Here is a 57,671-nt window from a genome sequence, read left to right as displayed (position 1 = left end):
CCGAGGCCTTTGGCCAGTGGTTCGGCGTGGCTCTCGAGGGCCGGCGTTTCATCGCCGGCGAGTGGACGCAGGGCCAGGTCACGTACCCCGGTTATGAACACGTATTGTGGAATGTGCTGATCGAGCGGGTCGAGCCGCAGCAGTTGTTTTCTTTTCGCTGGCACCCGTATGCGGTCAACCCGAAGATCGACTATTCACAAGAGCCGACCACACTGGTCAAGTTCGAATTGCAGGACTTCGAAGACGGCACACTACTCAAGGTTTCGGAATCCGGCTTCGCGCACATCCCTGATATCCGTCAGAAAGAGGCGTATTACATGGACAGTCGCGGCTGGGAGGAGCAGTTGAGCAGGCTTGAACAGTTTCTCGCCGAAAGCGCCAGGGCTCGTGCAAGCGGCAGTGCCTGACAGGTCTAAGGGTTTTCGGAAGTGTCTGTATGGCGAATGTCTTACACGCGTTGGTAGCTTTTACGACTATTGCTGATTGGATCCACTGGGTAATCTACACACATCAACTGAGACACAGGGAGTGTTTCAGGATCATGGACGATCGACCATCGCAAGGATCGCTGCCGACAGGGAGTCGATAATGGTCTTGGGAAAAACCCGCTTCGGCGGGTTTTTTTTCGCCTGAATGCAGGAGCCGCCGAAGGCTGCGATCTTTTGATCCTGCTTTTGAAAGCCAAGTCAAAAAGATCACAGCCTGGGCGAATGTCACCCCGTCACGAAGCAATCAACTGCCGCAACACATAATGCAGAATCCCCCCGGATTTGAAGTACTCAACTTCATTCAAGGTATCAATCCGGCACAAGACTTCAATCTTCTCCTGACGCCCATCCTCGCGAGTGATTACCAGCGGCAGGTTCATCCGCGGCCTCAGCTCGACGCCGGTCAATCCCAGAATCTCAAACGTCTCTTTGCCGGTCAGATTGAGGCTCTTGCGGTTCTGATCAAGCTTGAACTGCAACGGCAGCACACCCATGCCGACCAGATTTGAGCGGTGAATGCGTTCGAAGCTCTCCGCAATCACGGCTTTGACGCCCAGCAGATTGGTGCCTTTCGCCGCCCAGTCACGGCTCGACCCGGTGCCGTACTCCTGACCGGCAATCACCACCAACGGCGTCCCCGAAGCCTGATATTTCATCGCTGCGTCATAGATCGCCATTTTTTCCCCGGTGGGAATGTAAATGGTGTTCCCGCCTTCCTCGCCCCCAAGCATTTCGTTGCGAATACGGATGTTGGCAAACGTGCCGCGCATCATCACTTCATGATTGCCGCGACGGGAACCGTAGGAGTTGAAGTCGCGCGGTTCGACGCCTTTTTCCTGTAGATAACGTCCGGCAGGGCTGTCGACCTTGATGTTGCCGGCGGGGGAGATGTGGTCGGTGGTCACTGAATCACCGAGCAAGGCCAAGACCCGCGCGCCTTTAACATCTTTGACTTCCGGCAGAGGGCCGGAAATGTCGTCGAAGAAAGGTGGATGCTGAATGTAGGTCGAATCGTCCTGCCAGACGTATGTGGCCGCTTGCGGCACCTCGATGGCTTGCCATTGTTCGTCGCCGGCAAACACTTCGGCGTATTCCTTGTGGAACATCGCCGTATTGACCTGATTCACCGCTTCGGCGATTTCCCGGCTGCTTGGCCAGATATCACGCAGATACACCGGATTGCCCTGTTGATCCTCACCCAGCGGTTCGCTGCTGATATCGGTGCGCACGCTGCCAGCCAATGCGTAAGCGACGACCAGCGGAGGCGAGGCCAGCCAGTTGGTTTTCACCAGTGGGTGTACGCGACCTTCGAAGTTGCGGTTGCCGGACAGGACTGATGCAACGGTCAGATCGGCTTTCTGAATGGCTTTCTCGATCGGCTCCGGCAATGGCCCGGAGTTGCCGATGCAGGTGGTGCAACCGTAGCCGACCAACGAAAACCCGAGCTGATCAAGGTACTGAGTCAGCCCGGCAGCCTTGTAATAGTCGGTGACGACCTTCGAACCCGGCGCCAATGAACTCTTCACCCAAGGTTTGCGCGTCAGGCCTTTCTCGACGGCTTTCTTCGCCAGTAACCCTGCGGCCATCATCACGCTCGGGTTGGAAGTGTTGGTGCAGGATGTGATCGCGGCGATCACCACTGCACCGTTTTTCAGGCGATAGGTCTTGCCCTCGTATTCGTAGTCCGCCTCACCGACCAGATCGGCGTTGCCCACGGCGACGCCGCCACCGCCCTCGCTTTCCAGGCGTCCTTCTTCCTTGCTGGTGGGTTTGAACTGCAGGTCGATGAAATCACTGAAGGCCTGCGCGACGTTCGGCAGCGAGACGCGATCCTGCGGGCGTTTCGGACCGGCCAGACTGGCTTCGACGCTGCCCATGTCCAGCGCCAGGCTGTCGGTGAACACCGGCTCCTGACCCGGCAGACGCCACAGGCCTTGAGCTTTGGTGTAGGCCTCGACCAGTTTCACCACTTCCGGCGGCCGGCCGGACAAGCGCAGGTATTCCAGGGTGACATCGTCGACCGGGAAGAAACCGCACGTCGCACCGTATTCCGGAGCCATGTTGGCGATGGTCGCGCGGTCGGCCAACGGCAGGTCGGCGAGACCGTCGCCATAGAATTCGACGAATTTGCCGACCACGCCTTTCTTGCGCAGCATCTGCGTCACGGTCAGCACCAGATCGGTAGCGGTAATGCCTTCCTTGAGCTTGCCGGTGAGTTTGAAGCCGATCACTTCTGGAATCAGCATCGACACCGGTTGCCCGAGCATCGCCGCTTCCGCTTCGATCCCGCCCACGCCCCAGCCGAGTACGCCGAGGCCGTTGATCATGGTGGTGTGGGAGTCGGTGCCGACCAGTGTGTCGGGGAAGGCGTAGGTGCGGCCATCCTCGTCTTTGGTCCATACGGTGCGGCCGAGGTACTCAAGGTTGACCTGATGGCAGATGCCGGTGCCCGGCGGGACCACGCTGAAGTTGTCGAACGCACTCTGGCCCCAGCGCAGGAAGGCATAGCGCTCGCCGTTGCGTTGCATTTCAATGTCGACGTTCTGTTCGAAGGCACTGGCGCTGGCAAACTTGTCGACCATTACCGAGTGGTCGATCACCAGATCCACCGGCGACAATGGATTGATTCGTTGCGGGTCGCCACCGGCCTTGGCCATCGCCGCACGCATGGCGGCGAGGTCGACCACGGCGGGGACGCCGGTAAAATCCTGCATCAATACACGGGCAGGGCGGTACTGGATTTCGCGATCGGAGCGGCGCTCCTTAAGCCAGGCGGCAATGGCCTTGAGGTCAGCGCCGGTGACGGTTTTTTCGTCTTCCCAGCGCAGCAGATTTTCCAGCAGGACCTTCAATGACATCGGCAGCTTGTCGAGATCGCCCAGGCTTTTGGCGGCTTCCGGCAGGCTGAAATAGTGGTAGGTCGTGGCGTCGATTTGTAGGGTTTTCAGTGACTTCAGACTATCGAGGGACGGCATTACGATCACTCCTTTGAGTCCGCACGGCTACGGACTGAGGGGACGGGCAGAGCATTAAACCTAGCCCTGTTTTGAGTAGCTGGCTAATAACTGGACTCTATGGACGGAACCAAGGTTCCGACTTCAGCTATCATGCGCCGGTTTTCGTGACAGGCATTGCGGCAACGCAAGGCTTGAGCATCGCGCAGCGGCCGAATGATCGACCGCTGCCCAGGAGTAAAAATGAACACCCTATTCATGCATTGCCGGCCCGGCTTCGAAGGCGAAGTCTGTTCGGAGATTTCCGATCTCGCCGCCCGTCTCAATGTGGCCGGTTACGCCAAAGCCAAAACAGCCGCGGCCTGCGCCGAGTTTGTCTGCACCGAAGCGGACGGTGCCGAACGTCTGATGCGCGGTCAGCGTTTCGCCGAATTGATCTTCCCCCGGCAGTGGGCGCGGGGCTTTTTCATCGATCTGCCGGAAAACGATCGCATCAGCGTAATCCTCGCGCACATGGCCGATTTCCCGGTGTTTGGCAGTCTGTGGCTGGAAGTGGTCGATACCAATGACGGCAAGGAACTGTCGAACTTTTGCAAAAAGTTCGAAGGCCCGCTGCGCAAGGCGCTGACCGCCGCTGGCAAACTGGTGGAAGACGCCAGCAAGCCGCGTTTGTTGCTGACCTTCAAAAGCGGACGCGAAGTGTTCCTCGGCATGGCCGATGCCGGCAATTCGGCAATGTGGCCGATGGGCATTCCACGCCTGAAGTTTCCTCGCGAGGCGCCCAGCCGTTCGACCTTGAAGCTGGAGGAGGCGTGGCACCACTTCATTCCGCGCGACCAGTGGGAAGATCGCCTGCACAGCGACATGACCGGCGTCGACCTCGGCGCCGCGCCGGGCGGCTGGACCTGGCAACTGGTCAACCGTGGCATGCTGGTGACGGCCATCGACAACGGCCCGATGGCTGAAAGCCTGATGGAAACCGGACTGGTCCAGCATCTGATGGCGGACGGTTTTACCTTCAAGCCGAAGCAGCCGGTGGACTGGATGGTTTGCGACATCGTCGAGAAACCGGCGCGTAACGCGGCGATGCTGGAAGAGTGGATCGGCGAAGGACATTGCCGCGAAGCAGTGGTCAACCTGAAGCTGCCAATGAAGCAGCGTTATGCCGAAGTGAAACGTCTGCTCGAGCGCATTGCCGACGGTTTCAAGGCGCGTGGGATCAAGGTTGATATCGGTTGCAAGCAGCTGTATCACGACCGCGAGGAAGTGACTTGTCATCTGCGCCGGCACGACACCAGAAAACCCAAATCGCGCTGACACAACACTGAACCTATGGGAGCGAGCCTGCTCGCGAAAGCGGTGGGGCTGACGGATTGCCTTCGCGAGCAGGCTCGCTCCCACATGGGTTGGACGATATCCCAAGCAATGCGCGACAATGCCGACCAGTTTCTGGAGTGAACCATGAGTGAAATGATCGATACCGCGGTCGACGGCACCCTCGACGCCACCGGCCTGAATTGCCCGGAACCGGTGATGATGTTGCACCAGCACATCCGCGATCTGGTGCCCGGCGGCCTGCTCAAGGTGATCGCCACCGATCCCTCGACCAAGCGCGATATCCCCAAGTTCTGCGTGTTTCTTGACCATGAGCTAGTCAGCCAGCACGAAGAGGCCGGCACCTATCTGTACTGGATTCGCAAGAAAGACGCTTAACAGCGGCTACACATAGAACAACTGTGGGAGCGAGCCTGCTCGCGAAAACGGTATCTCAGTCACTATTGATGGCGACTGATTCACCGCATTCGCGAGCAGGCTCGCTCCCACATTTTTTTGTCTTGCGTAAAGGCTCAACCCGCCGAACGACTGATCCGAATCCGCTTGCGCGCGCTGCGTGTCAGCCGGATCGACAGCATCAGTGCAGCGCAGCTCAAGCCGACGATCAAACCCTGCCACAAGCCGCTCGGCCCACGTGGCTCGCCGAGCCAATCGGTCAGGCCCAGCGCGTAACCCACCGGCAAACCAATCCCCCAGTAGGCGAACAGAGTCAGGATCATCGTCACCCGAGTGTCCTGATAGCCACGCAGTGCGCCGGCGGCAGTCACCTGGATCGCATCGGAAAACTGGAACAGCGCCGAGTAGACAATCAGCATCGCGGCAATGTGAATCACCGTTGGATCAGCGGTATAGATCGCCGCAATCGGCTCGCGCAGCGCCAGCATCAGGCTCGCCGACAGGCAGGCGTAGGCCAGCGCCGTGCCCATGCCGACTCCAGCGGCAAAACGTGCCTCACGCGGTTCCTCGCGGCCCAGCGCCTGGCCGACACGCACGGTGACCGCCATGCCCAGCGAATAGGGAATCATGAACACCAGGGAGCTGACGTTCAGCGCGATCTGATGCCCGGCCACCACCGTCGCGCCGAGGCTGCCGATCAGCAGGGCGATCACGGCGAAGATGCTCGACTCGGCAAACACCGCGATGCCGATCGGCAAACCGATCGACAGCAGACGTTTGATCACCGCCCACTGCGGCCAGTCGAAACGGCTGAACAGTTCGCTTGAGCGATAGGCCGGTGCCCAGCGTTCGTACCCGGCCAGGCCCAGCGCCATCACCCACATCACGATTGCCGTGGCCCAGCCGCAGCCAACGCCGCCCATGGCCGGAACGCCAAAGTGGCCATAGATGAAGATGTAGTTCAGCGGGATGTTCAGCGCCAGACCACAGAGGCCCAGCACCATGGCCGGGCGGGTCCGGCCGATGCCATCGCTGGTGCAGCGCAGCACGTGATAGAAGGCCACCGCTGGCAAGCCGCTGGCGATGCCGTGCAGATATTGCATGCACGGGCCGATCAACTCGGGATCGACCTTCATCAGGTGCAGCACAGGCTCGGCGGCGACCAGCATCGAGGTGGCGATCAATCCGACTACCAGTGCCAGCCACAACGCCTGACGCACGATCGGGCCGATCTCGCTGTGCTTGCCGGCGCCGAAACGCTGGGCGACTTTTGGTGTGGTGGCCAACAGGGTGCCGGTCATCAACAGAAACACCGGCACCCAGATCGAGTTGCCCAGCGCCACCGCCGCCAGATCTTTGGGCCCGACGCGCCCGGCCATCACCGCATCGACGAAGCCCATGGCCGTGGTCGCCAGTTGCGCGATGATGATCGGCAGGGCGAGGGCGAGCAGGTTTTTCAACTCCAGGCGAATCCGCGCAGGGCGGCTCAGCGAGACGGCGACAGGTTGGTCAGTTACAGGGTTCACAGGCAAAGCGTCCAGAAAGTATTGATGCGCAGAGCGGCGCATTCTACGCCGCTGACGCCTCGGTCAGGAAAAATCCTCTGTTGCGCATTTGTAAGCGCAAACCCTGCTGGCTGATCGACGCGTCAGCACCTAAACTGCCGATCCGCCCAAGGAGCCCGCCATGCTGATTGTTGCCGACGAAAATATCCCGCTGCTCGATGCCTTTTTTGCCGGTTTCGGTGACATCCGCCGAGTGCCGGGCCGCTCCATTGACCGCGCGACGGTCGAGCAGGCTGATGTGTTGCTGGTGCGTTCGGTGACCAACGTCAATCGCGCGCTGCTCGAAGGTAGCAAGGTGCGCTTTGTCGGCACCTGCACCATCGGCACCGATCATCTGGATCTTGACTACTTCAACGAGGCCGGGATCTGCTGGTCGAGCGCGCCGGGTTGCAATGCTCGTGGTGTTGTCGACTACGTGCTGGGCAGTCTGATGACACTGACCGAGATCGAAGGCGCAGATCTGACTCAGCGCACTTACGGCGTCGTCGGCGCCGGTGAAGTGGGGGGGCGCTTGATCAAGGTCCTGAAGGGCCTGGGCTGGAACGTCAAGGTCTGCGATCCGCCGCGGCAGGCTGCCGAGGGAGGTGATTATGTCAGCCTTGAGCAGATCATCGAGCAGTGCGACGTGATCAGCCTGCATACGCCATTGACCCGCAGCGGCGACTCTGCAACCTGGCACCTGTTCGATCAACAGCGTTTGCAGCAACTCAAGCAGGGTGCCTGGCTGATCAACGCGGCGCGTGGCCCTGTGGTGGATAACGTTGCGCTACGTGAGGTGCTGCTGGAGCGCGAGGACCTGCAAGCGGTGCTCGACGTCTGGGAGAAGGAGCCGGAAGTCGACCCTGCGCTGGCCGAGCTCTGCTTATTGGCCACGCCACATATTGCCGGTTACAGCCTCGACGGCAAGCAACGCGGGACCGCGCAAATCTATCAAGCCTACTGCGCTTTCAGCGGCCAACCTGCAGTTATCCAGTTGAGTGATCTGTTGCCAGCGGCATGGTTGTCGGAGGTATCCCTGCACTGTGACAGCGACCCGGCGTGGGCGCTGGCGATGTTGTGCCGGGGCGTGTACGACCCGCGCCGCGATGATGCGGATTTCCGCCGCAGTCTAGTGGGAAATGTCGCTGAGCAGCGTGCGGCGTTTGACGCGTTGCGCAAGCAGTATCCGGTGCGACGCGAGATCGAAGGGCTGAAGGTGCGAATCGAAGGTGATGCGCCGGGGTTGCGGCAGATTGTTGAGGCGCTGGGGGCAACCCGTGTCCTGTAGGAGCTGTCGAGTGAAACGAGGCTGCGATCTCTTGATCTTGCTTTTTGGAGATCAAAAGATCGCAGCCTTCGGCAGCTCCTACACGATTCGCAGCTAAATTACAGACATAAAAAACCCGGCCAATCAGGGCCGGGTCAGGAAGGCGTTGGCTGTATCACTCTTGTTCGACAGGCTTGACCAATCGCTTCTCCAGTTCGCGGCAAGCGTCCTGGATCATGTCTTCAGTGATCGGTACTTCGCGGCCCTGCTCATCGATAATCGAGCAACCCAGAGACTGGTCGGGTTTGGTGCGGATCACTTCAATCTTGTCTTCGCTGCTGTGTTGCAAGGACATGGCCTGTCTCCTCATCAGGTTGTGTGCCTAAGTTAAAACCGCCACGTGACCAGGCTGTGACAACTCCCTGCGGTCTGTCGGCGGGCGGCATCTCTACTCAAACAGAAATGACCGCTCGTCTCAACCGCAACCTTAGACCAATCGTTTCTAGCATCCGGACATCCCGGGCATATTTAACCTGACTCATTGTGATTTACAGAGTTCCACCCCATCTGAGTCTGTAGGCTGGCCCGATCCATCTGCACAGACGTGAACTCCATGATCTCCATGCTTTCTTCCCGACACCGGCGCGCCCTGCGCCTGACCAGTCATTTTCTCCTGCCGTACCGCTGGCATGCCTTCGGCGCATTGCTCGCGTTGATCGTCACCGCCGGCATCACCCTGTCGATGGGGCAGGGCATCAAGTTGTTGGTCGATCAGGGCTTCATGACCCGATCGCCGCATCTGCTCAATCAGTCCATCGGGATTTTCATGCTGCTGGTGCTCGGGCTGGCCCTTGGCACCTTTGCCCGTTTTTATCTGGTGTCGTGGATCGGCGAGCGCGTGGTCGCCGACATTCGTCGCCAGGTGTTCAATCACTTGGTGTATCTGCATCCGGGCTTTTATGAGGACAACCGCAGCTCGGAAATCCAGTCGCGCCTGACCGCTGACACGACCTTGCTGCAATCGGTGATCGGTTCGTCGCTCTCGCTGTTCCTGCGCAATCTGCTGATGGTGATCGGTGGTGTAGTGCTGCTGTTCATTACCAATCCGAAGTTGACCAGCATTGTCGTGATTGCACTGCCGCTGGTGATCGCGCCGATCCTGATTTTCGGCCGCCGCGTGCGCAATCTGTCGCGCCAGAGCCAGGATCGCATCGCCGATATCGGCAGTTACGTGTCGGAAACCCTCGGCCAGATCAAAACCGTGCAGGCCTACAACCACCAGGTGCAGGACGAGCAGCGTTTCGCCTCGACCGTCGAGCAGGCGTTCGAAACCGCGCGCAAACGGATCTTCCAGCGGGCGTGGCTGATCACGCTGGTGATCGTGCTGGTGCTTGGCGCGGTGGCGGTGATGTTGTGGGTCGGCGGCATGGACGTTATGGCCGGGCGTATCTCGGCCGGGGAATTGGCGGCATTCGTTTTCTACAGCCTGATTGTCGGCAGTGCGTTCGGTACGCTGAGCGAAGTGATCGGAGAGCTGCAACGCGCTGCGGGTGCTGCTGAACGCATCGCGGAATTGCTGCGCTCGGAAAACATCATCCAGCCACCGTCGACCGGACTGGTCACTTTGCCAGCGCGAGTCAAAGGAGAACTTGAACTGCGCGACGTGCGTTTTTCCTACCCGTCGCGTCCGCAAAGCTACGCCGTCGATGGCTTGAATCTGACGGTGAGGGCAGGCGAAACACTGGCATTGGTGGGGCCGTCCGGCGCCGGCAAGTCCACGGTTTACGACTTGTTGCTGCGCTTCTACGATCCACGCGAGGGGCAGGTTCTCCTCGATGGCGTGCCGCTGACCAGCCTTGACCCGCTGGATCTGCGCCGCTGTTTCGCCCTGGTCTCGCAAACCCCTGCTTTGTTCTTCGGCAGTGTGGAGGACAACATCCGCTACGGCTGCCCGACGGCCACGCTTGAACAGGTCAAGGAAGCTGCGCGAATTGCCCACGCCCACGGCTTCATCGAACAAATGCCGGACGGCTATCAGACTCATCTGGGAGACGGCGGCCTCGGGTTGTCCGGCGGTCAGCGCCAACGTCTGGCCATCGCCCGCGCCTTGCTGGTAGACGCGCCGATCCTGCTCCTGGACGAAGCCACCAGCGCCCTCGATGCACAGAGCGAGCATCTGATCCAGCAGGCCCTGCCAACGCTGATGGAAAACCGCACCACGTTGGTCATAGCGCACCGACTGGCCACGGTGAAGAACGCTGACCGGATTGCAGTGATGGATCAAGGCAAGCTGGTAGCGGTGGGGACGCATCAGCAATTGATCGCCAGCAATCCGCTGTACGCACGGCTGGCGGCGTTGCAGTTTAATGATGGTTATGAGGCGACTAAACAGAACTGATGCATGGCGCCAACATCGGGCATCATTACGAACTGCATGATTCCAGGATGAGGATATGAGTCGTTATCAGCCGCCGCTGACCCTGACTGCACGAATGATTACGCTGATCGCCGAAATCAGCGAACAAATAGGTCAACTCCTGGCTGTGGACGATAGTAGGCAGACGCCTCAGCTGCGTCGAAGCAATCGAATCCGTACGATTCAGGCTTCGCTGGCTATCGAAAACAATACATTGAGTGTTGAACAGGTCACTGCGGTCATTGCCGGGCGGCGTGTCTTGGGGCTGCCCAAAGAGATACAGGAAGTCCATAACGCTTTCGAGGCTTATGAGTCGATGGCCGCTTGGGATCCGGCCAGCAAGGCTGATCTTTTGCGGGCCCACGAGCTATTGATGAAAGGTTTGATCGAGGATTGCGGGCAACTGCGCCGTACGGGCGTTGGCATCTATCGAGGCGATCAGTTGGTGCATATGGCGCCGCCGCCGAGTCGGATTGCGCATTTGATCGATGACCTCTTGGCATGGCTTGGCTCATCCGATTGGCATCCGCTGATCATCAGCTGTGTCTTCCATTACGAATTCGAGTTCATTCATCCTTTCGCGGATGGAAATGGGAGGATGGGGCGTCTCTGGCAAACGCTGATTCTAAGTCAGTGGCGACCGGTGCTTGCCTACTTGCCAGTTGAGGCGGTTATCCGGGATCAGCAGGATGCCTATTACGCTGCGCTCTCGACAGCGGAGCGGATGGCAGAATCGACGCCGTTTGTTGAATACATGCTTCAGGCGTTGAGTCTTGCACTGCGCGAGGCCGTTGAAAGTGAGCAAGCGGCCGACCCAGTAACCGACCCAGTAAGGAAGCTGTTGCAAACGTTGGATAACCGGGCGCTGAAAACCAGCGAGTTAATGGGCGAGTTGGGCCTTAGACATAAAGCGACATTCAGGTCCAACTACCTTAAACCCGCGCTGGCAGCGGGATTTGTACAAATGACGGACCCTCAGAGTCCGAACAGTCCTGTTCAGAAATACCTGCTCACCGAGGCAGGCAAGCTCAAGGTCGCGCAGGAGAAGAGATAGATCTGCTGCACTTAAAAAATGCCCGCATTCCAGTGCGGGCATTTTTGTTAAGCCAGATCAAAAGATCGCAGCCTTCGGCAGCTCCTACGTAACCGGCATTACCGGTTACTGATCATCAAAATATCGCTCATGCCAATCCACCAGCGGCTGCGGCGAGTTGAGCTTCTGGCCGTAGATTACCGAGTACGACAGCACGTTCTGCACGTATTGCCGGGTTTCGTCGAAGGGGATGCTTTCCACCCAGACGTCGAAACTCAGGTGATCAGCGCCGCGCAGCCACTGGCGCACGCGGCCGGGGCCGGCGTTGTAGGCGGCGGAGGCGAGTACGCGGTTGCCGTTGAACTGGCTGTGTACCTGGCTGAGATAAGCGGCTCCCAGTTGGATGTTTTTGTCTGGATCCAGCACTTGCTGGGGCGAAGCCAGGGGAATGCTGAACTTGCGCGCGGTTTCCTTGGCCGTACCGGGCATCAATTGCATCAGACCGCTGGCGCCGACGCCGGAGCGCGCGTCGTCCATGAAGGCGCTTTCCTGCCGGGTGATGGCGAACACCCAGCTCGAATGCAGGCCGCGAACCTTGGCTTCACGCACGAGGGTATCGCGGTGAGCCATCGGGAAGCGGATGTCCAGATCGTCCCAGTACTGTGCCTGACTGATCGTGCGGATTGCCGGGAAGTACCACTTCAGGTCGTAGGCCAGTTTGGCCTGGGCGACCATTTCATCGCGGTTGAAATGCCGGCTGACGTGATACCACTCGCGGCGCCCGTCGACGATCTGCCCGCGTGCATGAAACTCCAGTGCGCGGCGAACCCCGGGGGTATTTCGCACTTTGTTGATCAGCGCCTGGCTGAGCACCAGCGGTTTGTTGTTCAGCGAGTAAGGCGATTGTGAGCGGTCTGCGGCGAGGAAACCGTAGAAGTCACGTTCCCGCGCCAGATTCTTGTACAGCGTAAGCGCTTGCGGGTTCTGCGGCTGGGCCAGTTCCAGGCTGCGCGCCTGCCAATAGCGCCAACGGTTGGTGGTGGCCAGGTCTTGCGGCAGACGTTTGGTCAGCTCATAGGCATCATTCCAGCGAGCCAGACGCAAGAGCAGACGCAGGCGCCATTCCGAGACGGTGTTGTCGCGCAGCTCCGGATCGTATTTGGTCATGACGTCCAGCGCGCGGCTGTCGAAGCGGCGCGCCAGGGTCAGGCCGATCTCGCGGGCGATCGCGACCTTTTCATCGCGTGAGAAATGCATGCTGCTGGCGTAACCGTCGAGCAGGGCCATGGCCTTGTCCGGATCCTGCCGAGCGAGGCGGCGCAGGCCGAGGCTGACGACGTCTGACATCGGCTCGTCGGCCGGGGTGAAGCGCGACGGCTGGTTGAGCAGTTCGGGTTTCTGCGCCACATCGACCAGCAAGCGACCGCGCGGGGCGAGGGTGGTCAGGCCGTTGATCAGGCTGTTGGCCAGCGGATAGTTGCGCGCCTGCGCGGCAAGTTTGGTGCGCTCCCAGCGTTTTTGCTCGGTGAGCTGGCCGTCGGCAGCCCAGATACCGAACAGCGCGTCACAGGCGGCCGGTTGCGATTTGCCGGTCAGCCAGAGTTTTTCTGCGTTGGCATAGCCTTCGGCTTTCTTGTCGTGGCTGATCTGGTACTGCGCGTTGAGGCAGTCGAGTTCAGTGAAATTCAGCTTTGGATCGTAATACTTGACGAACGTCGCCCAGTCGCCGCGATCGGCCAGCCAGCGCAACCAGCGCAGTTTCATCCAGTTGGCTTGCGGCAGGTCACCGTGTTCGGCGAGGAATTTCTCGATTTCCGCGTTGCTCGCGGTCTTCAGGCGCGCGGTCAGCTCGTCGTAGGCCAGGTACGGCTCCAGCGGATAATCGGCCAACGCCTGGCTGTAACGGAAATACGGGCCGGTATCGCCCTTGGCCAGTGCGCGTTTGGCTTCATCGTAATACTGGCGTTGGGTGGACAAATCCACCGCCTGGACGGATTGAGCGGCAGCGGCGGTAAGAAACAAGCAGGACAAAACACTGAAAAGGCGACTGCGCATGAGACATCCGGGCAGAGAAATCATGACAAGTGCCGATCGGAATCCGCACTGAATTGCCTGTAGCTTAGCCTTTTGCCAGCAAGCGGCGAAAGCTTTGCGCGCCTCGCTGCACAAGTTCGCAACAAATGTTGTGCAGAGTGCTTCGACAGACAAATTGCCGGCCTGCTGAAGCCTCAAGTCAGGTAGAATGCGCCCCCGGTTTTTGGAGAAGCTCATGACCCTGCTCAAATTCAGCGATGTGTCCCTTGCGTTCGGCGCTATGCCGTTGTTGGACAAGGTGTCCTGGCAGATCGCCCGTGGTGAGCGGGTGTGCATCATCGGCCGCAACGGCACTGGCAAGTCCAGCATGATGAAACTGGTCAAGGGCGACCAGAAGCCCGATGACGGCTCGGTGTGGCGTGCCCCCGGTCTGAAAATCGGCGAATTGCCGCAAGAATTGCCAGTGGCCGACGACCGGACGGTCTTCGACGTGGTTGCCGAAGGCCTGGACGGTGTTGGCGCCTTGCTCGCCGAATACCATCACCTGAGCCAGAACATCGTCACCGACGCCGATCTGGACAAACTGATGCACGTTCAGCACGACCTCGAAGCCCGTGACGGCTGGCGCTTGCAGACGCTGGTCGACAGCACCCTGAGCCGCCTGCAACTGCCGGCCGACAAGACCCTCGCCGAACTCTCCGGCGGCTGGCGTCGTCGCGTGCTGCTGGCGCAGGCGCTGGTGTCCGAACCGGACCTGCTGCTGCTCGACGAACCGACCAACCACCTGGACATCGGTGCGATTGCCTGGCTCGAAGAGGCGCTGAAAGATTTCCAGGGCGCCGTGCTGTTCATCACGCACGACCGTTCCTTCCTGCAAAACCTCGCCACGCGCATTCTCGAACTGGATCGCGGCGGCCTGATTGACTGGAACGGCGACTACGCCAGTTTCCTCGTGCACAAAGAAGCTGCGCTGGCTGCTGAAGAAACCGCCAACGCGCTGTTCGACAAGCGACTTGCTCAGGAAGAAGTGTGGATCCGTCAGGGTATCAAGGCCCGGCGTACCCGTAACGAAGGTCGCGTGCGCGCGCTGAAAGCCCTGCGCGTTGAGCGCAGTGAGCGTCGCGAGCGTACCGGCAAGGCCAACATCCAGCTCGAAACCGCCGACAAATCCGGCAAACAGGTGATGGTCCTCGAGAACGTGAGCTTCGCGCATCCGGGCGGGCCGTTCCTGATCAAGGATTTCTCCATGGTCCTGCAGCGCGGCGACCGTATCGGTCTGCTCGGCGCCAACGGTACCGGCAAGACCACCCTGTTGAAACTGATGCTCAGCGGTCTGCAACCGACCAGCGGTAAAGTGGAAGAGGGCACACGCATCGACGTGGCGTACTTCGACCAGTTGCGCCATCAGCTGGATCTGGAAAAAACCGTGATCGACAACGTCGCCGAAGGTCGCGACTTTATCGATATCGACGGTCAGAGCCGCCATGTGCTGAGCTATCTCGGTGATTTCCTGTTCAGCCCGCAGCGTGCGCGTACGCCGGTCAAGGCGTTGTCCGGTGGCGAGCGTGCGCGTCTGTTGCTGGCGAAGCTGTTCAGTAAACCGGCGAACCTGCTGGTACTCGACGAACCGACCAACGACCTCGATGTGGAAACCCTCGAGCTGCTCGAAGAAGTGCTGCTGACTTTCAACGGCACCGTGTTGATGGTCAGCCACGACCGGGCATTCCTCGATAACGTGGTGACCAGCACCCTGGTCTTCGAAGGCGAAGGCAAGGTTCGTGAATATGTCGGCGGCTATCAGGACTGGATCCGTCAGGGCGGCTCGCCGCGTCTGTTGGGTGTGACTGAAAGCAAGTCGGGCAAGGCTGACCTGAATTCGGCGGTGGTTACCGCTGAGCCGGCTCCGGTGGCTGCGCTTGCCGCTGCTGCTCCGGTTGCCAAGAAGAAACTCAGCTACAAGCTGCAGCGTGAGCTGGAAGCCTTGCCGGGCGACATCGACGCCAAGGAGCAGCAGATCGCCGCGGTTGAAGCGGAAATGGCTGAAGCCGGTTTTTACCAGCGTCCGCCGGCGGAAACGGCCAAAGTGATTGCTTCGTTGGAGCAATTGCAGGCCGAGCTGGATGCGTTGGTGGAGCGTTGGGCCGAGCTGGATGCCTGATCGGTTGTGATGTGAAAAAGCCCGGCGCTCAGTGATGAGCGCCGGGCTTTTCATATGTAACGCGATCTACAGGCTGGAACAGGTAACTGTGTGAGCGAGCCTGCTCGCGAAAGCGGTGTGTCAGGCAGCACTCATATTGAATGTGCCGACGTATTCGCGAGCAGGCTCGCTCCCACAAAGAGCAAGGCAGATCAACGTTTGACCAGGTGCACCGCCAGTACATCGCATGGCGCACCGTGCAGCACGTCATTCGCGGTCGAGCCGAGCAGCAGTGCCAGGCCATGACGGCCATGGCTTCCGACCACGATCAGATCGCACGCTTGTTCCTTGGCGAAATGATGGATTTCCTGGCGTGGCTGGCCGTAGGTCAGATGGCAATTGGCGCCTTCGAGCTCGGGGTACTTCGATTTGAGTTTTTCAAGACGCTCCTTGGCCTGATCAAACTGTTGTTGTTGCAGTTGTGACAGGTCCATTGGCACGTCGCCACCGAAGGCCATGGCCATAGGTTCAACGATATGCACCAGCGACAACTTGGCAGCGTTGCTCACCGACAGCTCGCGGGCGCGGTGGATCACAGGGTCGCACTCTTCGGTCAGATCTACGGCGACCAGTATGTGGTGGTAGGGCATGAGGTGCTCCTCCTGAGGGTTCGATATTGGTAAGTATGGCTGGTTTCAAGCGCATTGGTTCGCTAGTGACACAATGGGCTCATCAAAAATCGGGAGTACAGATATGACGGTCTGGCTGGTGGTGTCAATCCTGCTGGTAGTTTTAAGTCCGCTGGCATGGTTGCGCCCGTCGCGCACGCAGAGCGGGCGCATGGCCCTGCGCATGGAAGCGCGACGCATCGGCCTGGCCATGCAGCTGGCGCCGCAGGAGTGGCCGCACTGGCTGCTGCCGGAGCCGCCGAATCCCTGCGCCCAATACCACCGGCCGCGGCGTGGCAGTCAACCGGCGTGCTGGACCTACTGGCAGAAAACCCCGGGCGTGTGGGTCAACCAATGGCAGGAAGTCTGCAGTGACCGGACCCTGCTCGATTATTTCGAAAAATTGCCGGGGAATGTTTTCAAGATCGAAGCGGACAAGCAGATGATCGCCTTGTACTGGGGTGAGAAGGGCGAGGCGACGGTTCTGCAGGATATCGACGCGACGCTGAAAGCACTGGCGTGATGCGCGGACTTTTCTCACTGCAACGGTGTGAAACGTCCGGCAGACGCGCAATAAAAAGCCCGACATGATTCGTCGGGCGGGTTGGCCAGGCAGGCCGGTAATCTTTTTTTGCGGCAGGCGCTTTGATCGCCCCGGCAAATTTCCTCGCAGTCCCCCCAGCGTAGCCTTCTGAACAGGGCGCGGCGGAAATTAGGGCGACTTTTCTAACTATTGATTCTATGAATGGTTGCACATCGGGGCGGGTGTTGCTGCTCATCATGGTGCAGAAATGACTGCAAAGTCGCATTTCAGCCCGAATTTAGGGCGATTGACAATTGTCAGAAATTCCGTGAAGGTGACGTACCCGAATCAAACGGGCGTATGAATTGAGCGTTTGTCTTACAGACTGCTCCTACAGAATCCCGACTATCGCGTTGGCGGGTGTGCCAGGCAGACGGTGTCAGTATCGACGAGCAAAGCGTCCTTCTGAGCCATAAGCCTGCGTCCGACGTGTACTGTTCAGCTTCCATATCGTGGAGATCAGTTGATGATTTACGAAGGTAAAGCCATCACGGTTAAAGCTCTTGAAAGTGGCATCGTCGAATTGAAATTCGACCTCAAGGGTGAGTCCGTCAACAAGTTCAACCGTCTAACCCTGAACGAACTGCGTCAGGCCGTAGACACCATCAAGGCAGATGCTTCGATCAAGGGCGTGATCGTCAGCAGCGGCAAGGACGTATTCATCGTCGGCGCCGACATCACCGAATTTGTCGACAACTTCAAGCTGCCGGATGCCGAGCTGGTTGCAGGCAATCTCGAAGCCAACAAGATCTTCAGCGATTTCGAAGACCTCAACGTGCCAACCGTCGCGGCCATCAACGGCATCGCTCTCGGTGGCGGTCTGGAAATGTGCCTGGCCGCTGACTATCGCGTCATGTCCACCAAGGCCAAGATCGGTCTGCCGGAAGTGAAACTGGGCATCTACCCGGGCTTCGGCGGTACCGTACGTCTGCCACGCCTGATCGGTGTTGACAATGCCATCGAGTGGATTGCCGCCGGCAAGGAAAACCGTCCTGAAGACGCGCTGAAAGTCAGCGCCGTCGACGCCGTGGTTGCTCCAGAGAAGCTGCAGGAAGCTGCCCTTGAACTGATCAAGCGCGCCATCTCCGGCGAGTTCGATTACAAGGCCAAGCGTCAGCCAAAACTTGAAAAACTCAAGTTGAACGCCATTGAGCAAATGATGGCTTTCGAAACCGCCAAAGGTTTCGTGGCGGGCCAGGCCGGCCCGAACTACCCTGCGCCGGTTGAAGCGATCAAGACCATCCAGAAAGCCGCGAACTTTGGTCGCGACAAAGCGCTGGAAGTGGAAGCTGCAGGCTTCGTCAAACTGGCCAAGACTTCTGCCGCACAGAGCCTGATCGGCCTGTTCCTGAACGATCAGGAGCTGAAGAAAAAGGCCAAGGCCTATGACGAAATCGCCAAAGATGTGAAGCAGGCTGCCGTACTGGGCGCCGGCATCATGGGTGGCGGTATCGCCTATCAGTCGGCTTCCAAAGGCACGCCGATCCTGATGAAGGACATCAACGAGCACGGTATCGAGCAGGGTCTGGCCGAAGCCGCCAAGCTGCTGGTTGGCCGCGTTGACAAGGGTCGCATGACCGCTGCGAAGATGGCTGAAGTGCTCAACGGCATTCGTCCGACCCTGTCCTACGGCGACTTCGGTCACGTCCATCTGGTTGTCGAAGCTGTGGTCGAGAACCCGAAGGTCAAGCAAGCGGTACTGGCTGAAGTCGAAGACAAGGTCAAAGAGGACACCATCCTCGCGTCCAACACCTCGACCATTTCCATCAGCCTGCTGGCCAAGGCCCTCAAACGTCCGGAAAACTTCGTCGGCATGCACTTCTTCAACCCGGTGCACATGATGCCGCTGGTGGAAGTCATCCGGGGCGAGAAGTCCAGCGAACTGGCCATCGCCACCACCGTTGCCTACGCGAAGAAAATGGGCAAGAACCCGATCGTGGTCAATGACTGCCCGGGCTTCTTGGTCAACCGCGTGCTGTTCCCGTACTTCGGCGGTTTCGCCAAGCTGGTCAGCTCCGGTGTCGACTTCGTGCGTATCGACAAGGTCATGGAAAAATTCGGCTGGCCGATGGGTCCTGCGTACCTGATGGACGTGGTCGGCATCGACACCGGTCACCACGGTCGTGACGTGATGGCTGAAGGTTTCCCGGATCGCATGAAGGATGACCGTCGCTCGGCCATCGACGTGCTGTACGAAGCCAAGCGCCTGGGCCAGAAGAACGGCAAGGGCTTCTACGCCTACGAGGCCGACAAGAAAGGCAAGCAGAAGAAAGTCGCCGATCCGTCGGTACTCGAAGTGCTCAAGCCGATCGTTTACGAGCAGCGCGAAGTCACTGACGAAGACATCATCAACTGGATGATGATCCCGCTGTGCCTGGAAACCGTGCGTTGCCTGGAAGACGGCATCGTTGAAACCGCCGCCGAAGCCGACATGGGTCTGGTCTACGGTATCGGTTTCCCTCCATTCCGTGGCGGCGCGCTGCGCTACATCGATTCGATCGGTGTTGCCGAGTTCGTTGCCCTGGCTGACCAGTACGCTGATTTGGGCGCGCTGTACCACCCGACCGCGAAGCTGCGCGAAATGGCCAAGAACGGCCAGAGCTTCTTCGGTTAAGCGCCCCCAACTAGAGTGAGAGTGAACTTATGAGCTTGAATCCTAGAGACGTCGTGATTGTCGACTTCGGTCGTACTCCGATGGGCCGCTCCAAGGGCGGCATGCACCGCAACACCCGCGCCGAAGATATGTCGGCGCACCTGATCAGCAAACTGCTGGAACGCAACAGCAAGGTCGACCCGGCGGAAGTCGAGGACGTGATCTGGGGCTGCGTCAACCAGACCCTGGAACAGGGCTGGAACATCGCGCGCATGGCGTCGCTGATGACCCAGATCCCGCACACTTCTGCTGGCCAGACCGTCAGTCGCCTGTGCGGTTCGTCGATGAGCGCGCTGCACACCGCTGCGCAAGCGATCATGACCGGCAACGGTGACGTGTTCGTGGTCGGCGGCGTCGAGCACATGGGCCACGTGAGCATGATGCATGGTGTCGATCCGAACCCGCACATGTCGCTGTACGCGGCGAAAGCCTCGGGCATGATGGGCCTGACCGCTGAAATGCTTGGCAAGATGCACGGCATCACTCGTGAGCAGCAGGATGCCTTTGGCGTGCGTTCCCACCAGTTGGCCCACAAGGCAACCGTGGAAGGCAAGTTCAAGGACGAAATCATCCCGATGCAGGGTTATGACGAGAACGGTTTCCTGAAACTGTACGACTACGACGAAACCATTCGTCCGGAAACCACCCTGGAAAGTCTGGCGGCGCTCAAGCCGGCATTCAATCCGAAGGGCGGCACCGTGACTGCCGGTACTTCGTCGCAGATCACTGACGGTGCTTCGTGCATGATCGTGATGTCGGCGCAGCGTGCCCAGGACCTGGGTATCCAGCCGATGGCGGTGATCCGTTCGATGGCAGTAGCGGGTGTGGACCCGGCGATCATGGGCTATGGTCCAGTGCCGGCGACACAAAAAGCCCTGAAGCGTGCGGGCCTTGGCATCAACGATATCGACTTCTTCGAGCTCAACGAAGCTTTCGCCGCACAGGCCTTGCCAGTGCTGAAAGATCTGAAAGTGCTCGACAAGATGAACGAGAAGGTTAACCTGCACGGCGGCGCGATCGCCCTGGGTCACCCGTTCGGTTGCTCCGGTGCACGTATTTCCGGCACCCTGTTGAACGTGATGAAGCAGAATAGCGGCACCTTCGGGGTGGCCACTATGTGCATTGGTCTCGGCCAAGGCATCTCCACCGTCTTCGAACGCGTTTAAGCGTCTCGTCGATGGAAGCCGGGGCCCAGTGCCCCGGTTTTTGTTTTTGGGTTTTTTATTTATTTTTGAAAAGATTTCAGTGAGGGCCGAAGCATGCCGATACAACCTGGGCTCTACCAACATTACAAAGGTCCGCAATACCGTGTATTCAGTGTTGCGCGGCATTCCGAAACCGAAGAAGAAGTGGTCTTTTACCAAGCCCTGTATGGCGATTACGGCTTTTGGGTGCGCCCGCTGAGCATGTTCGTCGAGTCGGTCGAAGTTGACGGCGAGCAGGTGCCGCGCTTTGCTTTGGTGCAAGCCGAACCGAGCCTTTTTGACAAGGCATGAGGCGACTGCGCAGACAACCCTGTGCTTGACCTCACCTTGTATCAACTATATATAGCGGTGCCGCGTCAGGCGCCAACCGCCTTTCACTTCTAGAATTCAGGAATTTTCTGATCCATGGGCAAATCGCTGGTCATTGTGGAATCCCCGGCTAAGGCCAAGACCATCAACAAGTATCTGGGTAACCAATACGTGGTGAAGTCGAGTATCGGCCATATCCGAGACCTGCCCACCAGCGGTTCGGCTAGCGCAAGCAAAGAGCCAGCCGCCAAGCGCGGCAAGGCGGCTGCGGGCGAAGGTCCGGTGCTCTCGCCGAAAGAGAAAGCGCGCAAGCAGCTGGTCTCGCGCATGGGCGTCGATCCCGAGCACGGCTGGAAAGCCCAGTACGAGATCCTTCCCGGCAAAGAGAAGGTCATCGAAGAGCTGCGACGGCTCGCCAAGGATGCTGACACCATCTATCTCGCAACCGACTTGGATCGCGAGGGGGAAGCCATTGCCTGGCACCTGCGCGAAGCCATCGGTGGTGACGACAGCCGCTACAAGCGCGTGGTGTTCAACGAGATCACCAAGAAGGCGATTCAGGAAGCCTTCTCCGAGCCGGGCGAGCTGGACATTGATCGTGTCAACGCCCAGCAGGCGCGTCGTTTCCTCGACCGCGTCGTCGGCTACATGGTCTCGCCGCTGCTGTGGGCCAAGATCGCCCGTGGTCTGTCCGCCGGTCGCGTGCAATCGGTTGCCGTGAAACTGGTCGTCGAGCGTGAGCGCGAAATTCGTGCGTTCAACCCTGAAGAATACTGGGAAGTGCATGCCGATCTCGGCACTGCCAAAGGCTCGACCGTGCGTTTCGAAGTGGCTCGCGAAAAAGGCGAAGCCTTCAAGCCGCTGAACGAAGCCCAGGCCATGGCTGCGCTGGAGAAGCTCAAGTCCTCCAGCTACAGCATCGTCAAGCGCGAAGACAAACCGACCAGCAGCAAGCCATCGGCGCCGTTCATCACGTCGACCTTGCAGCAGGCTGCGAGCAACCGCCTTGGTTTCGGCGTGAAGAAAACCATGATGATGGCCCAGCGTCTGTACGAAGCCGGCTACATCACTTACATGCGTACCGACTCGACCAATCTCTCGGCCGACGCCGTGGCGATGGCGCGCACTTACATCGAAGACGAGTTCGGCAAGAAGTACCTGCCGGAAACGCCGAACGTCTACAGCAGCAAGGAAGGCGCGCAAGAGGCTCACGAAGCGATTCGTCCGTCCGACGCCAACACTACGCCAAGCAAGCTGGCGGGCATGGAGCGTGATGCCGAGCGTCTGTACGAGCTGATCTGGCGCCAGTTCCTCGCCTGCCAGATGCTGCCAGCGCAATACCTGTCGACCACCGTCAGCGTCGGCGCTGGCGACTTCGAGCTGCGCGCCAAGGGCCGTATCCTCAAGTTCGACGGTTACACCCGGGTGATGCCGCAGATTGCCAAGCCTGGCGATGATGACGTGCTGCCGGACATGGCCCAGGGCGATGTGATGAAGCTGATCAAGCTCGATCCGTCGCAGCATTTCACCAAGCCACCGGCGCGTTACTCCGAGGCCAGTCTGGTCAAGGAAATGGAAAAGCGCGGCATCGGTCGTCCTTCGACTTACGCTGCGATCATTTCGACCATTCAGGATCGCGGTTATGTGACCCTGCACAACCGTCGTTTCTACTCGGAAAAGATGGGCGACATCGTCACCGAGCGTCTGTCCGAGAGCTTCTCCAATCTCATGGACTACGGCTTCACCGCCGGCATGGAAGAGAACCTCGATGACGTGGCGCAGGGCGAGCGCGACTGGAAAAATGTGCTGGACGAGTTCTACGGCGACTTCAAGAAGAAACTCGAAGTAGCGGAAAACCCGGACAGCGGCATGCGCGCCAACCAGCCGGTCATGACTGACATTCCGTGCACCACGTGCGGTCGTCCGATGCAGATTCGTACCGCATCGACTGGCGTGTTCCTCGGCTGCTCGGGCTACAGCCTGCCGCCGAAGGAGCGCTGCAAGGCTACCGTCAACCTTGTGCCGGGCGATGAAATCGCAGCGGACGACGAGGGCGAATCGGAATCGTTGGTACTGCGTGGCAAGCATCGCTGCCCGATCTGCAGCACGGCGATGGACGCCTACCTGCTGGACGAAAAGCGCAAGTTGCACATCTGCGGCAACAACCCGGATTGCGCCGGTTATGAAATCGAAGAAGGCAGCTATCGCATCAAGGGCTATGAAGGTCCGAGTCTGGAATGCGATAAGTGCGGCAGCGAGATGCAGCTCAAGACCGGCCGTTTTGGCAAGTTCTTCGGTTGCACCAACCCGGAGTGCAAGAACACCCGCAAGCTGCTGAAGAGCGGTGACGCGGCGCCGCCGAAGATGGATCCGGTGAAGATGCCTGAGCTGAAATGCGAGAAGGTCAACGATACCTACATCCTGCGCGACGGTGCCTCCGGTCTGTTCCTGGCTGCCAGTCAGTTCCCGAAAAACCGCGAGACCCGCGCTCCGTTGGTGATCGAGATTCTGCCGCACAAGGACGAGATCGATCCGAAGTACCACTTCCTGTGCGAGGCTCCGCAAAAGGATCCTGACGGTCTGCCAGCGGTCATCCGCTACAGCCGCAAGACCAAGGAGCAATACGTGCAGACCGAAGTGGATGGCAAGCCTACAGGCTGGAAGGCTTATTACGACGGTGGCAAGTGGACTGTTGAAGACAAGCGCAGCGCAAAGGCCAAGGCTGAGTAAGCGTTAGTCCGAACAGCGAAAAGGCCGCATGAAACCTTGGGGGTTTCATGCGGCCTTTTTGTTTTGTGCTTGCGGTGACATCGGCTGATCCACGACACTGTCCGACCTGTGTGAAGCAATTATTTCGTTGTGGAGGCTGCCGTCATGGCCCACGAACTCTATACCCGCACCAACCAGAAGATCTATTTCGCCGGCCTGTCACTCGAGGCTCTGGCTCGTGCTGAAGAGGGGCGGGCGATGAATTCCCTGGCGCTGATCCAGGCCGGGCGCGAGTCGGCGCTGTTTCACCTCTACGGCGCACTGCTGGGTTTGTGTCATGAGATCGCCGGCTTTTATCGTCTGCCGCAGGCCAATTCGCCGCGGGCAGAGGAGTTGCTCAAGCGCGAAGTGCTGGAGTCCATCGCGATCCCGGAGCTGGCGGAAATGGTCGAGCTGGCCGGCAATCCGGAAACCTGGCTGGCCAAGCTGCTGGCGGCGCACGCAGCACTGTTTCAGCCACCGAGGGCGCCACGCAAACCGAAAGGCGACGTGACGCAGCCGCTGATTCAAGCGGTAAATCTTGATGAAGAAGAGGCGCCAGAAGACTTGAGTCGAGATGAGCTGGAGAGCTGGCGGCAGAACCTGAAAGGTCTGGCCCTGCGTTTCCGCGAAGGCTTGAACGAGTGCTGAGGTAGTTTGGCGCAGTGGCAATCTGAAACATGCTGCTGGTCAAGATCCTGAGCGAAGCTCGAATGATGTCTATATAATCGCTGCCTTTCGTGGAGAACAGACCTATATGCCAACGTCCTTTCTAGAAATTGTCGAGTTACCAGACGGCCGAATCGAACTGCGCAGGGCTGAGGACGAAGGTTCTCTGGTGACGCTGGATTTCTCCGAGGATGCCAAGGCGTTCCTGCAAGGCCAGCACGTTGAAATCGCCAAAGCGATGTTGAGCGTTGGCGTGCAGATGGCAGGTCGCATGGTTGAAGGCGAGTTTGATAAGGATGAGGGGCCGCGGGTTCTTCATTGATTCACGCTTTGGCCTTTGCTCGGTCGCTTGCGCTTCAGATCGGCTTCTCTGTCCTTGGAGAAGCCCTGCGCTTCACACAGCGCGCACTACCATCAATCAACCCAAACGAATGTTCAGGCTCTGAGCTTCGCCCGTACGCGCGGCGCTGATCAGTTGTTGCCGGGAATTGGCATTCAACGGGTTTAGCCAGGTCACCACGGTGTGGCTGCGACCCAGTCGCAACGCTTCGCACGCCAGTTGCTGAGCACTCTGAGTGCCGCGCGGTTGCAGCAGAAGAATGCGTTCGCGGTTCAGGCCAGCATCGCGCAGCCAGGTTTGCGTCAGGCTGGCGGGCGGAGCGATCAATGTGAGCCAGCGTGCATCCTGGTCTTCACTGAGTTCGCGAAGGATCGGGGCGAGCAGGTTCAGGCAATTCCCGGCCGCACCGCGCAATGACAGCTCACTGAAAGCGTCAGGCTTGGCATTCCAGTCGCGCTCGACCACGTCTTTGAGGATCGGCGCGATAGGCTGCGCCAGAAACGCTTCGAATAAAGGCAGTTGGGTTTGCTGCGGTGTGTGTGGGAACTGCATAAAGCCTCCTTTAGCGGCGAATGACGCCGACACTCAAGCCTTCGATCACCAGTTCCTGATCTTTCAGGTCGACTTCGATAGGGGCGAACTCGGGGTTTTCGGCGATCAGCCAGACTTTGCTGCCTTCACGCTTGAAGCGTTTGACCGTCACCTCGTCGCCGATACGGGCAACCACAACCTGACCGTTACGCGCTTCGCGGGTGGTGTGCACTGCCAGCAGGTCACCGTCGAAGATGCCGATGTCCTTCATGCTCATGCCGTGCACACGCAACAGGTAGTCGGCGCGAGGATGGAAGAAGGTCGGGTTGATGTTGCAGGATTCTTCGATGTGCTGCTGGGCGAGAATCGGCGCGCCGGCAGCCACTCGGCCGATGATCGGCAGGGTGGAATCGTCGGCCTTGGCTTCGAAGCCGGGAATGCGGATGCCGCGAGAAGCGCCGGGCGTCATTTCGATCGCGCCCTTGCGGGCCAGGGCTTTAAGATGCTCTTCTGCCGCATTCGGCGATTTGAAACCCAGTTCCTGAGCGATTTCCGCGCGGGTGGGCGGATAGCCGTTGTCTTCGAGGCAACGTTTGATAAAGGCCAGTATCTCGGCTTGGCGTGGCGTCAGCTTTAGCATATTGATCGCTCTGTCTTTTTATACAGTGACTGGGATTATATACAGTGAAGCGGTCTTGGCAATGGGCGTTTTTTTGCCGCCCGCCGAGCGGTCGCGAAGGGCGCTTATTAATGCTGGCGCCTTGTGTGGTTAAATAGCTGACCGACCATTCCCAAAACGAACCGGCAGGCTTGACAAGGCACAGGCTGAAACGTATGTTTCAAACAAGTGTTTGTCAGGCGGAGTAGCCATGGCCCAGTCGGAAACCGTTGAACGCATTCTTGATGCTGCCGAGCAGTTGTTCGCGGAGAAAGGATTCGCTGAAACCTCATTGCGTTTGATCACCAGCAAGGCTGGCGTCAATCTGGCTGCGGTGAATTATCACTTCGGCTCGAAAAAGGCGCTGATCCAGGCGGTGTTCTCGCGCTTCCTCGGTCCGTTCTGCGCCAGTCTCGATAAAGAGCTGGAGCGCCGGCAGGCCAAGCCGGACAACAAGCCGACCCTCGAGGAGCTGCTGGAGATTCTTGTCGAGCAAGCGCTCGTCGTGCAGCCTCGCAGCGGTAATGACCTGTCGATCTTCATGCGCTTGCTCGGCCTCGCGTTCAGTCAAAGCCAGGGCCACTTGCGGCGTTATCTGGAAGACATGTACGGCAAGGTGTTCCGCCGCTACATGCTGCTGGTCAATGAAGCGGCGCCACGCATTCCGCCGATCGAACTGTTCTGGCGCGTGCACTTCATGCTTGGCGCCGCAGCGTTCAGCATGTCCGGGATCAAGGCCTTACGTGCGATTGCCGAGACCGATTTCGGCGTCAATACTTCCATCGAACAAGTGATGCGCCTGATGGTGCCGTTCCTCGCTGCCGGCATGCGCGCCGAAACCGGCGTCACCGATACAGCCATGGCCAGTGCGCAATTGCGTCCGCGCAGCAAATCCATGCCGGTCGCCGCCAAGGTTTGACCGCGCACGGGTGGGCGCGGCAGCTGGTATCCGCTAAGCTAGCCGGCCATGCCGACTCTCGTACTGAACCCGATCTGCATGAATTCTGCTGACCGTCCGGGCAATGCCCACGGTAGCGAATGCAAGCAGATCGGGTTTTTCGTTTTCAAGGAATCTCTATGACTGCTGGCCTGCAAGGCTCGTTGATGGTGGACGTCGCCGGTACCTGGCTGACGGCCGAAGATCGCCAATTGTTGCGTCAGCCCGAAGTGGGCGGCCTGATCATTTTCGCCCGCAATATCGAGCATCCACGCCAGGTGCGCGAACTCAGCGCCGCGATCCGCGCGATTCGTCCGGATCTGCTGCTGGCGGTGGATCAGGAAGGTGGGCGCGTGCAGCGCCTGCGTCAGGGGTTCGTCCGTCTGCCAGCGATGCGCGCCATCGCTGATAACCCGAACGCCGAATACCTCGCCGAGCAATGCGGCTGGATCATGGCCACCGAAGTGCTGGCGGTCGGGCTCGACTTGAGTTTCGCCCCTGTATTGGACCTGGACTATCAGCGCAGCGCTGTGGTCGGTACCCGTTCATTCGAAGGCGATCCCGAGCGCGCAGCCTTGCTCGCCGGTGCATTCATTCGCGGCATGAACAGCGCCGGCATGGCCGCCACCGGCAAACATTTCCCGGGCCACGGCTGGGCCGAAGCCGACTCCCATGTGGCGATTCCGAACGACGAGCGCAGCCTCGACGAGATCCGCGCCAATGATCTGGTGCCCTTCGCCAAACTCAGCAAACAACTGGCCGCCGTGATGCCAGCCCACGTCATCTATCCGCAAGTCGATGCACAGCCCGCCGGTTTTTCCCGACGCTGGCTGCAGGACATCCTGCGCGGCGAGTTGCAGTTCGACGGCGTGATCTTCAGCGATGATCTGTCGATGGCCGGCGCCCACGTGGTCGGCGACGCTGCCAGCCGCATCGAAGCCGCGCTGAGTGCCGGTTGCGACATGGGTCTGGTATGCAACGACCGCGCGGCAGCCGAGCTCGCGTTGAGTGCCGCCCAGCGCATGAAGGTCAAGCCTTCCGCGCGCATCGCGAAGATGCGCGGGCAGGCCTTCGCCAGCACCGATTATCGTCAGGACCCGCGTTGGCTCACCGCCCTCGGCGCGCTCAAAGACGCTCAACTGATCGATTAAGGATTTTTCGTTATGACCGTTTACGCAATCATCGGTGGCACCGGCCTGACTCAGCTCGAAGGCTTGAGCATTCGTCAGTCGCTGGCAGTCGACACTCCTTACGGCGCGCCTTCGGCTGAGGTGCAGATCGGTGAGTACGCTGGCAAGGAAGTGCTGTTCCTCGCCCGTCACGGTCACCCCCATCGTTTCCCGCCGCACAAGGTCAACTACCGCGCCAACCTCTGGGCGTTGAAGCAGGCCGGTGCCGAAGCGATCATCGCGGTGAATGCCGTTGGCGGGATTCATCCGGCCATGGGCACCGGGCATTTCTGTGTGCCGCACCAGATCGTCGACTACACCAGCGGGCGCGAGCACACCTATTTCGCTGATGATCTGGAGCACGTCACCCACATCGATTTCAGCTTTCCCTACAGCGAGCCGTTGCGTCAGCAATTGATTGCCGCAGTCGCCGCCGAAGGCTGCGAATACAGCGATCAAGGCGTGTACGCCTGCACCCAGGGACCGCGTCTGGAAACGGTTGCCGAGATCGTGCGACTGGAACGTGACGGCTGCGACATCGTCGGCATGACCGGCATGCCGGAAGCGGCGCTTGCCCGTGAGCTGGATCTGGATTACGCCTGTCTGGCGCTGGTGGTGAATCCTGCAGCCGGCAAGACCACCGAAGTCATCACCATGGCAGAAATCGAGCAGGCCCTGCACGACGGCATGGGCAAGGTGAAATCAACGTTGGCCCGGGTGCTGGCCAGCTAAGGACTGTCCATGAGCATTTTCATCGAGCGGCTCAAAGGGCTGACATGGACCCACGCATTCAGTAGCAAGGCGTTGGCCAAGGCCCGGGCTTATGCCGCCGATGACCGGGTCGAGATCCTCGAGATCGATGAAAGGAAGATAGAGGCGTTCTGCGTCGGCTCGCAACTTCAGGCGTATGAGCAAAGCATTTATCTGTCCGAAGATCGGCTGGGGTCGGTAAACCTGCGTTGCCTGTGCAGCTGTCCTGTTGCAATCGACTGCAAGCACAGCGCAGCGGTGCTCTATCACCTGCTGGGCACTGGCGAGGATGCGTCTGGAAGTGACGCGCAGACCCCGTTGGGACGAGCGCTGGAGCATTGGCTTTCGACAATTCCCGTGCCGGCCAAGCCCGCTGAAGAAAGTGCGCAAACCGCAGGTACGCGTCTGTTTTACAAGCTCAAGCCGACGTCTGCGAACGGCAAGTGGCTGCTGGATATTTTCAAGGTCTACCAGCTCAAGAGCGGCGAGTTACGCGAAGTCAAACCGATGTACTCGCTCGCGGAAATGCTCATGCGCCAGCCCGGCTACCTGTCCGAGCTGGATCTGCGCATCGCCCGGCTGTTGGTCGCCATGCATTCCCATCACGCCTATTACAGCGGCTATCCGCTGGAAGGCAGCAGTGGCGCCGAACTGCTGGAAATGCTCCTGCGCACCTCGCGGCTGTTCCTCGACTTCGAAGACCTGCGAGCGCTGACACCGGGGGCGAAACGCGTGGGTCAGTTCTCTTGGGCCGAGCAGGCTGACGGCGGATTCCGCGCGCAATGGAGCAGTGCCGAAGCCACGCAGGAAACCGTGCTGGCGCTGGAGCCGCTTTATTATCTTGATCGCGAGCAGCGCCAGGTTGGCCCGCTGTTCACTGAGCTGGAAGAAAAGCTCGCCTGCCATTTGACCCTGGCGCCAGACGTTCCGGCGCGTCAGGCCATGCAGTTCAGCCATCGCATGAGCGCGGCGACCCAAATTGCGCCACCACACAAGCTCACCGAACGGATCATCGATGACGTGCTGCCGCAGCCGCAACTGACCCTGGTCAGCGGCCGAGAACGCTCGCGCTGGGAATATGTGCTGGAACACCGCGCCGCTCTGCTGTTTACCTACAACGGTCATCCAGCGGTGGACCGCAACCCGGAAGTGATGATCCTCAATGGCAGCGAAACCCAGCGCATTCAGCGTCAACCTGCGCTGGAAAAGAAGCTGCGCCAGAACCTGCAAAAACATGGCTTCAAGAAAGCCACGCGCAAGAGTGCAATGGATCGTCCTGGCGAGATGTTTACCTTGCCGGATGATTCCGCCTGGCTCGGGTTCATGCACGAAGGGCTGGCCACACTGCGCGCCGCAGACTGGAAAATCGAGATCAGTCCCGGTTTCCATTTCGATGTACAACCGGTTGAACAGTGGTACGCCGAGGTCGAAGAAGAGGCCACGCATCAGTGGTTTGATCTGCAGTTGGGTATCGTCGTCAACGGCGAGCGCTACAGCTTGCTGCCGATCCTTCTGCACCTGTTGCGAACCCAGCCGCGCTTGCTCGACCCGGTCAATCTGGCGCAGCGCAGCGATGATGAAAAACTCCTGATCGAGCTCAAGCCCAGCGGTTTTGGCGAGCCGGCGGGCGCCAAAGTCGCGTTGCCGCTGAGTCGGGTCAAACCGCTGATGGCGACGCTGGGCGAGCTGTACCTGGGCGGCCATCAGGGTGATGCGCTGCGCTTGACCGCTCCCGACGCCGCGCGTCTGAGTATGCTCGATGGCGTGCCGCTGGATTGGCAGGGCGGCGAACGTCTGCGCACTTTTGCCAAGCGTCTGCAGAATTCCAGTCACGCCCAGGTTGCTGCGCCGGCCGGCCTCAATGCGCAACTGCGCCCGTATCAGCTCGAAGGCCTGAACTGGATGCAGACCCTGCGCGAGCTGGAGGTCGGCGGCATTTTGGGCGATGACATGGGCCTGGGTAAAACCCTGCAGACCCTGGCGCATCTGCTCACGGAGAAACACGCCGGGCGTCTGGACTGTCCGGCACTGGCGGTGATGCCCACCAGCCTGATTCCCAACTGGCTCGACGAAGCCGAGCGCTTCACGCCGCAGTTGAAAGTCCTGGCGCTGCACGGCACCGGGCGGCAAAAGGACTTTGCCAATCTGGGCGAATACGACTTGGTGCTGACCACTTACGCATTGCTGCCCAGGGATCTGGAAATCTTGCAGCCGCAGTCGTGGAGCGTGCTGATTCTCGACGAAGCGCAGAACATCAAGAACCCGCTGAGCAAAGCCGCCCAGGCCGCGCGTGACTTGCAGGCCCGTCAGCGCTTGTGTCTGAGCGGTACGCCGCTGGAAAACCACCTCGGTGAGCTGTGGTCGCAGTTCCATTTCCTCATGCCCGGCTGGCTCGGCGACAGCAAATCCTTTAACCGCGATTACCGCACACCGATCGAGAAGCACGGCAATGTGCAGCGCATGCAGCACCTGACCGCGCGCATCAAGCCGTTTTTGCTGCGACGCAAGAAGGATCAGGTCGCCACCGAGTTGCCGCCGAAAACCGAGATCATCCACTGGGTCGAACTCAGCGATGGTCAGCGCGACGTCTATGAGACGGTGCGCGTGGCGATGGACAAAAAGGTCCGCGACGAAATCGCCCGCAGCGGCGTGGCGCGCAGTCAGATCATCATCCTCGATGCACTGCTCAAGCTGCGTCAGGTCTGCTGCGATCTGCGCCTGGTCAATATGCCGCTCACGGCGAAGGCGTTGCGCTCGGGCAGCGGCAAGCTGATCAGCCTGATGGAGATGCTCGAAGAACTGCTCGGCGAAGGGCGGCGCATTTTGCTGTTCTCGCAGTTCACCTCGATGCTCGCGCTGATTGAGCAGGAGTTGCAGCAACGCGGGCTTGCCTACTCGTTGCTGACCGGCGACACCACCGATCGGCGCACGCCGGTGAAGGATTTCCAGGGCGGCAAGGTGCCGTTGTTCCTGATCAGCCTCAAGGCCGGGGGTACCGGTCTGAACCTGACGGCGGCGGACACGGTGATTCACTTCGATCCTTGGTGGAACCCGGCGGTGGAGAATCAGGCGACTGATCGGGCGTATCGCATCGGCCAGAACAATCCGGTGTTCGTCTACAAGTTGATTGCCAAAGGCACCGTCGAAGAGAAGATCCAGGCGTTGCAGCAGGAGAAGGCTGCGCTGGCCGGGGCGGTACTGGAGGGTGGCACGACGGGTGGATTCAAACTGGAACAGAGTGATATCGAGGCGCTGTTTGCGCCTTTGCCGGTTACCAGGGATTGAGGGGTTTGAATCGCAGTGGGGCCATTCGCGAGCGGGCTCGCTCCCACATTTGATCTTCAGTGAATCTGGATCGTGTGGGAGCGAGCCTGCTCGCGAAAAGCTATCTGGCCAGCGACGCCGCTTTCAGCGCTTGTCGATCTTGTCCGGCAACGGCGCAAACAGCGCTTCGATATCATCGCTCTGCAACTTCCAGTCCCCGGCCTTGCGCCCATCGAGCACGCCCGCGGCCAGGTCAGACTTTTCCTTCTGCAGGTGCTGAATCTTCTCTTCCACCGTGCCCCGGGCAATCATCTTGTAGACAAACACCGGTTTTTCCTGGCCAATGCGATAGGCCCGGTCCGTCGCCTGATTCTCGGTTGCCGGGTTCCACCACGGATCGTAGTGAATCACCGTATCGGCTTCGGTCAGGTTCAAACCGACGCCACCGGCCTTCAGGCTGATCAGAAAGATCTGACGCGTGCCGCTCTGGAATTCCTTCACCGGTGTACGCCGGTCACGGGTCTGGCCAGTGAGGAGGGCGTAAGCGATCTTGCGTTTTTTCAATTCCTCTTCGATCAAGGTCAGCATCGAAGTGAACTGCGAAAACAGCAGAATCCGCCGACCTTCCTCGAACAACTCTTCAAGCATTTCCATCAGGCTGTCGAGCTTGCCCGAGGTGCTGCCGCGTGCCGGCAGGGTGGCGTCGTTGACCAGGCGCAGATCGCAGCAGACCTGGCGCAGCTTGAGCAGTGCTTCGAGAATGATGATCTGACTGCGTGCCACGCCTTTGCGAGTGATCTCATCACGGACTTTCTTGTCCATCGCCAGGCGCATGGTCTCGTACACGTCGCGCTGCGCTTCGTTGAGTTCGACCCAATGGATGATTTCGGTTTTCGGCGGCAGCTCCGTGGCGACCTGCTCTTTGGTGCGGCGCAGCAGAAACGGTTTTATCCGACCGTTAAGGTGTTGCAGTCTGACTTCACTGCCGCGCTTTTCGATCGGCACACGGTAATCGGCATTGAAGCTTTTCACGTCGCCGAGCCAGCCCGGCAACAGGAAGTGGAATAGCGACCAGAGTTCGCCCAAGTGGTTCTCCAGCGGCGTGCCGCTGAGGCACAGGCGCTGGCGCGCATTCAGCTCGCGCGCGGCCTGGGCGGCTTTGCTGTTGGGGTTCTTGATGTATTGCGCTTCGTCCAGCACCAACACGTGCAACGGCTGTTTGGCCAGGCGCTCGAGGTCCTTGGGCAACAGGGCGTAAGTGGTGAGGATCAGGTCGAAGTCGGCCAGATTGTCGAAGTGTTTCTTGCGCGTGGCGCCATATAGCGCGAGGACTTTCAGTTGCGGGGTGAAGTGCGCCGCCTCATCGAGCCAGTTCGGAATCAGGCTGGTCGGCATCACCACCATGCACGGACGATCGAGGCGTCCGGCGTTCTTCTCGCTGAGAATATGCGCCAGGGTCTGTAGGGTTTTGCCCAGGCCCATGTCGTCCGCGAGAATGCCGCCGACTTCGAGTTGTCGCAGCGATTGCATCCAGCTCAAGCCTTCAAGCTGATACGGGCGCAGCGTTGCATTCAGACCTTGCGGCGCTTCGGCCGTGAAATCGCGGATGTCGCGCAGCCGCTGGGCGAAGGTGCGCATCTGCTCGCCGCCTTCCCACAACAGCGGCAGGCCTTCCAGCGAATTGAGCCGGGTGGCGTCGGCCTTGCTCAGGCGCAGGGTGGTTTCGCCCGGCTCCTGCAAATAGAACTCGCCCAGCGTCATCAATACCGGCTTCAAGCGACCGAGCGGCAGCGCCACTTGCAACGGCCCATGCTCGCTGCTGCGTTGCGGAATGTTGACCAGAATCAGCTCGTCATCGCGACGGCGGGCGAGGCGTTCCGGGTTGAGGATCTCGGTGTGCGAGCGCATCAGATTCAGCAGGATCGGCAGCAGGCTCAGGCGCTCGCCGTTGACGATGATGCCCAGTTCCAGATCGAACCAGTCGCGCTCCGGCGCCTGTTCGACGGTGGCGTACCAGTCGTCGACGGCGGTCAGGTCGAAGCCGAATTCCTCATCGATCTGCAACTCCCAGCCTTGGCTGCGCAATTTCGGCAAGTCATTCAGCGTGAAGGTCAGCCAGGCGCTGTCGTTGACCATCTCGTAGAGTTCGCCGGCGCTTTCCGGCAGCGCTTTGCTCTGCCTTGTGGCGATGCGGAAACCGAGGATGCGTAACTGTTCGCGGTAGGACTGTTCGACGTCCGGGTGACGTTTTATTCGCAGGGTCTGGGCTTCCTGACGGATCAGGATATCGCTGTGTTTTTGCCCGCTGACGTATTCGTCCAGATAGCTGAACGACAGTGCCGCGCGATGCTGAATGTAGCGCTGCATCTTGCCGTTGCGCGGCTCGAAGGCGCTGAACTCGACACTGGCCAGCCACAGGCGTGGCACCGGTTGCACGTTGTCCACCAGCACTTGCGGCGGCGCTTTCGGGCTACGGTTTTCCAGCACGGCCTGGAGCTTCTCCAGCAGCTCGGCATCTTTAGCGGCGGCGGGGTAGTCGAGGGTTTCCTGGATTTTCAGCAGCACCGCCGCGCAATGTTTGCAATTGCTGCGCACCGGGCAGGTGCAGGTGGCGTCGACCAGCAACAGCGTCGCTTTGGCTGACTCACGCAGATGGATGGTTTGCCGGTAAACACTGCCGCCGGAGCCTTCGCAACTGGCGGTGATGGTCGCATCGCCGACCTGGGCGATGCGCACTCGATTCTCCAAAGCGTAGCGGCGGCCGCGCTCCAGACTCTGTTCTTTGAATCGGCTGACCCACGACGGGGCCAGCGGTTTGCTCAGGGGCGGCGGCATAAGGACTTCGATCAGTCCGGCACGACTTCAGGCGCTTCGCGAGGCGCTGGCGCGGTCAGGGAAGTGATCTTGATCAGCAGGGCCAGATGACCGTTGTCGAGGTAATTGAGCTGGCCGTTCTTGGTGTGGCTGTCCTGACGCAGGCGCTCACTGGCAGTGACCAGGCCATTAGCGTCGATCTGATTGACCCAGAAATCGGCAGTCACGTCGGTGAAGCGGCCGAGTTTCATTTCCAGCGTGCCCTCGATGGGGAACTGGCCGAACTGCTCCTGACCTTCGCTGACTGCGACTTTCGCCGGCGCTTCGCCGAGGCTCTGCTGCCAGGCTTTGTGCATCAGCACGGTGTACTCGCCGCTGGCGGTGAGTTTGCTCACTACATCATTCAACGCCGGGGTGCGCTGGCTGTCGCTACCCAGACGCTGGGCGCCTGCGGCCCAGTCTTCCGGGGCGGCGCGGCTGACGATGGCCGGGACGGCATTCTGGCGCACCAGGATCATTTCGACCTGATACGTGTCATCGGCAAACGCCGTCGGTGCTGCAAGTGCAAGCAACAAAGTCAGAGAGCGGAACAGGCGCATCGGGCGTCCTTCAAGCGGATTTCGGGATGAGACGCTCAAACAGCGCCTCGACAGTATTGAAACGTTCTTCCGGGCGCTCCATCGGCACCTGGAATTTAAACATCGTCGCGCCTTCGAACTTGTAGCGCTTGGGCTGCGTCTGGATCAGCTTGATCAGGGTCATCGGGTCAACCGGTGTCTGCGCTTCGAACTCGATGCGTCCGCCTTGCGGTCCACCGTCGACTTTCTTGATGCCAAGCTTTTCCGCCTGCAATTTCAGCGCGGTGATCCGCACCAGGTTCTTGGTCGGCTCCGGCAACAGGCCGAAGCGGTCGATCATCTCCACCTGCAGATCCTTGAGACCTTCCTCGTCGGTGGCCGAGGCGATGCGTTTATACAGAATCAACCGCGCATGCACATCCGGCAGATAATCTTCCGGAATCAGCGCCGGCACCCGCAGATTGACTTCCGGCCCGCCACCAAGCGGTTGATCGAGGTTCGGCTGCTCGCCCTTGCGGATCGACTTCACCGCGCGCTCGAGCATTTCCATGTACAGGGTGAAGCCGACGGCCTGAATCTGCCCGCTCTGGCCATCGCCGAGCAGTTCGCCGGCGCCACGGATTTCCAGGTCGTTGGTGGCCAGGACGAAACCGGCGCCGAGGTCCTGGGTATTGGCGATCGCCTCCAGACGCTTTTCCGCGTCGGAAGTGATCTGCTGGCGCGGCGGCGTCAGCAGGTAGGCGTAGGCCTGGTGGTGACTGCGGCCGACACGACCACGCAACTGGTGCAGCTGGGCCAGGCCGAACTTGTCAGCGCGTTCGATGATGATGGTGTTGGCGCTCGGCACGTCGATGCCGGTCTCGATGATGGTCGAGGCGATCAGCACGTTGAAGCGCTTGTGGTAGAAGTCGCTCATCACCTGTTCGAGTTCACGTTCGCGCATCTGCCCGTGGCCGATACCGATGCGCGCTTCCGGCACCAGTTCGGCGAGGTCGGCGGCGCATTTCTCGATGGTCTTCACATCGTTGTGCAGGTAGTAAACCTGACCGCCACGCAGCAGTTCACGCAGCAGGGCCTCTTTGACCGTGCTCTTGTTCTGTTCCATGACGAAGGTGCGCACCGACAGGCGTCGCGCCGGCGGCGTGGCGATGATCGACAGGTCGCGCATGCCCGATACCGCCATGTTCAGCGTGCGCGGAATCGGCGTCGCGGTCAGGGTCAGAATGTCGACTTCGCTGCGCAGGGCCTTGAGCTGTTCTTTCTGGCGTACGCCAAAGCGGTGTTCTTCGTCGATGATCACTAGCCCGAGTTTTTTGATCTTCACATCATCGGACAGCAGCTTGTGTGTGCCGATGACGATGTCGATCTTGCCTTCCGCCAGATCGGCGATCGCCGCGTTGACTTCCTTGGCCGACTTGAAGCGGCTCATCACTTCCACGGTCACCGGCCAGTCGGCGAAGCGGTCGCGGAAGCTGTTGTAGTGCTGCTGGGCGAGCAGGGTGGTCGGCACCAGAATCGCCACCTGACGACCGCCGTGTACGGCAATGAACGCGGCGCGCATGGCCACTTCGGTCTTGCCGAAGCCGACGTCGCCGCAGACCAGGCGATCCATCGGTTTCGGCGCGAGCATGTCTTCGCGCACGGCCTCGATGGTGGCTTGCTGATCGGGTGTTTCTTCGAACGGGAAACCGGCACTGAAGGTGGCGTAATCGGCCTTCGGGTCGGCGAAGGCGTAACCTTCGCGGGCGGCGCGACGGGCGTAAATGTCGAGCAATTCGGCGGCTACGTCACGCACCTGCTCGGCGGCCTTGCGCTTGGCTTTCTGCCAGGTTTCCGAGCCGAGGCGGTGCAGCGGCGCGAGCGAATCGTCGCTGCCGGTGTAACGTGCGATCAGATGCAGGTTGGCCACCGGCACGTAGAGCTTGGCGTTCTCGGCGTATTCGAGGGTGAGGAATTCGGCGGCCTGATTGTCGATTTCCAGAATCGTCAGGCCCAGATAGCGGCCGACACCGTGATCGATGTGCACCACCGGCGCGCCTTCGCGCAGCTCGGTGAGGTTCTTGATCACCGCATCGTTGCTGACGTCGCTGCGCTTCTCGCGGCGGCGACGTTGCATGACTCGTTGGCCGAACAGCGGGCTTTCCGCCACCAGCGCCAGCGCCGGGTCGTCGAGCAGCAGACCTTCGTCGAGCGGGGCGATGGTGATCGCCAGACGATCCTTGCTGGCAACGAAGTCTGGCCAGCTGTCGACGGTTTTCGGCCGCAACTTCAGGCGTTCCAACAGCTCCAGCAGGACTTCGCGACGACCCGCCGACTCGGCGGTGAACAGCACACGACCAGGGAATTCTTCGAGGAAGCCGGCCAGCGCCGCCAGCGGTTGCGTGGCCTTGGCTTCGATGGCCAGGTCCGGCAGCGCATGGGCCGGGAAGCGCTCACGGCCGACACCGGTTTCAACGTCCTGCTGACTGGCGACGACTCGCGGCCAATTCTTCAGGCGCGCAAAGCAGTCTTCCACCGGCAGGAACAGTTCGGCCGGTGGCAGTAAAGGACGCGAAGGATCGACACGGCGTTCTTCGTAACGATTGCGCACGTCGTTCCAGAAGTTTTCCGCCGCCTGCTCGATGCCCGGCAGCGAGAACACTTGGGTGTCCTGGGGCAGGTAGTCGAACAGCGTCGAGGTTTCGTCGAAGAACAGCGGCAGGTAGTACTCGATACCGGCCGGGGTGATACCACTGCTCAGGTCCTGAAAGATCGGGCAGCGGCGGAAGTCGACGTCGAAGCGCTCGCGAAAGCGCGCCTTGAAGCGGGTGACTGCATCTTTCTGCAACGGAAACTCGCGGGCCGGCAGCAGCTTGACCGACTCGACCTTGTCGATCGAGCGCTGGGTTTCCGGATCAAAGGTGCGCAGGGTTTCTATTTCGTCGTCGAACAGGTCGATGCGATACGGCAGCTTGCTGCCCATCGGGAACAGGTCGATCAGCGCGCCGCGTACGGTGAACTCGCCGTGCTCGTACACCGTGTCGACATAGCGATAGCCGCTGGCCTCGAGCCGCGCACGCATCTGTTCGACGTCGAGTTTCTGGCCGATGTCCAGCACCAGGCTGCTGCCGAGCAAGAACTTGGTCGGCGCCAAGCGATGCAAAGCGGTGGTGATCGGTACCACCAGCACGCCGTGGGCCAGTTCCGGGAGGCGATACAGACTGGCGATGCGCTGGGAGATGATGTCCTGGTGCGGCGAGAACAGGTCGTAGGGCAGGGTTTCCCAGTCTGGGAAATGCAGTACGGGCAAATCCGGGGCGAAGAAACTCAGCTCCTGTTCCAGCCGTTCGGCACTTTGGCTGTCGGCGGTCAGCAGCAGGGTAAAGCGCTTGGCAGCGCTGGCAGCCTCGGCAATCGCCAGGCTGAGGGCGGCACCGGGCAGATTGCCCCAGTGCTGTTTACCTGCTTCGGCAGGGAGTAGCGGTAGACGCAGAACAGGCACGGAAGGTTGAGCTCCAGGCGTTGCGACAAAGTCGGTAATTGTAGCGGCCTCCGGTGCCGCCTGTCAGTTGCAGACTGCGTCTATCTTCATGGTTTGGACGAAATGTAGTGGTAACCATAAAAACGAGCACTTTTTTCATGGTTATGTAGTGCCGAAACCGGGTGGTGTTACGGAGGGTTACAGACATCGTCTAACAGTCGTCGAAAAATTGACTGCGCTGAAAGCCCCGGTTTTATTGGGCTGGAGAAGGGCGTAAATTTTTTGAACGGGAATTTGTTACCGATTGCGCGACAAGCGCGCATTGCTGAAAGGGCTTGTCGGCGGCATAATGTAGCCCCTTTTTTCTGCCCCTACATGTGGAAGGTTACCGTGACTCAGAAGCCCGACCAGTGTCTTGGTGAATGGATCGACCGTGAAGCACTCGCAGAAGCGATGATCCCGCTTATCGGTCAGCTCTACCGCAATAACAACGTGGTTAGCTCGATCTATGGCCGCAGCCTGATCAACCAGTCTGTCATCGCGATTCTCAAAGCTCACCGCTTTGCTCGCCACCGTTCTTCGGACGACAGCGAACTCTCCGTCCACGAAACATTCCCACTGCTCAAGGCCATGAGCGAGCTCAAGCTCGGCGCGGCGTCGGTGGATCTGGGCAAGCTGGCGTTCAAATTCCGCAATGAAGGCAACGGCCGCAGCGCCGAGCAGTTCGTGCGTGAAGAGATGGCTGACGTGGTTGGCCAGCAGAACGCTTCGGCCCGCAAAGGCACCGACGTTGTTCTTTACGGCTTCGGTCGTATCGGCCGTCTGCTGGCGCGCATCCTGATCGAGAAAACCGGTGGTGGCGACGGCCTGCGTCTGCGCGCCATCGTTGTGCGCAAAGGCGCCGAGAACGACCTGACCAAACGCGCCAGCCTGCTGCGTCGCGATTCGGTACACGGTTCGTTCAACGGCACCATTACCATCGATGAAGAAAACAACACCATCACCGCCAACGGTAACCTGATCCAGGTGATCTACGCGAAGAACCCGACCGAGGTGGATTACACCCAGTACGGCATCAAAGACGCGCTGCTGGTGGACAACACCGGTGTCTGGCGTGACGCCGATGGCCTGGGTCAGCACCTGGCCTGCCCGGGTATCGACCGCGTTGTTCTGACCGCGCCTGGCAAGGGCAAGCTGAAGAACATCGTTCACGGCATCAACCACGGTGAAATCACCGCTGACGACAAGATCGTCTCGGCTGCTTCCTGCACCACCAACGCCATCGTGCCGGTGCTCAAAGCGGTCAACGACAAGTTCGGCATCATCAACGGTCACGTCGAAACCGTTCACTCGTACACCAACGACCAGAACCTGATCGACAACTTCCACAAGGGCGATCGCCGTGGTCGCAGCGCCGCGCTGAACATGGTGATCACCGAGACCGGCGCCGCTACCGCTGCTGCCAAGGCTCTGCCTGAGCTGGCCGGCAAGCTGACCGGTAACGCGATCCGCGTGCCGACGCCAAACGTGTCGATGGCCATTCTCAACCTCAACCTTGAGAAAGCCGCCACCCGTGAAGAGATGAACGAGTATCTGCGCTACATGGCGCTGCACTCCGAGCTGCACAAGCAGATCGACTTCGTCAATTCGCAGGAAGTGGTGTCGACCGACTTCGTCGGCTCGCGTCACGCCGGTGTGGTCGATGCTGAAGCGACCATCGTGCAGGACAACCGTGTTGTTCTGTACGTCTGGTACGACAACGAGTTCGGCTACAGCTGCCAGGTGGTACGCGTGATGGAAGACATGGCTGATGTGAATCCGCCAGCGTTCCCGCGCTAAGCCTCAGGCTTGAATGAAAACGCCCCGGCATTTTGTCGGGGCGTTTTTGTTTATGGGCCTGTTGGATCTTCGGCGTCCTTGCCGGCCTCTTCGCGAGCAGGCTCGCTCCCACACTGGATCAGTGTCGTTCACAATCTTCTGTGGGAGCGAGCCTGCTCGCGAAAGCATTCTGTCAGGCGCCGCTGGCTACCGAAGCCTGCGCCGCGCGCAACTCATGCCGATTGCCACGGAACAGCACCAGTGTCGCAATCAGCCCCAGCACCGCCGCGCCACTGAGCCAGATCCCCGGTGCTGCCTTGTTGTCCAGCACGTGGATCAGGTAGGTACACGCCGCCGGGGTAAAGCCGCCGAATGTAGCCGTCGCCAGGCTGTACGCCAGCGAGAAACCGGTCGTGCGCACTTCCACCGGCATGATCTCGGTCAGTGCCACCACCATCGCGCCGTTGTACGAGCCATAAAGGAACGACAGCCACAGTTCGACAATCAGCAAATTGCTGAAGCTGGGGTTCGCCACCAGCCACGACAGCGCCGGATAGGCCGACAAAATCGCCAGAATCGTCGCCGCCAGCAGTAAGGGTTTTCGGCCGATCTTGTCGGATACCGCGCCCATCACCGGTAGCCAGAAGAAGTTCGACAAGCCGATGCATACGGTCACCAATAGCGCATCCAGATCAGACAGATGCAGCTCAGCCTTGCCAAACGTCGGCGTGTAGGCAGTGATCAGGTAGAACGAAACCGTGGTCATCACCACCAGCGCCATGCCGGCAATGACGATGCCGAAGTTCTGCCCGATCGAGCGGACGATTTCGCCGAGGGTAGGGCGGTGGGTGCGCGCTTGGAATTCCGGAGTTTCTTCCAGCGAGCGACGGATGAAGAAAATCACCGGCACGATCATGCAGCCAATCAGAAACGGCACGCGCCAGCCCCATTCGCCCATCTGTTCCGGACTCAGCCAGTGGTTGAGACCAACGCCGAGCAGGCCGGCAAAAACCACCGCAGCTTGTTGGCTGGCCGACTGCCAACTGACGAAAAAGCCTTTGCGCCCCGGCGTTGAAATCTCCGCCAGATACACCGACACACCGCCCAGCTCCACGCCCGCCGAGAAGCCTTGCAGCAAACGGCCGAACAACACCAGCAGCGGCGCGGCGACACCGAGCGTTGCGTAGCCGGGCACGCAGGCAATCAGCACCGTACCGGCGGCCATCATCGCCAAGGTGATGATCAGTCCTTTGCGCCGTCCGTGACGGTCGATATAGGCGCCGAGGAAAATTGCCCCCAGCGGGCGCATCAGGAAGCCGGCGCCGAAGGTCGCCAGCGACAGCATCAGCGAAGCGAAGGCGCTGTCGGTGGGGAAGAAGGTTTTGGCGATGGCCGTGGCATAGAAGCCGTAGACCATGAAGTCGAACATTTCGAGGAAGTTGCCGCTGACAACGCGAAAGATCGCTTTGCCTTTGCCCGTGGTGGAGGACATGGGAGGTACTCACTGTTCAATTTTGTATAAAGGCGTTGCAGCCATGGGGAAGCGAGCGGGCGCTTGTAGTTCATAATGGCCGCCGTGGTTTTGCGGGGAGATGAAGAATTGTTAACTGGACGCTGGTTGGGGCCTGTGGTGTTGGCGGTGGCAATCGGCGGCTGCGGCAGCGGCGATTCCCTGGAACAGGTTGGCGGTTCGACCATGGGCAGCACCTGGTCGGTCAAGTACGTGCGCCACGCCGGGGTCGCCGATCCTTCAATGGTGCGCGGCGAAGTGCAGGCCATCCTCGGTGAAGTCGATCAACAGCTGTCGACTTACCGAAGTGACTCCGCCATCGAACGTTTCAACGCCTTGCCCGCCGATAGCTGCCAAGCCATGCCGGCAGCAGTGCTCGAATTGGTCCGCATCGGCGAACAGCTTTCAGCGCAAAGCGAAGGCTCCTACGACCTGACCGTGGAACCGCTGCTGGACCTCTGGGGATTCGGCCCGCAAGGACGCGAAGAAAAGGTCCCTGATGCGGCCGCTGTGGCCGAGGTCATGCAGCGGGTCGGCCATCAGCACCTGCGCATCGATGGCGAGCGGTTGTGCAAGGACGCCGCCGTCGAAGTCGACTTCAACAGCATTGCCGCCGGTTACGCCGTGGATATCATTGCTGCCAGATTGCAGGGCATGGGCATCGACAATTACCTGGTCGAAGCCACGGGCGAACTCAAAGCCCGGGGCAAGAAGCCGGATGGTTCAGCGTGGCGCATCGCTCTCGAAGAGCCTCGCGATGACCAGCAAGTGGCGGATTGGATTATCGATGTCGATGGCTACGGCGTGTCCACCTCCGGTGACTACCGCCACTATTTTCTGCAGGACGGTCGGCGTTACTCCCACACCTTCGATGCCCGCAGCGGGCGACCGGTCCTACACGACCTGGCGTCAGTCACGGTGATTCATCCTTCAGCGCTGATGGCCGATGGACTATCGACGCTGTTGCTGATTCTCGGGCCGGAAAGGGCGCAGGACTATGCCCAAAAGCATGACATTGCTGCATTCTTTGTCCTGCGTGCCGATACAGGTTTCGTCAGCCGCAGCAGTCAGGCATTTACGCAGCTTGTCGGTGAAAAAAACTGACCGAAGACAAGACGAAAGCTGGCGTTGTAGTGCAGGCAAAAGTAGCCTACGACGCGACCAAGGGTTAATGTGCGCGGCGTTGACGCTTCTATAGACTGTGTCCGGGTTCTTCACTGGCCCCCAATTGTTCCTTCGCGCCGCCGTTCGGCGTGATTTAGCCGCCGGTGCTGCTGGCACCGCGGCCTGTTCTGAGGAGTACGCATGGCTGTCTACAACTACGACGTGGTGGTACTGGGTTCCGGCCCGGCGGGAGAAGGCGCGGCAATGAACGCCGCCAAAGCGGGGCGCAAGGTCGCGATGGTCGACAGCCGTCGTCAGGTCGGCGGCAACTGCACCCACCTCGGCACCATCCCGTCCAAGGCACTGCGTCACTCGGTGCGGCAGATCATGCAGTTCAACACCAACCCGATGTTCCGCGCGATCGGCGAGCCACGCTGGTTCTCCTTCCCGGACGTGTTGAAAAGCGCCGAAAAAGTCATTTCCAAACAAGTCGCATCGCGCACCGGCTACTACGCCCGTAACCGCGTCGACGTGTTCTTCGGTACCGGCAGCTTCGCCGACGAGCAAACCATCGAAGTGGTCTGCGGCAACGGCGTGGTCGAGAAGCTGGTGGCCAAGCACATCATCATCGCCACCGGTTCGCGTCCGTATCGCCCGGCGGACATCGATTTCCACCACCCGCGCATCTACGATAGCGACACCATCCTCAGCCTCGGCCACACCCCGCGCAAACTGATCGTTTACGGCGCTGGTGTGATCGGTTGCGAATACGCGTCGATCTTCAGTGGTCTGGGTGTGCTGGTCGAGCTGGTCGACAACCGTGGCCAGTTGCTGAGCTTCCTCGACTCGGAAATTTCCCAGGCGCTGAGCTACCACTTCAGCAACAACAACATCACCGTGCGTCACAACGAAGAGTACGACCGCGTCGAAGGCGTGGACAACGGCGTGATCCTGCACCTGAAATCCGGCAAGAAGATCAAGGCCGACGCCTTGCTCTGGTGCAACGGCCGTACCGGCAACACCGACACCCTGGGTCTGGAAAACATCGGGGTCAAGGTCAACAGCCGTGGCCAGATCGAAGTCGACCAGAACTACCGCACCTGCATAGAGAACATCTACGGCGCCGGTGACGTGATCGGCTGGCCAAGCCTGGCCAGTGCCGCCCACGACCAGGGGCGTTCGGCTGCTGGCAGCATCGTCGACAATGGCAGCTGGCGTTTCGTCAATGACGTGCCGACCGGCATCTACACCATTCCGGAGATCAGCTCGATCGGCAAGAACGAGCAGGAGCTGACCCAGGCGAAAGTGCCGTACGAAGTCGGCAAAGCATTTTTCAAGAGCATGGCGCGGGCGCAGATTGCTGGCGAACCGCAAGGCATGCTGAAGATTCTCTTCCACCGCGAAACGCTGGAAGTGCTCGGCGTGCACTGCTTCGGTTACCAGGCGTCGGAGATCGTCCACATTGGTCAGGCGATCATGAACCAGCCGGGTGAGCTGAATACGCTGAAGTATTTCGTCAACACCACGTTCAACTACCCGACCATGGCCGAAGCCTATCGGGTAGCGGCGTACGACGGCCTCAACCGGCTTTTTTGACGGGCTCCGGCCGGTGGCCTGAGCCGGCCGGGGAGACCGATTTCAGCAATTCTCAAGGGTGGCAGTGGCCAAACCGGGAAAGTCTGTAATCAGGCTGTCAACGCCGAAGTCGGCGAGTCTGCGCATCAGCGCAGGCTCGTTGACGGTCCACACCGACACATGCAGGCCCTGACGCTGCGCCTTCTGCAGGCGTTCCGGCGTACACAGCGTCCAGTTCAGCGCGAGAATTTCGCAGCCGTAGCTGGCCGCCACCTTCAACGGATCGAGCCAGGCGTATTCGGCCACCAGGCCACGGGATACGTCCGGTACCAGATCCAGCGCTGCCTTCAAGACTTCCCGCGAACTCGAGGTGATCGTCACCTTGTCGAGCAGGCCGTGGCGCTGAGCCATTTCCCGAATCGCCAGCACGGTAGTCGCCGCGCGGGTGCGTGAAGCGCTTTTGACTTCCAGCTGCCAGTGCTCGAAATCACATTGCTCGAACAGCTCTTCCAGCGTCGGAATCGGGCACGGCTTGATCCAGCCCGGGCCGCCCTTGCGTGCGTCGTAGGTCACCAGTTCGGCGGCGGTGTGCTCGACGACTTTGCCGCGGCGGTCGGTGGTGCGCTTGAGGGTCGGGTCATGAATGACCATCAGCTCGCCGTCCTTGGACAGGTGCAGATCCAGTTCGCAGCGGCGTACGCCGTGCTTGAGGCATTCCTGAAAGCTGCTCAGGGTGTTTTCCGGTGCTTCGCCCTTGGCGCCGCGGTGGCCGTAGATGAGGGTCACGGTGCTTCCTTAAGTTAAATGCCAGATTCGTTCTGTTCGCGGGCCAGACGGCGTTCCTGAGCCTGCTTTTGCAAAATGTAGCGCGCGAGCAATTGGCGCTGGGCATCGGTCGGGCGCTCGAATTCGGTGCCGACGTCAAAGCCATCGCCCTTCGGATCGCAATGGGTGACCCGGGCACGCAGCAGCAGGCCCAGCGCCTGCGGCATCAGCACCAGCTTCACCGACAGGTGTGCGCCGGTGGCAATCGGGGTCGGGTACTGAAAGTCGATCCCGCCCTCGGAGATGATCACCGGCTGCGGCTCGCCGATGTGGCCGAGCACGGTCAGGGCGATCACCTGGCTGAGCAGGTCGATGCGTTTGTTCTGCGATTTGAGGAACGCGGCGATGGCGCGGTCGCGCTCGCTGATCTGCCGCAACAGGTGCTGCGACTCGAATTCGCTCAGGTGCAGTTCGCTGAGCAGGTTGAAGAGTGGGGAAGCATCCTGCAACACTTCCTGGCCTGCGGCTTCGGGAGCGGACAGGGGCCGAATTTCCAGTGCGATCGTGTCCTCGATACGGTAGTATTCGCGGCGATCTTCTTCATCTAATGTCGACATGGCGAACCCATGGTAGCGGCGGTGGTCTGAGTGTAAAGCTGGTTTTCGACCCCCGCCACAAGGACGTTCCTTTTCCCTCCGAACAAGCCCCGACATGTTCAGACCTCTCTTCGTATTTATCGGCACGCGTTATACCCGTGCAAAGCGTCGCAATCATTTTGTGTCATTCATTTCCCTGACTTCGATGATCGGGCTCGCCCTTGGCGTGGTCGTGATGATCGTCGTGCTGTCGGTGATGAACGGCTTCGACCATGAGATGCGCACCCGCGTGCTGGGCATGGTGCCCCACGCCACTCTCGAGACCGGCGAGCCGATCAACGACTGGCAAAGCCTGGCCGACAAGGTCAAGCAGAACCGGCAGGTGACGGCGGTGGCGCCGTTCACCCAGATGCAGGGCCTGCTGACCAACAACGGTCAGGTTTCCAAGGTGTTGCTCAATGCCATTGATCCTGCGCTCGAGCGCAATGTGTCGATCATCGACAACTTCATGAAGCAGGGCAAACTCGACGACCTGACACCCGGCAGCTTCGGCATCGTCATCGGCGACAAGGCGGCGACCAAGCTCGGCGTCGGCATTGGCGACAAGGTTACTTTCGTCGCACCGGAGGTCAGCGTGACCCCGGCCGGGATGTTCCCGCGCATGAAACGCTTCACCGTGGTCGGGATTTTCCATGTCGGCGCCGGTGAGCTCGACGGCTACCTCGGCGTGACCAATCTGCAGGATCTGGCGAAAATGCACCGCTGGAAAGCCGATCAGGTGCAGGGCCTGCGGCTGAAGTTCGACGACCTGTTCCAGGCGCCGCGCGAGGCGTGGAACATTGCCCAGCAGCTCGGCGAAGATCGTTACTACGCCCGCGACTGGACGCGCACCCACGGCAACCTGTATCAAGCGATCCGCATGGAAAAAGCCATGATCGGGCTGCTGTTGCTGCTGATCGTCGCCGTTGCCGCGTTCAACATCATTTCCACGCTGGTGATGGTGGTCAACGACAAGAAGGGCGACATCGCCATTCTGCGCACCCTTGGCGCCACTCCGGGCACGATCATGCGCACGTTCATGGTTCAGGGCACGGTAATCGGCGTGGTCGGCACGGCGATCGGCGCGGTGGTCGGGGTCCTTGCGGCGCTGAATGTCAGTGCGGCCATTTCGGCGCTTGAAGGGCTGATCGGCCACAAGTTCCTTAATGCTGACGTGTATTTCATTGATTATCTTCCTTCGCAGGTCCAGAGCCAGGACGTCGTCATGGTCTGCGCCGCTGCGTTGGTCCTGAGTTTCCTCGCCACCCTGTATCCCGCCTGGCGTGCCGCGCGCACCCAGCCGGCGGAGGCGTTACGTTATGAGTGAGTCGGGCATGAGTGAACAAGCAATTCTGAGCTGCCGTAATCTGGGCAAGTCCTACGAGGAGGGTCCGGAGTCGGTACAAGTGCTGGCCGGCCTGCAACTGGAGCTGCACCCGGGCGAACGTGTAGCGATCGTGGGCAAATCCGGTTCCGGCAAGAGTACCTTGCTCAACCTGCTCGGCGGTCTCGATACGCCAAGCAAGGGCAGCGTCTGGCTCGACGGTGAAGAACTGTCTGCGTTGAGCGAGAAAAAGCGTGGCCTGCTGCGCAATCGCGCGCTTGGCTTCGTTTATCAGTTTCACCATTTGCTGCCGGAATTCACCGCGCTGGAGAACGTCTGCATGCCGCTGTTGATCGGCAAGACCGCCATTCCGGAGGCGCGTCAGCGTGCCACGGCATTGCTGGAGCGCGTCGGTCTCGGCCATCGTCTGGAACACAAGCCGGCGGAATTGTCCGGCGGCGAACGTCAGCGCGTGGCCATCGCTCGTGCCCTGGTCAACAACCCGGGGCTGGTGATGCTCGATGAGCCGACCGGCAACCTTGACCTGCACACCGCCGAAGGCATCCAGGACCTGATGCTGGAGCTGAGCACTTCGATGCGCACGGCGTTCCTGGTGGTGACGCACGACATGAACCTTGCTCGCCAGATGGACCGCGTCCTGCAGTTGCAGGAAGGTTGCCTCACTCCCATCTGACTGGCTGAAACCCGGCGCCCGTAACGGCGCCGGGTCTTTTATTTCTATACGGTGCCCCAGCGAATGTTCAGACCGTTATCGATCTTTATCGGCACGCGCTATACCCGCGCCAAGCGCCGCAATCGCTTTGTTTCGTTCATTTCGATGACCTCGATGATCGGCCTCGCCCTCGGCGTGCTGGCGATGATCGTGGTGCTGTCGGTGATGAACGGCTTTCAGCGCGAGATGAGCTCGCGCATCCTCGGCATGGTGCCCCATGCCACCATCGTTGGGGTCAAGCCGATCGATGACTGGCAGCCGGTGGCCGCCGCCGCGATGAAAAATCCTGAAGTGACTGCCGCCGTGCCGTTCACCGAGATGGAAGGCATGCTGTCCTACAAGGGTTCGATGCAGCCGATCCAGATCAGCGGCGTTGATCCGGCCCAGGAAGGCAAGGTGTCGATCGTTGCCCAGCACATCGTCCAGGGGCGTCTTGATGCATTGAAGCCGGGCGAATTCGGTGTGGTGATCGGTGAGATCACCGCGCGGCGTTTCCGCCTCAATGTCGGCGACAAGATCACCCTGATCGTCCCGGAAGTCAGCACCGCGCCGGGCGGTATCACCCCGCGCATGCAGCGCCTGAATGTGGTGGGCGTGTTCAAGGTCGGCGCCGAGCTGGACGGCTCGATGGGCCTGATTCATGTCGCCGATGCCGCGACCATGCAGCACTGGCAACCGAATCAGGTGCAGAGCGTGCGGCTGGCGGTCAAGGATCTGTACGCGGCACCGAAAGTGTCTGCGGACATCGCCGGTGGCCTCGGCGCTGACTTCAAGGCTGACGACTGGACCCACACCCAGGGCAGCCTGTTCAGCGCGATGAAGATGGAAAAAACCATGATCGGCCTGCTGTTGCTGATGATCGTCGCGGTGGCGGCTTTCAACATCATCGCGACGCTGATCATGGTGGTGAACGACAAGGGCGCCGACATCGCCATCCTGCGCACGATCGGCGCTACGCCCCGGCAGATCATGGCGATCTTCATGGTCCAGGGCACGGTGATCGGTATTGTCGGCACCATCATTGGCGGCGTGCTGGGCGTGATTGCGGCGCTCAATGTCAGCGAACTGGTCGGCTGGGTCGAGCGCGTGACCGGCCAGCATATCTTCAGTTCGGACGTGTATTTCGTCAGCAACCTGCCTTCGGAACTGCAGGGCGGCGATGTGCTGTTGATCTGCTCGGCGGGGTTCATTCTGAGCTTCCTGGCCACGGTGTATCCGGCGTGGCGGGCGGCGAAGATCGAACCGGCGCATGCCTTGAGATATTCGTAACCTTTAGACCGCCTTCGCGAGCAGGCTCGCTCCCACGGTTGGAATGCATTTCCCTGTGGGAGCGAGCCTGCTCGCGAAGGGGCCGGACCTGCTGGCCTCAGTTCTGCTTCGGTAACTGGATCACAAACCGCGTAAACCCCACCTCCGATTCGCAATGAATCGTCCCGCCATGTGCCCGCACGATCGACTGCGTAATCGCCAGCCCCAACCCCGCATGCTCACTGCTGCCTTCCTGCCGCGCCGGATCCGCTCGATAGAAGCGGTCAAACAGACGTGGCAGTAATTGCGCTGAAACCCCCTCGCCACTGTTCTCGACGCAGACGCGCACGGTCTCCCCCTCGTCGACGATGCTCAAGCGAACCTGCCCCTCAGCGGGGGTAAACCGCAGCGCGTTATCCAGCAGATTCGACAAGGCTCGGCGCAACATGCCGCGATCACCTTCGATACGCGCCTCGCCTTCACGGCTCAAACTCACGCCAGCGTCTTCCGCCAATGGCGCAAAAAACTCCAGCAGCATGTCGGCCTCATCCGCCAACTCCAGCGGTTCGCGCTTGGGCATCAGCAAGCCGTGGTCAGCCTTGGCAAGGTAGAGCATGTCGTTGACCAGTTGCGCCATCCATTGCAGTTCTTCGAGGTTGCTGTGCAGCGCTTCGCGGTAATCCTCCAGTGCGCGTGGGCGGGTGAGGGTGACCTGGGTGTGGGTCAGCAGATTCGACAACGGTGTGCGCAGTTCATGGGCGATGTCGGCGGAGAACGCCGAAAGGCGCTGAAACGAGTCGTCGAGGCGTGCGAGCATGGCGTTGAAGCTGTAGGCCATTTCCGCAAGCTCTGGCGGCATCTTCTCTTCAGGCAGTCGGGCATTCAGCGATTGCGCAGAAATCCCACGGGCCACCGCGCTCATGCGGCGCAACGGGCGCAGACCGCTGCGCGCGGCCCAGGCCCCGAGCAGGGCAGTGGCCAACGCCGACAGGCCGACTGTCAGCCAGATCAGATGCTGCATGCGCGCAAGAAAATGCTGGTGATGGGTGATGTCCAGCAGCAGCGTCAGTTGCGGCGAATCCGCTGTGTCCGGGTAGAGCGGGGCGCGCAGCACGCGGTAATCGGTGCCGTCATGGCTGATGGTCGACAGGCCGGTTTGCAGCGGCAGACTCTTCGGAATCTGCACCGAGCTGTCATACCAGTGCTGACCGTCGCCACTGGTAATGCGCAACGACAGATCGGCCTGACGGCTGAGTTCATCAGCCAGCCGCGCTTCACGCTGGGCAGGTTGGAGATCCTGCAAGGCGCGGCGCAGGCCGATCAGTTTCGTCTCCAGTTGTTGCTGGTCAAGCTCGATGAAGTGCGCCTCGCTGGCACGGTCGAACAGCACCCCGGCGAACAGCGAGACGACCGCAGTGCAAGCGGCAAACAACAGCGCCAGGCGCGTGCTCAAGGACCAACGACGCATCACAGCGAACGCTCTTCGAGCACGTAACCCATGCCGCGCACGGTGTGGATCAACTTGTTGGGAAAGTCATCGTCGATCTTCAGGCGCAATCGGCGGATCGCCACTTCGATGACGTTGGTGTCGCTGTCGAAATTCATGTCCCAGACCTGCGAGGCGATCAGCGATTTGGGCAAGACTTCACCCTGACGGCGCAGGAGCATTTCCAGCAGGGCGAATTCCTTGGCGGTCAGGTCGATGCGCTGGCCGCTGCGTTCGACCCGACGGCGCATCAGATCCAGGCGCAGATCGGCCAGTTGCAGACTGGTTTCCTGGGCGATCGCGCTGCCACGCCGCAACAGGCTGCGCACCCGCGCGAGCAATTCGGAGAAGGCGAATGGCTTGACCAGATAATCGTCGGCGCCCAGTTCGAGGCCGTGAACCCTGTCCTCCACCGCGTCTTTAGCTGTGAGAAAAAGTACCGGCGTGTCGAGGCCGGCGCTGCGCACCGCTTGGAGAATCTGCCAGCCACTGCGCCCGGGCAGCATTACATCGAGGATCAACAGCGCGAAGTCACCGCTCAAGGCCAATTGCTGGCCGCTGATGCCGTCAGCCACCAGCTCGGTATTGAATCCGGCCTCGGTCAGGCCCTGACGCAGGTACTGGCCGGTTTTCGCTTGGTCTTCGACGATCAACAGTTTCATGGGCGACTCGGGCGGGGTTGGTATTTGGAAGGGCGAAGGCGTTATACCGTGAGACCCGGCGATTAGCGCCAAGCTGACAAAGTTGTAATCTGCCTGTCAGGTCGATGCCAGCCCTGGGTGGTTAGAGTTTCCCACAGGCTGAACCTTCTCTTGTTGGAGTACGACCATGTTTTTGCGCACCTCCCTGAAAATAGCCGCCTGTCTGCTGGCATTGAGTACGCCAGCCTGGGCGACACCGGCGCACACCTTCGCCTTCGGCCAGCCGGCAGCGGCGAGCCAGGCCACGCGGACTATCGAAATCGTCATGGGCGACATGAACTTCGACCCGAAAGCCATACAGGTCAAGGCCGGTGAGACGGTTCGCTTTGTGCTGGTGAATAAAGGCCAGTTACTGCATGAATTCAACCTCGGTGATGCGGCGATGCATGCCAGTCACCAGCAGGAAATGTTGCAGATGCAGCAGAGTGGCATGCTTACGCCGACAGGCATGAAAGAAATGTCCCACGACATGGCGGGCATGGATCACGCGGCGATGGGCCATGGCATGCAGCATGACGACCCCAACAGCGTACTGGTCGAGCCTGGTAAAACCGCCGAGTTGACCTGGACCTTCAGCAAGGCCACGGCGCTCGAGTTTGCCTGCAATATTCCCGGGCATTATCAGGCGGGCATGGTCGGCAAACTGACAGTCAGTCAGTAAGCACTCAAAGGCGCGGGCAAAGGCTGGTAGAATCCGCTGATTCTTCAGTCAGGTTTCCGCCATGCATCCCGCAGCCGAACATTCGCCGCTGGGCAAATCCAGCGAATACATCGCCACCTACACGCCGTCCCTGCTGTTCCCGATTCCGCGCACCGCGAAATGGGCCGAGCTGGGCCTGACCGCCGAAACCCTGCCGTACAAAGGCGTGGATTTCTGGAACTGCTTCGAGCTGTCGTGGCTGCTGCCCTCGGGCAAACCGGTGGTGGCAATCGCTGAATTCAGCATTCCGGCGGACTCGCCGAACATCATCGAATCGAAGTCGTTCAAGCTCTATCTCAACTCGCTGAACCAGACACCGTTCGCCGACGTCGCCACTTTGGAAGCGACGCTGGTCAAGGATCTGTCCGCCGCTGCCGGCAAACCGGTGGGCGTGCGGGTGCGCAGTCTGAAAGACGTGGAAGCTGAAGGCGTGGTGGCGTTGCCGGGCGTGTGCATCGATGATCTGGATATCAGCGTGAGCAATTATGAGCACCCGCGTCCGGAGCTGCTGCGTTGCGACAATTCGCGCGTGGTCGAGGAGAGCGTGCACAGCCATCTGCTGAAATCCAACTGCCCGGTGACCAGCCAGCCGGACTGGGGCAGCGTCGTGGTGGAATATCGCGGCGCGGCGCTGGATCACGCCAGCCTGCTGGAGTACATCGTCAGCTTCCGCCAGCATTCGGACTTCCATGAGCAATGCGTGGAGCGGATTTTTCTTGATCTGCAGCGGTTGTTGAAGCCGGAGAAACTCACGGTGTTTGCGCGCTATGTGCGCCGGGGTGGGCTGGATATCAACCCGTATCGCAGCACTGAACAGGTGCAGCTGCCGAATCACCGGCTCGTACGTCAATAAAGAAACGGAATGTGCGATATCCCTTGTGGGAGTGGGCCTGCTCGCGAATGCGGTGGTTCATTCGACGATGATGTCGACTGACACGACGCCTTCGCGATCAGGCTCGCTCCCACAAGGGCTAGCATGCACATTTTGCAAATGAAAAAGCCCTGCCATCGCTGGCAGGGCTTTTTTGTGCGGCGGGGCGTCAGATGCCCATGCTGCCCAGCGTATTCATGATATTGCGCAGGGTGCCAGCGATCGCCGGGTGTTCGACTTCGAAGCGCTCGACCGCCAGGTTCACGCCGTCGGCGATGCTCGCGTCCTGGGTGGCAGTTTCCAGCTGGATTTCCGATTCGATCTGCGCCATCAGCGCATGCAGATCCTCACGCTCGGCTTCCGACAGCGGTGGATTGTGTTCCAGCTGCTCGCGCAGGGTATCGAGCTGTTTTTGCAGTTCTTGGGCGGGCATGGTGGTTTCCTTTTATCAATAGGCACTGGCATTGACCGCAGCCACGCGCCAAAGGTCTGTGGCTGACCTTTAGATTAATCCACTCTCGGTAAACCTGCATGACGCCGATCAGGGCTTTTCGCCTTTGGCGCGGCGCAAGCTGATGTCGGCGAGGCAGGCGTCCAGTTCGCCGAGATGATCGATCACCGAATGCACACCCAGGCCGAACAACTGTACGGTTGCCTTGCCGCGCAACTTTTCGCGTTCCTTTTGTGACAAAGCCTGCCACTCGCTCGGGCTCAGGCCGCATAGCGAGCCGCAGGACGCCAGGCCAATCGTCCATAACCCGGCATTCAGACCGGCCTGTAACAGGCGCGGCTCACCGCTGACCAGCACGCAGCCGTCGAGGCGGTCGATGTTCAAACTCATCAACGCCTGCCAGCACGCGTTGGGCGCTGGCCATGGATTCATTGTTGCTGAATGTTGCGTCGGTTTGATCCAGTCTGGCAGCGAGGCGGCCAGTGGCTGAGCGAGGGCAGGGGGCAATTCGTCGAGCCACGCGCAAGGAATTCCCTGGCGCTGCAAACTTTTCAGGCTATCGAGTGCGCCGGGTGTAGTTTTGGCATGTTCCGGCTGGGCGTTGAGCTGTTGCGCGGCGCGGGCACCGAAATCCACCAGGCAACCGCTCAGGCCGAACAGCACGGCAGTCAGGCCGGGCGCGGCGACGGGCAAGGTTTCGGCGTGAGTCATGGCAACGTCCCTGAAATAACGCTCAAGACTAGGCCGCGCGGGTGACAGTTGCATGACAGGCGGGTGAAAGCCTGCGTAGGAAACTTCCTGCATATCCTTGCAGCGGCGCACTGCCCAAATCGCCGTTTACGCTTATACTAGCGGCCTTAATGCTTGGGCCGAGAGGTCCGCGCCAGTATCAAATCCAAGGAGTTTTTCTATGCGCTGGAGCCCTTCGCTCACTCAGCTAAGTGTATGTGCCAGCCTGTTGCTGGCGCCGTTCGCCACCCAGGCGGCCACCGAAGAAGACCCTTGGGAAAGCGTCAACCGGCCGATTTTCCAGTTCAACGACTTCGTTGACACCTACGCGCTGAAGCCATTGGCGCAGGGTTATGAGTTCATCACCCCGCAGTTCGTTGAAGACGGCATTCACAATATGTTCCGCAACGTCGGTGACGTCACCAACCTGGCGAACAACATCCTCCAGGCCAAGCCGGCTGCAGCGGGCGTTGATACCGCCCGACTGATTTTCAACACCACCTTCGGTCTGCTCGGCTTCTTCGACGTCGGCACCAAGATGGGCTTGAACCGCAGCGACGAAGACTTCGGTCAGACCCTCGGTTATTGGGGCGTAGGCAGCGGGCCGTACGTGATGCTGCCGCTGATGGGCCCGAGCACCCTGCGTGACGCACCGTCGAAATACGTCGACAGCTTCACCGGCGCGTACCGCTACATCGACCACGTGCCGACGCGTAACTCGATCTTCGGCCTGAACATCGTCGACACCCGCGCCAGCCTGCTGTCGAGCGAGAAGCTGATCAGCGGCGACAAATACACCTTCATCCGCAACGCTTACCTGCAGAACCGCGAGTTCAAGGTGAAGGACGGTCAGGTCGAAGACGATTTCTGATTTCGACCAGCGACAGGAAGGCGACCCTCGGGTCGCCTTTTTTGTCCGCGCCAGAGCGTCGCCTGCGACTGCCGCTACCTTCCATCGGGTTACCGTGGGAGCGGTTCTTATAACTCCCGGTGATTTGACAAACAAAGTCGTCAAGCGACAATCGGCGCATGCTTGAAACGCTCTGCGGATGGGAGTACCGTCTGCGCCTTAGAAGGGCACCTCTGTTTAAAACCGCGCGCCAGGCGAATGCTTGAAAGCGCTGCAACAGAGAGGCTAGAAAGCGAATCCAGTAGTCTGCGCAGGGCCGTTGCCCCGCTCACTACGCCAACCTAATTCTGGCGCCGTTTGCCCACATGCCAAAAACCAGTGCCACGCTGCTGATAATCGATGATGACGAGGTAGTGCGCGCGAGCCTCGCGGCCTATCTGGAAGACAGTGGTTTCAGCGTCCTGCAGGCCGGCAACGGTCAACAGGGTCTTCAGGTATTCGAGCAAGACGAGCCCGATCTGGTCATCTGCGATCTGCGCATGCCGCAGATGGGCGGTCTCGAACTGATCCGTCAGGTCACCGAGCGCTCGCCAGAGACGCCGGTGATCGTGGTCTCGGGTGCCGGGGTGATGAACGACGCGGTCGAGGCCCTGCGCCTGGGCGCGGCGGATTACCTGATCAAGCCTCTCGAAGATCTGGCTGTGCTCGAGCACTCCGTGCGCCGGGCCCTGGATCGTGCGCGGCTGCTGCTGGAAAACCAGCGCTACAGCGAGAAGCTGGAAAAGGCCAACCGCGAGCTCGAAGCCAGCCTGAACCTGCTCCAAGAAGACCAGAACGCCGGTCGTCAGGTGCAGATGAACATGCTGCCGGAAAGCCCGTGGAGCATCGACGAATTCAATTTTGCCCACCAGATCATCCCGTCGCTGTACCTGTCGGGTGATTTTGTCGACTATTTCCGCGTTGACGAACGCCGGGTCGCGTTTTATCTGGCGGATGTCTCCGGGCATGGCGCGTCATCGGCCTTCGTCACCGTGCTGTTGAAGTTCATGACCACGCGTTTGCTCTTCGAGTCGAAACGCAGCGGTACCTTGCCGGAGTTCAAGCCTTCGGAAGTGCTCGGTCATATCAACCGGGGGCTGATCAGTTGTAAGCTGGGTAAACACGTCACAATGGTCGGTGGAGTCATCGACGAGGAGACCGGTTTGTTGACCTATAGCATCGGCGGCCATCTGCCTTTGCCTGTGTTGTACACGCCTGACAGTGTTCGTTATCTCGAAGGCCGTGGCCTGCCGGTGGGGCTTTTCAATGAAGCCACCTACGAAGACCACGTGCTTGAGCTGCCGCCGACGTTCAGCCTGACGCTGATGTCTGATGGCATTCTGGACCTTTTGCCGGAAGCAACGCTCAAAGAAAAAGAGGCTGCTTTGCCCGAACGGGTGAAGTCAGCGGGCGGCAGCCTGGATGGTCTGCGGCAAGTGTTTGGTTTGGCCACGCTGGGGGAGATGCCGGATGATATCGCCCTGTTGGTGTTGAGCAGGAATCTTCAATGAGTACCGGTAGAATCCAGTTCGCCGAGCAGGACGGCACCTTCGTCCTGAAGTTCGTCGGTGAAGTTCGCCTGACCCTGTGTTCGGCGTTGGATGCGACTATTGAGAAAATCTTCACCGCGCTGAATTTCAACGCGATCGTGATCGATTTGACCGAAACCCGCAGCATCGACAGCACCACCCTTGGCCTGCTGGCCAAACTGTCGATCCTGTCGCGGCAGAAGGTCGGCCTGTTGCCGACGGTTGTCACCACCCACGAAGACATCACTCGGCTTTTGCAGTCGATGGGCTTCGAGCAGGTGTTCAACATCGTCAACCACCCGGTGCCGTGCCCGGAGTGCCTGGACGACCTGCCGGATCAGGACCAATCCGAAGAAGTGGTGCGAATCAAGGTGCTGGAAGCGCACAAGATTCTCATGGGCCTGAACGATTCCAATCGTGAAGCGTTTCATGATCTGGTGAATGCGCTGGAGCGGCATTGATTCAGTGAATTGAGGATGCTTAGGCCAGCCTCTTCGCGAGCAGGCTCGCTCCCACAGAATCTTTATTCGACACACAATCGAGATCACTCACAAATCCCTTGTGGGAGCGAGCCTGCTCGCGAAGGCGGGCACTACCGATTTCCAACAGCCACAAAAAAGGGCGAACCTGTGAAGGTTCGCCCTTTTTGCATTCTACAAATCA

General features: G+C 60.0%; 46 protein-coding genes (1 of these 46 only partly in view). 29 read left to right on the top strand and 17 right to left on the bottom strand.

Features of this window, described 5'->3' with window-relative positions:
• Positions 1-407: the 3' portion of an SRPBCC family protein gene (locus ND528_RS12125; RefSeq protein ID WP_186566086.1), read on the top strand. The gene continues 82 nt to the left of window position 1, outside the view; only the last 407 of its 489 coding nucleotides appear in the window; its start codon lies off the left edge, out of view; the stop codon is at positions 405-407.
• A gap of 314 nt (positions 408-721) precedes the next feature.
• Here ND528_RS12125 and acnA read toward each other — a convergent pair whose 3' ends face one another.
• On the bottom strand, positions 722-3,463 hold the full coding sequence (gene acnA / locus ND528_RS12120) for an aconitate hydratase AcnA (RefSeq protein WP_263470403.1): 2,742 nt from the start codon (positions 3,461-3,463) through the stop codon (positions 722-724).
• A 222-nt stretch (positions 3,464-3,685) separates the two neighbouring features.
• Here acnA and rlmM point away from each other — a divergent pair, with 222 nt between their 5' ends.
• Positions 3,686-4,759 (top strand): 23S rRNA (cytidine(2498)-2'-O)-methyltransferase RlmM, encoded by a 1,074-nt coding sequence (gene rlmM, locus ND528_RS12115; protein ID WP_263470402.1) that lies wholly within the window; start codon positions 3,686-3,688, stop codon positions 4,757-4,759.
• Positions 4,760-4,903: 144 nt separating this feature from the next.
• The gene (gene tusA / locus ND528_RS12110) at positions 4,904-5,155 is read left to right on the top strand and encodes a sulfurtransferase TusA (RefSeq protein WP_130909902.1); all 252 of its coding nucleotides are present in this window, start codon (positions 4,904-4,906) and stop codon (positions 5,153-5,155) included.
• Between the two features lie 134 nt (positions 5,156-5,289).
• Here the strand turns inward: tusA and ND528_RS12105 are convergent, their stop codons facing one another.
• Positions 5,290-6,699 carry an MATE family efflux transporter gene (locus ND528_RS12105; protein WP_038862250.1) on the bottom strand — a complete coding sequence of 470 codons (1,410 nt, stop codon included), beginning with the start codon at positions 6,697-6,699 and terminating at the stop codon, positions 5,290-5,292.
• Positions 6,700-6,859: 160 nt separating this feature from the next.
• On the opposite strand from ND528_RS12105, the gene pdxB reads away from it, so the two are divergent.
• Positions 6,860-8,005 carry a 4-phosphoerythronate dehydrogenase PdxB gene (pdxB, locus tag ND528_RS12100; protein ID WP_263470401.1) on the top strand — a complete coding sequence of 382 codons (1,146 nt, stop codon included), beginning with the start codon at positions 6,860-6,862 and terminating at the stop codon, positions 8,003-8,005.
• Positions 8,006-8,159: 154 nt separating this feature from the next.
• Here the strand turns inward: pdxB and ND528_RS12095 are convergent, their stop codons facing one another.
• A complete protein-coding gene (locus ND528_RS12095) occupies positions 8,160-8,339 on the bottom strand; it encodes a PA1571 family protein (protein ID WP_130909900.1) in 180 nt (59 codons plus the stop codon).
• A gap of 258 nt (positions 8,340-8,597) precedes the next feature.
• On the opposite strand from ND528_RS12095, the gene ND528_RS12090 reads away from it, so the two are divergent.
• Both ND528_RS12090 and ND528_RS12085 read left to right on the top strand, forming a co-directional pair.
• A complete protein-coding gene (locus tag ND528_RS12090; RefSeq protein ID WP_263470400.1) occupies positions 8,598-10,382 on the top strand; it encodes an ABC transporter transmembrane domain-containing protein in 1,785 nt (594 codons plus the stop codon).
• Positions 10,383-10,437: 55 nt separating this feature from the next.
• Positions 10,438-11,454: a Fic family protein gene (locus ND528_RS12085; RefSeq protein WP_130909905.1), complete on the top strand. Its 1,017-nt coding sequence runs from the start codon at positions 10,438-10,440 to the stop codon at positions 11,452-11,454.
• A gap of 105 nt (positions 11,455-11,559) precedes the next feature.
• Here ND528_RS12085 and ND528_RS12080 read toward each other — a convergent pair whose 3' ends face one another.
• On the bottom strand, positions 11,560-13,488 hold the full coding sequence (locus ND528_RS12080) for a transglycosylase SLT domain-containing protein (RefSeq protein ID WP_263470399.1): 1,929 nt from the start codon (positions 13,486-13,488) through the stop codon (positions 11,560-11,562).
• A gap of 214 nt (positions 13,489-13,702) precedes the next feature.
• On the opposite strand from ND528_RS12080, the gene ND528_RS12075 reads away from it, so the two are divergent.
• A complete protein-coding gene (locus ND528_RS12075; RefSeq protein ID WP_125918334.1) occupies positions 13,703-15,625 on the top strand; it encodes an ATP-binding cassette domain-containing protein in 1,923 nt (640 codons plus the stop codon).
• A 191-nt stretch (positions 15,626-15,816) separates the two neighbouring features.
• Here ND528_RS12075 and ND528_RS12070 read toward each other — a convergent pair whose 3' ends face one another.
• Positions 15,817-16,254, bottom strand: a complete 438-nt coding sequence (locus ND528_RS12070; protein WP_016775498.1) for a universal stress protein — start codon at positions 16,252-16,254, stop codon at positions 15,817-15,819.
• A 103-nt stretch (positions 16,255-16,357) separates the two neighbouring features.
• Here ND528_RS12070 and ND528_RS12065 point away from each other — a divergent pair, with 103 nt between their 5' ends.
• The 7 genes from ND528_RS12065 to ND528_RS12035 all read left to right on the top strand — a co-directional run bounded on the left by ND528_RS12065 (position 16,358) and on the right by ND528_RS12035 (position 24,761).
• Entirely contained in the window at positions 16,358-16,795 is a 438-nt protein-coding gene (locus ND528_RS12065; protein WP_024013641.1) for a hypothetical protein, read from the top strand.
• 526 nt (positions 16,796-17,321) lie between these two features.
• Positions 17,322-19,469 (top strand): fatty acid oxidation complex subunit alpha FadB, encoded by a 2,148-nt coding sequence (gene fadB / locus ND528_RS12060; RefSeq protein ID WP_263470398.1) that lies wholly within the window; start codon positions 17,322-17,324, stop codon positions 19,467-19,469.
• 29 nt (positions 19,470-19,498) lie between these two features.
• On the top strand, positions 19,499-20,674 hold the full coding sequence (gene fadA, locus ND528_RS12055; RefSeq protein ID WP_016775495.1) for an acetyl-CoA C-acyltransferase FadA: 1,176 nt from the start codon (positions 19,499-19,501) through the stop codon (positions 20,672-20,674).
• A 93-nt stretch (positions 20,675-20,767) separates the two neighbouring features.
• Positions 20,768-21,004 carry a DUF1653 domain-containing protein gene (locus ND528_RS12050; protein WP_016775494.1) on the top strand — a complete coding sequence of 79 codons (237 nt, stop codon included), beginning with the start codon at positions 20,768-20,770 and terminating at the stop codon, positions 21,002-21,004.
• A 114-nt stretch (positions 21,005-21,118) separates the two neighbouring features.
• On the top strand, positions 21,119-23,752 hold the full coding sequence (gene topA / locus ND528_RS12045) for a type I DNA topoisomerase (RefSeq protein WP_016775493.1): 2,634 nt from the start codon (positions 21,119-21,121) through the stop codon (positions 23,750-23,752).
• Between the two features lie 144 nt (positions 23,753-23,896).
• Positions 23,897-24,421, top strand: a complete 525-nt coding sequence (locus ND528_RS12040) for a DUF6586 family protein (protein WP_263470397.1) — start codon at positions 23,897-23,899, stop codon at positions 24,419-24,421.
• A gap of 106 nt (positions 24,422-24,527) precedes the next feature.
• A complete protein-coding gene (locus tag ND528_RS12035) occupies positions 24,528-24,761 on the top strand; it encodes a hypothetical protein (protein ID WP_007953047.1) in 234 nt (77 codons plus the stop codon).
• Between the two features lie 96 nt (positions 24,762-24,857).
• Here the strand turns inward: ND528_RS12035 and sulA are convergent, their stop codons facing one another.
• Both sulA and lexA read right to left on the bottom strand, forming a co-directional pair.
• Positions 24,858-25,331, bottom strand: coding sequence for an SOS-induced cell division inhibitor SulA (gene sulA / locus ND528_RS12030; RefSeq protein ID WP_041477346.1), 474 nt, complete (start codon positions 25,329-25,331; stop codon positions 24,858-24,860).
• A 10-nt stretch (positions 25,332-25,341) separates the two neighbouring features.
• Positions 25,342-25,950, bottom strand: a complete 609-nt coding sequence (gene lexA / locus ND528_RS12025; RefSeq protein ID WP_016775490.1) for a transcriptional repressor LexA — start codon at positions 25,948-25,950, stop codon at positions 25,342-25,344.
• 229 nt (positions 25,951-26,179) lie between these two features.
• On the opposite strand from lexA, the gene ND528_RS12020 reads away from it, so the two are divergent.
• The 4 genes from ND528_RS12020 (at position 26,180) to ND528_RS12005 (ending at position 32,109) form a co-directional block, all read left to right on the top strand.
• Entirely contained in the window at positions 26,180-26,887 is a 708-nt protein-coding gene (locus tag ND528_RS12020) for a TetR/AcrR family transcriptional regulator (RefSeq protein ID WP_130909895.1), read from the top strand.
• 158 nt (positions 26,888-27,045) lie between these two features.
• Positions 27,046-28,056: a beta-N-acetylhexosaminidase gene (gene nagZ / locus ND528_RS12015; protein ID WP_130909894.1), complete on the top strand. Its 1,011-nt coding sequence runs from the start codon at positions 27,046-27,048 to the stop codon at positions 28,054-28,056.
• A 12-nt stretch (positions 28,057-28,068) separates the two neighbouring features.
• The gene (locus tag ND528_RS12010) at positions 28,069-28,806 is read left to right on the top strand and encodes an S-methyl-5'-thioinosine phosphorylase (protein WP_016775487.1); all 738 of its coding nucleotides are present in this window, start codon (positions 28,069-28,071) and stop codon (positions 28,804-28,806) included.
• A gap of 9 nt (positions 28,807-28,815) precedes the next feature.
• On the top strand, positions 28,816-32,109 hold the full coding sequence (locus tag ND528_RS12005; RefSeq protein WP_263470396.1) for a DEAD/DEAH box helicase: 3,294 nt from the start codon (positions 28,816-28,818) through the stop codon (positions 32,107-32,109).
• A gap of 123 nt (positions 32,110-32,232) precedes the next feature.
• Here ND528_RS12005 and ND528_RS12000 read toward each other — a convergent pair whose 3' ends face one another.
• Genes ND528_RS12000 through mfd form a run of 3 tightly spaced genes read right to left on the bottom strand, consistent with a single transcriptional unit; the run spans position 32,233 to position 38,961 of the window.
• Positions 32,233-34,923: a DEAD/DEAH box helicase gene (locus tag ND528_RS12000; RefSeq protein ID WP_263470395.1), complete on the bottom strand. Its 2,691-nt coding sequence runs from the start codon at positions 34,921-34,923 to the stop codon at positions 32,233-32,235.
• 11 nt (positions 34,924-34,934) lie between these two features.
• Entirely contained in the window at positions 34,935-35,501 is a 567-nt protein-coding gene (locus ND528_RS11995; RefSeq protein WP_071173055.1) for a CsiV family protein, read from the bottom strand.
• A gap of 10 nt (positions 35,502-35,511) precedes the next feature.
• Entirely contained in the window at positions 35,512-38,961 is a 3,450-nt protein-coding gene (mfd, locus tag ND528_RS11990; protein WP_263470394.1) for a transcription-repair coupling factor, read from the bottom strand.
• 354 nt (positions 38,962-39,315) lie between these two features.
• Here mfd and ND528_RS11985 point away from each other — a divergent pair, with 354 nt between their 5' ends.
• Positions 39,316-40,779 carry a glyceraldehyde-3-phosphate dehydrogenase gene (locus ND528_RS11985; RefSeq protein WP_016775482.1) on the top strand — a complete coding sequence of 488 codons (1,464 nt, stop codon included), beginning with the start codon at positions 39,316-39,318 and terminating at the stop codon, positions 40,777-40,779.
• Positions 40,780-40,951: 172 nt separating this feature from the next.
• On the opposite strand, the gene tcuC is transcribed toward ND528_RS11985, so the two are convergent.
• A complete protein-coding gene (gene tcuC, locus ND528_RS11980) occupies positions 40,952-42,250 on the bottom strand; it encodes an MFS transporter (protein WP_263470393.1) in 1,299 nt (432 codons plus the stop codon).
• A 75-nt stretch (positions 42,251-42,325) separates the two neighbouring features.
• On the opposite strand from tcuC, the gene ND528_RS11975 reads away from it, so the two are divergent.
• On the top strand, positions 42,326-43,372 hold the full coding sequence (locus ND528_RS11975) for an FAD:protein FMN transferase (protein ID WP_263470392.1): 1,047 nt from the start codon (positions 42,326-42,328) through the stop codon (positions 43,370-43,372).
• A gap of 201 nt (positions 43,373-43,573) precedes the next feature.
• Positions 43,574-44,968, top strand: coding sequence for a Si-specific NAD(P)(+) transhydrogenase (gene sthA / locus ND528_RS11970; protein ID WP_039760770.1), 1,395 nt, complete (start codon positions 43,574-43,576; stop codon positions 44,966-44,968).
• Between the two features lie 42 nt (positions 44,969-45,010).
• Here the strand turns inward: sthA and ND528_RS11965 are convergent, their stop codons facing one another.
• Positions 45,011-45,733, bottom strand: a complete 723-nt coding sequence (locus ND528_RS11965; protein ID WP_008087738.1) for a glycerophosphodiester phosphodiesterase — start codon at positions 45,731-45,733, stop codon at positions 45,011-45,013.
• A 14-nt stretch (positions 45,734-45,747) separates the two neighbouring features.
• Positions 45,748-46,329, bottom strand: coding sequence for a PilZ domain-containing protein (locus tag ND528_RS11960; RefSeq protein WP_130909887.1), 582 nt, complete (start codon positions 46,327-46,329; stop codon positions 45,748-45,750).
• Positions 46,330-46,423: 94 nt separating this feature from the next.
• Between ND528_RS11960 and ND528_RS11955 the strand changes: the two genes are divergently transcribed.
• The 3 genes from ND528_RS11955 (at position 46,424) to ND528_RS11945 (ending at position 49,673) form a co-directional block, all read left to right on the top strand.
• Positions 46,424-47,674, top strand: a complete 1,251-nt coding sequence (locus tag ND528_RS11955) for a lipoprotein-releasing ABC transporter permease subunit (protein WP_263470391.1) — start codon at positions 46,424-46,426, stop codon at positions 47,672-47,674.
• On the top strand, positions 47,667-48,365 hold the full coding sequence (gene lolD / locus ND528_RS11950) for a lipoprotein-releasing ABC transporter ATP-binding protein LolD (RefSeq protein WP_024013628.1): 699 nt from the start codon (positions 47,667-47,669) through the stop codon (positions 48,363-48,365). Before ND528_RS11955 ends, lolD begins: the two co-directional genes overlap by 8 nt.
• Before the next feature lie 63 nt (positions 48,366-48,428).
• A complete protein-coding gene (locus ND528_RS11945; RefSeq protein WP_024013627.1) occupies positions 48,429-49,673 on the top strand; it encodes a lipoprotein-releasing ABC transporter permease subunit in 1,245 nt (414 codons plus the stop codon).
• A gap of 97 nt (positions 49,674-49,770) precedes the next feature.
• On the opposite strand, the gene ND528_RS11940 is transcribed toward ND528_RS11945, so the two are convergent.
• Both ND528_RS11940 and ND528_RS11935 read right to left on the bottom strand, forming a co-directional pair.
• Complete coding sequence (locus ND528_RS11940) at positions 49,771-51,120, bottom strand: heavy metal sensor histidine kinase (RefSeq protein WP_263470390.1); 1,350 nt, start codon at positions 51,118-51,120, stop codon at positions 49,771-49,773.
• On the bottom strand, positions 51,120-51,800 hold the full coding sequence (locus ND528_RS11935) for a heavy metal response regulator transcription factor (RefSeq protein ID WP_263470389.1): 681 nt from the start codon (positions 51,798-51,800) through the stop codon (positions 51,120-51,122). The genes ND528_RS11940 and ND528_RS11935 overlap by 1 nt, the downstream gene beginning before the upstream one ends.
• Positions 51,801-51,966: 166 nt before the next feature.
• Between ND528_RS11935 and copI the strand changes: the two genes are divergently transcribed.
• Together copI and queF are read left to right on the top strand one after the other, a co-directional pair.
• Positions 51,967-52,500, top strand: a complete 534-nt coding sequence (copI, locus tag ND528_RS11930) for a copper-resistant cuproprotein CopI (RefSeq protein WP_263470388.1) — start codon at positions 51,967-51,969, stop codon at positions 52,498-52,500.
• 61 nt (positions 52,501-52,561) lie between these two features.
• Positions 52,562-53,392: an NADPH-dependent 7-cyano-7-deazaguanine reductase QueF gene (queF, locus tag ND528_RS11925; protein WP_130912521.1), complete on the top strand. Its 831-nt coding sequence runs from the start codon at positions 52,562-52,564 to the stop codon at positions 53,390-53,392.
• Between the two features lie 187 nt (positions 53,393-53,579).
• On the opposite strand, the gene ND528_RS11920 is transcribed toward queF, so the two are convergent.
• Together ND528_RS11920 and ND528_RS11915 are read right to left on the bottom strand one after the other, a co-directional pair.
• Positions 53,580-53,843 carry a DUF4404 family protein gene (locus ND528_RS11920; RefSeq protein WP_016775472.1) on the bottom strand — a complete coding sequence of 88 codons (264 nt, stop codon included), beginning with the start codon at positions 53,841-53,843 and terminating at the stop codon, positions 53,580-53,582.
• A gap of 108 nt (positions 53,844-53,951) precedes the next feature.
• Positions 53,952-54,572: an HAD family phosphatase gene (locus ND528_RS11915; protein ID WP_130912522.1), complete on the bottom strand. Its 621-nt coding sequence runs from the start codon at positions 54,570-54,572 to the stop codon at positions 53,952-53,954.
• Between the two features lie 199 nt (positions 54,573-54,771).
• Between ND528_RS11915 and ND528_RS11910 the strand changes: the two genes are divergently transcribed.
• The 3 genes from ND528_RS11910 to rssC all read left to right on the top strand — a co-directional run bounded on the left by ND528_RS11910 (position 54,772) and on the right by rssC (position 57,469).
• Positions 54,772-55,461, top strand: coding sequence for an MlaA family lipoprotein (locus ND528_RS11910; RefSeq protein ID WP_016775470.1), 690 nt, complete (start codon positions 54,772-54,774; stop codon positions 55,459-55,461).
• Positions 55,462-55,805: 344 nt separating this feature from the next.
• On the top strand, positions 55,806-56,990 hold the full coding sequence (gene rssB, locus ND528_RS11905) for a two-component system response regulator RssB (protein WP_130912523.1): 1,185 nt from the start codon (positions 55,806-55,808) through the stop codon (positions 56,988-56,990).
• Positions 56,987-57,469 (top strand): anti-sigma factor antagonist RssC, encoded by a 483-nt coding sequence (rssC, locus tag ND528_RS11900; protein ID WP_003226553.1) that lies wholly within the window; start codon positions 56,987-56,989, stop codon positions 57,467-57,469. The genes rssB and rssC overlap by 4 nt, the downstream gene beginning before the upstream one ends.
• Positions 57,470-57,671: the final 202 nt, after the last annotated feature.

The sequence above is a fragment of the Pseudomonas mercuritolerans genome, from assembly GCF_025706525.1.
Taxonomy (GTDB): Bacteria; Pseudomonadota; Gammaproteobacteria; order Pseudomonadales; family Pseudomonadaceae; genus Aquipseudomonas; species Aquipseudomonas mercuritolerans.
Note: the sequence above shows the minus strand (reverse complement) of the source record. Positions and strands in the feature narration are given on the sequence as shown.

Coding starts and splice junctions, on each gene's coding strand:
- acnA (WP_263470403.1), bottom strand. CDS start 3,463: ATGCCGTCCCTCGATAGTCTGAAGTCACTGAAAACCCTACAAATCGAC.
- rlmM (WP_263470402.1), top strand. CDS start 3,686: ATGAACACCCTATTCATGCATTGCCGGCCCGGCTTCGAAGGCGAAGTC.
- tusA (WP_130909902.1), top strand. CDS start 4,904: ATGAGTGAAATGATCGATACCGCGGTCGACGGCACCCTCGACGCCACC.
- pdxB (WP_263470401.1), top strand. CDS start 6,860: ATGCTGATTGTTGCCGACGAAAATATCCCGCTGCTCGATGCCTTTTTT.
- ND528_RS12095 (WP_130909900.1), bottom strand. CDS start 8,339: ATGTCCTTGCAACACAGCAGCGAAGACAAGATTGAAGTGATCCGCACC.
- ND528_RS12090 (WP_263470400.1), top strand. CDS start 8,598: ATGATCTCCATGCTTTCTTCCCGACACCGGCGCGCCCTGCGCCTGACC.
- ND528_RS12085 (WP_130909905.1), top strand. CDS start 10,438: ATGAGTCGTTATCAGCCGCCGCTGACCCTGACTGCACGAATGATTACG.
- ND528_RS12080 (WP_263470399.1), bottom strand. CDS start 13,488: ATGCGCAGTCGCCTTTTCAGTGTTTTGTCCTGCTTGTTTCTTACCGCC.
- ND528_RS12075 (WP_125918334.1), top strand. CDS start 13,703: ATGACCCTGCTCAAATTCAGCGATGTGTCCCTTGCGTTCGGCGCTATG.
- ND528_RS12070 (WP_016775498.1), bottom strand. CDS start 16,254: ATGCCCTACCACCACATACTGGTCGCCGTAGATCTGACCGAAGAGTGC.
- ND528_RS12065 (WP_024013641.1), top strand. CDS start 16,358: ATGACGGTCTGGCTGGTGGTGTCAATCCTGCTGGTAGTTTTAAGTCCG.
- fadB (WP_263470398.1), top strand. CDS start 17,322: ATGATTTACGAAGGTAAAGCCATCACGGTTAAAGCTCTTGAAAGTGGC.
- fadA (WP_016775495.1), top strand. CDS start 19,499: ATGAGCTTGAATCCTAGAGACGTCGTGATTGTCGACTTCGGTCGTACT.
- ND528_RS12050 (WP_016775494.1), top strand. CDS start 20,768: ATGCCGATACAACCTGGGCTCTACCAACATTACAAAGGTCCGCAATAC.
- topA (WP_016775493.1), top strand. CDS start 21,119: ATGGGCAAATCGCTGGTCATTGTGGAATCCCCGGCTAAGGCCAAGACC.
- ND528_RS12040 (WP_263470397.1), top strand. CDS start 23,897: ATGGCCCACGAACTCTATACCCGCACCAACCAGAAGATCTATTTCGCC.
- ND528_RS12035 (WP_007953047.1), top strand. CDS start 24,528: ATGCCAACGTCCTTTCTAGAAATTGTCGAGTTACCAGACGGCCGAATC.
- sulA (WP_041477346.1), bottom strand. CDS start 25,331: ATGCAGTTCCCACACACACCGCAGCAAACCCAACTGCCTTTATTCGAA.
- lexA (WP_016775490.1), bottom strand. CDS start 25,950: ATGCTAAAGCTGACGCCACGCCAAGCCGAGATACTGGCCTTTATCAAA.
- ND528_RS12020 (WP_130909895.1), top strand. CDS start 26,180: ATGGCCCAGTCGGAAACCGTTGAACGCATTCTTGATGCTGCCGAGCAG.
- nagZ (WP_130909894.1), top strand. CDS start 27,046: ATGACTGCTGGCCTGCAAGGCTCGTTGATGGTGGACGTCGCCGGTACC.
- ND528_RS12010 (WP_016775487.1), top strand. CDS start 28,069: ATGACCGTTTACGCAATCATCGGTGGCACCGGCCTGACTCAGCTCGAA.
- ND528_RS12005 (WP_263470396.1), top strand. CDS start 28,816: ATGAGCATTTTCATCGAGCGGCTCAAAGGGCTGACATGGACCCACGCA.
- ND528_RS12000 (WP_263470395.1), bottom strand. CDS start 34,923: ATGCCGCCGCCCCTGAGCAAACCGCTGGCCCCGTCGTGGGTCAGCCGA.
- ND528_RS11995 (WP_071173055.1), bottom strand. CDS start 35,501: ATGCGCCTGTTCCGCTCTCTGACTTTGTTGCTTGCACTTGCAGCACCG.
- ND528_RS11985 (WP_016775482.1), top strand. CDS start 39,316: ATGTGGAAGGTTACCGTGACTCAGAAGCCCGACCAGTGTCTTGGTGAA.
- tcuC (WP_263470393.1), bottom strand. CDS start 42,250: ATGTCCTCCACCACGGGCAAAGGCAAAGCGATCTTTCGCGTTGTCAGC.
- ND528_RS11975 (WP_263470392.1), top strand. CDS start 42,326: ATGGCCGCCGTGGTTTTGCGGGGAGATGAAGAATTGTTAACTGGACGC.
- sthA (WP_039760770.1), top strand. CDS start 43,574: ATGGCTGTCTACAACTACGACGTGGTGGTACTGGGTTCCGGCCCGGCG.
- ND528_RS11960 (WP_130909887.1), bottom strand. CDS start 46,329: ATGTCGACATTAGATGAAGAAGATCGCCGCGAATACTACCGTATCGAG.
- ND528_RS11955 (WP_263470391.1), top strand. CDS start 46,424: ATGTTCAGACCTCTCTTCGTATTTATCGGCACGCGTTATACCCGTGCA.
- lolD (WP_024013628.1), top strand. CDS start 47,667: ATGAGTGAGTCGGGCATGAGTGAACAAGCAATTCTGAGCTGCCGTAAT.
- ND528_RS11945 (WP_024013627.1), top strand. CDS start 48,429: ATGTTCAGACCGTTATCGATCTTTATCGGCACGCGCTATACCCGCGCC.
- ND528_RS11940 (WP_263470390.1), bottom strand. CDS start 51,120: ATGCGTCGTTGGTCCTTGAGCACGCGCCTGGCGCTGTTGTTTGCCGCT.
- ND528_RS11935 (WP_263470389.1), bottom strand. CDS start 51,800: ATGAAACTGTTGATCGTCGAAGACCAAGCGAAAACCGGCCAGTACCTG.
- copI (WP_263470388.1), top strand. CDS start 51,967: ATGTTTTTGCGCACCTCCCTGAAAATAGCCGCCTGTCTGCTGGCATTG.
- queF (WP_130912521.1), top strand. CDS start 52,562: ATGCATCCCGCAGCCGAACATTCGCCGCTGGGCAAATCCAGCGAATAC.
- ND528_RS11920 (WP_016775472.1), bottom strand. CDS start 53,843: ATGCCCGCCCAAGAACTGCAAAAACAGCTCGATACCCTGCGCGAGCAG.
- ND528_RS11915 (WP_130912522.1), bottom strand. CDS start 54,572: ATGACTCACGCCGAAACCTTGCCCGTCGCCGCGCCCGGCCTGACTGCC.
- ND528_RS11910 (WP_016775470.1), top strand. CDS start 54,772: ATGCGCTGGAGCCCTTCGCTCACTCAGCTAAGTGTATGTGCCAGCCTG.
- rssB (WP_130912523.1), top strand. CDS start 55,806: ATGCCAAAAACCAGTGCCACGCTGCTGATAATCGATGATGACGAGGTA.
- rssC (WP_003226553.1), top strand. CDS start 56,987: ATGAGTACCGGTAGAATCCAGTTCGCCGAGCAGGACGGCACCTTCGTC.